Source organism: Parvularcula bermudensis HTCC2503, from assembly GCF_000152825.2.
In the GTDB taxonomy this organism is placed as follows: domain Bacteria; phylum Pseudomonadota; class Alphaproteobacteria; order Caulobacterales; family Parvularculaceae; genus Parvularcula; species Parvularcula bermudensis.
Map to the genome: position 1 here is coordinate 2,446,187 of NC_014414.1, position 57,671 is coordinate 2,503,857.

Below are 57,671 nucleotides of genomic sequence, written 5' to 3' on the forward strand. Positions count from 1 at the left end.
GGGGCCCAGATCCTCCTCGATCCGCAGGAGCTGGTTATATTTGGCGGTCCGGTCGGCACGGGCGAGGGAGCCGGTCTTGATCTGACCGCAGGCCGTGGCCACGGCGAGGTCGGCGATGGTCGTATCCTCGGTCTCCCCCGATCGGTGAGACATCACCGCGGTATAGCCGCCGCGATGGGCACGGGACACCGCGCGCATCGTTTCGGTCAGTGTACCGATCTGATTGACCTTGACCAGGATCGAGTTCGCCGCGCCCTTTTCGAGGCCGGTGACCAGGCGTTTTTCATTGGTCACGAACAAATCATCGCCCACCAATTGACAGCGGTCGCCGATTTTTTCGGTCAGGGTGACCCACCCGTCCCAATCGTCTTCGGCCATGCCATCCTCGATCGAGATGATGGGATAGGCATCCACGAGGCGGACGAGATAGTCGGTCATCCCGGCGGCATCGAGGGTCTTGCCCTCCCCTTCGAGGTGATATTTGCCGTCCTTGTAGAACTCCGTACTCGCCACATCGAGGGCGAGGTGCATGTCGTCACCGGCGGTGTAGCCTGCCTTGTCGATCGCTTTCATGATGAAATCGAGGGCTTCGTCGGTGGAGGACAGGGTCGGGGCAAAGCCGCCTTCGTCCCCGACATTGGTGTTGTGACCAGCGGCCTTCAGCTCGGCCTTGAGGGCGTGGAAGGTTTCCGCCCCCATGCGCAGGGCTTCGGCAAAGCTGCCCGCGCCGGTGGGCATGATCATGAATTCCTGGATGTCGATGGGGTTGTCCGCATGGGCCCCGCCATTGACGATATTCATCATCGGCACCGGCAACAGATCCGCCGAGACCCCGCCGACATAGCGGTAAAGCGGCTGGCCGGTCTGCTTGGCGGCCGCCTTGGCCACGGCGAGGGAGACCCCCAAAATAGCATTCGCCCCGAGGGACGCTTTGTTGGGGGAGCCGTCGAGGTCGATCATCGCTTCGTCGATAAAGACCTGCTCTTCGACATCGAGGCCGACAATCGCTTCGAAAATCGAAGAATTGACGGCATCGACCGCCCCGCGCACGCCCTTGCCGCCATACCGCTCGCCGCCATCGCGGCGCTCATGGGCCTCGTGAACGCCGGTGGAGGCGCCGGAGGGCACCGCGGCCCGTCCCATCACGCCATCTTCGGTGAACACATCGACTTCAACCGTCGGATTGCCGCGGCTGTCGAGAATTTCCCGGGCATTGATGTCGATAATCGCGGTCATAGAGCCTCCTCGCAAACGTCTGCTCTGCTATGGACTATCCTGCCGCAAAGCGGAAGATGCGGGCGGCGCCGATGAGGCGGGGGCCTCGCGCCCTCGCTTTTGCGCGGTGGTCTTCGCAGCTTTTTTTGAGAAAATTTTTCGCTTGGGCGGGCCGCATTAACCCCGCCGCCTTAACGCCATCGCGCGGCACCCCCTTACCGCTGCCCTGACCCCCGCGCCAGTCAAGGGCGCCAGGGCCCGGCCGGCATCGGCGGGGCGTTCTCGCGAGGGCCTTAGTCGTCCTGGGGCGGCAGGACCTGGCGGCCGCGATAGGTGCCGGCCTTCAGGTCGATATGGTGGTTGCGGCGCAGATTGCCGCTCTCCCGGTCCTCAATGAAGGACGGGGCGCCCAGCGCATCATGGGCCCGGCGCATGCCGCGTTTGGCGCGGGTGACCTTACTCTTGGGGACAGCCATGGCGAGGCTCCTTCTCCTGGGTTCTGACCGAGGACGACCGACGCGGCGCCGCCGCCCCAGCCATCGGGGGTCGAAAAGACGCTGCCAATACGCGCCGCCCCGACAAAAGACAAGGCCCCGATGCGGCGGGCCCCTCCCCCCTCATCCCCCCTCATCCCCCCTCATCAGCGTAAAGAAAGACCCCGTTAAGCTTACTGAAAACCGATAAAAGACAATCCCTTAAAGTGACGGCTTTGAGACATCTGAAAGGGTAATCCTTGGGCAAGTTTCAAGGTGCTCTCATGTCCCTTCGCGTTGCGTTCCCCCTCGCCGCTCTCCGCCGCTCTTTCCTGCTTGGGGGGCTCATCATCGCCGGAATGCTCGCCATCGCCCCCCCCAAGGCCAGCGCCGCCGAGCCCATCGCCACGGTGCAGGACCTCGCCCGCGCCTCCTGGCCGATTCTGTCCCCGGCCCAAAAACGGCTCGTCGACCTCCTCGCCGAGGCCGCCTTCGAAGAAGAGCTCTCCCCCACCCAGCGGGCGCGCATCGGCGGCACCCCCACCGCCCGCTTCACCAGCCTGCCCGAATGGCGCAAAACCGCCTTCCGCGGCATGGCCATCAAACAATTGGGGTTCGCCGCCCCCGACGCCCTCAGACAGGCCATCTAGGGGCGAGACGAGGTTAGACTAAGCGCGACCGATCAAGGGCCGCCTTGATGAAGCTCGCGAAGAGAGGGTGCGGATCGAAGGGGCGGGATTTGAGTTCCGGGTGGAACTGCACCGTCACGAACCATGGGTGGTCGGGGATTTCCATGATTTCAGGGAGGCGACCATCCGGTGACAGCCCCGAGAAGAGAACCCCATGGGCCTCGAGCGAGGCCCGCAAGCCCATATCCACCTCATATCGGTGCCGGTGGCGCTCAACGATCGTATCGCTGCCGTAAATCTCCCTGACCCTTGAGCCCGGCGACAGCTTCGCTTCATAGGCGCCAAGACGCATCGTCCCGCCAAGGTCGCTGTCCCCCGACCGCTCCTCGACCACATCCCCGCGGACCCATTCGGTCATCAGGCCGACAACGGGGTCACCTTCTGCACCAAACTCCGTCGATGTGGCGTCCGCATGGCCAAGAAGATTTCGCGCCGCCTCGATCACCGCCATCTGCATGCCGAAGCAGATCCCGAAATAGGGAATCGAGGAGGTGCGGGCATAGCCCGCCGCCCTGATTTTCCCCTCCGAGCCTCGCTCCCCAAAACCGCCGGGGACCAGGATTCCATGCACTGACTGGAGGCGGGACACCGCATTCTCGGTATCCTCAAAGACCCCTGAGTCCACCCATTCGATATTAACGCGGACATTATTGGCGATGCCGCCATGGATCAGCGCCTCGATCAGGGATTTATAGGCATCCTTCAGGACGGTGTATTTGCCCACCACCGCGATCGTGACTTCCCCATCGGGGGCGGTGATACGACTGACGATTTCCCGCCATTTGGAAAGATCGGGGGGCGGCGCATCGTCAATCCCAAAGGCTGAGAGCACTTCGGCATCGAACCCTTCGGCGTGATAGGCCAAGGGCACCTCGTAAATCGTCCGGGCATCCATCGCTTCGATGACAGAACTGGGCCGGACATTGCAGAAAAGCGCAATCTTCCGCCGCTCGCCCTCGGGAATGGGCCGGTCAGCCCGAACCAGCAGGATCTCCGGCTGAATGCCAATCGACCGCAATTCCTTGACGGAGTGCTGCGTGGGCTTGGTCTTCATCTCCCCCGCTGCGGGGATATAGGGCATCAAGGTCAGATGGATGTAGAGACATCGTCCCCTCGGCAATTCGTTCCCCAACTGACGAATTGCTTCGAAGAACGGCAGGCCCTCAATGTCACCGACCGTGCCGCCGATTTCACAGAGCACAAAATCGGCCATCTCCCCGTCCTTGCCGGGGGCAGGGGATAAAACGAACTCTTTGATCGCGTCGGTGACATGGGGGATCACCTGAACCGTCGCGCCGAGATAATCGCCGCGACGCTCCTTCTCGATGATCGAGGAATAGATCTGCCCGGTGGTGACATTGTCCGCCCGGCTGGCGCTGACGCCGGTGAAGCGTTCATAATGCCCAAGGTCGAGATCAGTCTCGGCCCCATCGTCCGTCACAAACACTTCCCCATGCTGATAAGGGGACATCGTTCCCGGATCGACATTGATATAGGGATCGAGCTTCCGTAGGCGGACAGAGTACCCTCGAGCCTGAAGAAGCGCACCAAGAGCGGCCGAAGCGACGCCCTTGCCGAGTGAGGAGACCACGCCGCCGGTGATGAAAATGTACCGCGTCATGGAAGGCCCGCTTAGGCGTGAGCGAGGCAAGGCCGCAAGACCAAATCCACCGCCCCTGATCGAAAGACAAAAAAAAGCGCGCCGCCGGCCTCCGACAACGCGCCTTGCACCTCAGACGACGCTTAGTTGAGGGCGTCTTTCAGTCCCTTACCAGCGGAAAATTTCGGCTGGTTCGACGCTTTGATCTGGATGGTTTCGCCGGTGCGCGGGTTCCGCCCTTCGCGCGCGGGGCGCCGTGAGGAAGAAAACGTCCCGAAGCCCACGATGCGGACATCGTCGCCGTTTTTCAGCGCTTCGGTGATCGCGTCGAAAACGGCATCGACAGTGCGTCCCGCATCGGCCTTGGTGATATCGGCAATAGCAGCAACGCGGTCGACGAATTCATTCTTATTCATTGGAACTCCCATTTTAATCGTTAACCCGTCGCCGACGGTGCGACTGAGGCGGGACCGCGTCAAATCAAAAGATACCGTTTTTCGGGGCTTTACGCCTTGTGTTGCGCTGCGTGCATCATGCAATCGCAGTGGTTAAAAGCATCGTTTCTGATACGGAAATAGACAGGTTTTCTCTGGCATGATGGCCTTAACACCGCCGCTTTGCCGCATGACCGGGGGATATTCGCGTCCAAAGTCGCAACGATTCGGCACAAAAGCCCCCCTTTAGCCCCGCCAAATGAGGGTAGATTTGCACTCCCCCGGCGAGCGCTCTACCTAGTCAGTTGTGTCGATGCCTATGGGTCGCTCATGCCGCCCCTGAACCTCTCCTCCCCGACGATGCCCCACAGGGCCAGAACAGCGCCGGCGGGCGTCACAGCCGTTCTCGGACCGACCAATACCGGCAAGACCCACTACGCCCTCGAACGGATGATGGCCTATGCCGGCGGGATGATCGGCCTGCCGCTGCGGCTCCTGGCGCGGGAGGTCTATGAAAAGCTTGTGGCCCGCCGGGGGGAACGGGCGGTCGCCCTGGTGACGGGGGAGGAGAAGATCATCCCCCGCGCCGCGCGCTATTTCGTCTGCACGGTCGAGGCGATGCCCCTCGAACGAGAGGTCCCGTTTCTCGCCATTGATGAGGTCCAACTCGCCGCCGATCCCGAACGGGGCCGGGTCTTCACCGATCGTCTTCTCCATGCTCGCGGCCAGCATGAGACCCTGTTCCTGGGCTCGGACACGATGCGACCGCTCCTGAAGCGCCTGATCGACGATATCGACTTTGTCAGTCGCGACCGGTTTTCGAACCTGACATTCGCGGGCCACAAAAAGGTCACGCGCCTGCCCCGGCGCTCGGCCATCGTCGCCTTCAGCGCGGACAGCGTCTATTCCATCGCCGAACTTGTCCGTCGGCAACGGGGCGGGGCCGCGGTGGTGATGGGGGCCCTCAGCCCTCGGACCCGGAACGCGCAGGCCGCGCTCTATAACGAGGGTGAAGTCGACTACCTCGTCGCCACCGATGCGATCGGCATGGGCCTCAACATGGATATCGACCATGTCGCCTTTGCCGGCGCGTCGAAATTCGACGGACGGCAGTCGCGACGTCTGCTCCCTGCCGAGGTGGGACAAATTGCCGGTCGCGCCGGACGCCATGTCAGGGACGGAACTTGGGGCACCACCGCCGATTGCCGTCCCCTGCCCGACGACCTGATCGAGCAGGTGACGAACCATCGCTTCGATCCTGTCCAGGCCCTACAATGGCGGAACCCCACCCTGGATTTCCGCTCCCTGCCCGCGCTCCTCCGCGCACTGGAGCAAAAGCCGCCGCGGCCCGAACTGGTGCGCGCGCGGATGGACGATGATGAGGACACTTTGCGGCGCCTGACCCGCCGTCACGACATTCACGACCGCGCGCGGGGCGGGGCGGCCCTCAAGCTGTTGTGGGAGGTCTGTCAGGTGCCTGATTTTCGGAAAGTCACCCCCGATCAGCACGCGGCCATGCTGGGGGAGATCTATCTCCAGCTTCTCGACCGGGGGGAAATCCCCTCGGCGTTTGTAATGACGCAGCTCAAGCGGCTGACCCGCCTCGACGGCGACGTCGATGCCCTGTCGAACCGAATCGCCCATGTGCGGACCTGGACCTATCTGTCCCATCGGGCAGGCTGGCTTGAGAATGCCCCGCACTGGCAGGATGAGGCGCGCGCCCTTGAGGATGCGCTATCGGACACGCTGCATGAAAAGCTCACACAACGCTTCATTGACCGGCGTACCTCAGTTCTGCTCAAGAAGCTCAAAGATGACGCCCCGCTGCTGGCCGGCGTCACCGACGATGGAGAGGTCATCGTGGAAGGCGAATTTGTCGGCCGTTTGCTCGGGTTCCAATTTATTCTCGATCCGCGCGCGAAAGGTCCGCATGCGAAAGCGGTCCGTTACGCGGCATTAAAGGCGCTGCGACCGGAACTCGCCGCGCGGGCGGCGGCCCTGGCGGCGGCGGGTTTTCATGAGTTCTCGCTGCGGGATGGCGGGCTGATCTGGTGGCGCCAATCCGTTGTCGCCCAGCTCGAAAAAGGGCCTCTGCCCTTACGCCCCAATTTCCGTCTGGTGGCCGTCGATCACCTTCCCGCCCAGTGCCTGCCCCGGATCGAGGATCGCATCCGCGCGTTCATCGCCGATCAAGTGGAAAGTCTCGCCTCCCCGCTGGTCGGCCTGCAAAAGGCGGCGAACGAGGTGACCGAGGGTGCAGACATTCTCGGCCCGGGCGCCAGGGGTGTCGCCTTCCGGTTGATCGAGAATTTCGGGGCGGTCTCCCGTCGGCAAATCGCCAGTGAGATCAAGGCTCTTGAACAAGATGAGCGGGCCAAGCTCCGCAAGCTGGGGGTACGGTTCGGCGAATATACAATTCACATCCCAAGCCTTCTCAAGCCGGCGCCGGCGCAGTTTCTGGCGCTTCTCTGGGCGTTGTGGGACGACCAGGATCTCGACAACCTCACGCCGCCCCAGGCGGGCGCCACCTCCGTCGAATTCGACGAGACGCTGCCGCACGCCTTCTATTTTGCCAGCGGCTACCGACCGTCGGGGAAAAGAGCTGTACGGATCGATATGCTCGAGCGGTTAGCAGGAGAAGTGCGCCAAGCGCGAGAAGCCGCCGGGAAGGAAGGGTTTGAGACCACGAGCCGGATGATGAGCCTCGTGGGCGCGTCCGGGGAAGACTTCGAAGGGATCCTCCTGTCCTTAGGGTTCAAGAAAGCAACGATCACAAAAACCGTCCCTAAGCGGACCCTCAGCCTCAAGCCGAAAGAGGAGCGTGGGCCTGCGCGCCCAGCCGACGCGACGGAAGGGGACGCGGCCGAGGGCGAAGCCGCGCCTGCCGATGCCGCCACCGCCGCCCCCGGCGAGGTCACGATCCAGGTGCCCACCACACAGACCCCCCCCGATATGGCGGCCCCAAAGGTAGCCGCAGACTCCGAAGCGCCCGCAGCCGACGGCGCGACAATCCCCCCGTCAGAGGAAGAACTCCCCCCCTCTCCTCAGGCAGCGGCGGTCGAGGCGTCTCCGAAACCGACCGAGGAGACCGAAACGGTGGAGGTCACCGTTTGGCACTGGTCACCGCCGAGGGCCAAGCGCGAGGGAGAACGGCGCGGCAAGCCGAAAGGGAAACGGGGAGACGACGCGCCCACAACCTCCCGCGAGCGCAGCGATCGGGGGCCTGGGGGCAAAGGAAAGGGTAAAGGACAGCGCGGCAAGCCGAAGGATAAGGCTAAAGACCAGGGTCCTCGCACTTTTTCTTCCGGCCCCAAACGATCAGGGAAGGAGCCCGATCCCGATTCCCCCTTCGCGGTGCTCGCCAGTCTGAAAGACAAAAAATAAGGGGTGTCTTGCTTGCCCTTGGCCCGGGCGGCGATTTGGAACCCCAACGGGTCGCCCCATGCCGGGGGCGGCCCCTTCATTAGGAGCTGTGCCATGGTTCGCCCCCTTCGGTCGTTATTGATCCTCTCCGCCTCGGCAGCGCTGATCCCCGCGCTTGCCGCCGACGACCTGACGGTCAGCGCCCTGCATCAAGAAGCAGCCCTGTCAGGCCCTTCCCTCCGCTCACCAAGTTTCTCACCGGATGGGCGCCAGATTACCCTCCTTCGCGGGCGGGAGGACGATGCCCGTACCCTCGATCTTTGGGCGTATGATGTGGTGAATGGCGAGGCCACGATCCTTGTCCGGTCCGACCAGGTGACGGAAACCAGTGGCGATCTGTCCGAGGAGGAAAAGAACCGGCGGGAGCGTCAACGCATCTACGAGACGGGGATTATCAGCTATCAATGGGATGGCGCGGGGGAGAGCATTCTCTTTCCTATTGAAGGCGATGTCTTCCTCTTTGACCTGAACGTCATGGCCCCGCAGCAGATCACCGACACCGAGGCTTTCGAGACTGACCCGAAAATTTCCCCCGCCGGCGGGTTCGTTTCCTATGTCCGGGACAACGAATTGTTTGTCTATGACCTCGATCGACGCAAGGAGCGTCAGGTCACCTTCGGCGCGAGCGACACCGTGCGAAATGCGACCGCCGAATTCGTCGCGCAAGAAGAATTCAAGCGCAACACCGGCTATTGGTGGTCGAGAAACGATGAATATATCGTCTTTACTCAAATCGATGAAAGCCCCGTCGATGAGGTGGAGCGCCTCGATTTTACGCGTGAGGGGACAGAGACGATCACACAGCGTTATCCCTTTGCGGGGACGGATAATGTCGATATCTCCCTTTTTCTCGCCAGACCCGACCGTCGGGGTGTCCGGGAAATCGATCTGGGTCCTGATGACGATATCTATATCATCGATGTCACCTGGCATGGCGGCACCCCTTATGTTCAACGCTTGTCGCGGGATCAAAAGCGCCTCGACCTCCTCCGGGTCGATCCGGCCACGGGGAACAGCACGCTTGTCCTGACCGAGACGAGCGAGACTTGGCTGAATAAGCGTGGTGGCCTCACCTCTCTCGATGATGGCACCTTTCTATGGGAGTCAGAGCGTAGCGGCTACAATCATATCTATCAGTACGATGGAGACGGAACGCTGTTGAGGCAGATCACCAGCGGGGATTGGCCTGTCGCCTCGATCAATTGCGTGAACGAGGGCGAGGCAGGTGGCGCGCTCTATATCACCGCCTCCAAGGATCAAGCGATCGAGCAGCATCTCTTTCGCGTCCCTCTTGAGGGGGGCGCGCCCGAGCAGCTCACCACCGAAGCGGGCTGGCATGGCGGTAGCTATTCGGCGGATTGCAGCCGTCTTATCCATCGCTACTCCTCCATCGATCAGCCCCCTCAGGTGGATGTCCGATCCCCCGGTAAGGACCGCGATTTCTGGCTTGTCGAAAATCGGCTCGATGAGTCTCATCCCTATGCCCCCTATCTAGAGAGCCACCGTCCCTGGACGTTTGGCCACATCGAGGCCGAAGACGGTCAGATGATGGACTACGCCCTGTTGGTGCCCGAGACAGCAAGGGCGGAGACCCCCGCCGCGGCCGTTCAGCTTGTCTATGGCGGACCGAGGGCACAGCTGGTCGCCAATCGCTGGGGGGATCTCTACGCACAGCTCCTAGCCGACCGCGGCTATGTCGTCTTCAAGCTCGACAATCGCGGGGCCTGGAACCGGGGAAAGGCCTTCGAGGATGTGCTTTATCGGCGGATGGGGCAGCCGGAAGTCGTCGATCAGGCGGCGGGGACGAGGTGGCTCTCGGACCGTCCCTTCGTCGATGCCGCGCGTATCGGCGTGCAGGGCTGGTCCTATGGCGGCTATATGACCTTGATGATGCTGGCCCAGAACCCAGATCTCTACCGGGCCGGAGCGTCAGGCGCCCCCGTCAGCGACTGGCGCACCTATGATACTGGGTATACAGAACGCTATATGGGCGACCCCAGGCAAGTGGCGGAGGCCTATGACGCGGCTTCGGTCCTCACCTATCTTGACGGGATCAAAGACGATGCGCTCCTCCTCATTCACGGCATGGCGGATGACAATGTCATTTTTCAGAACACCATCGATGTCATGGCGTGCCTGCAAGAGGCGGGCACTGACTTTACCCTGATGACCTATCCTGGGGAAAAGCACGGGTTCAGGCAGCGGGAAAATCGGCTGCACCGGGATCAAGTGACGCTTCGCTTTTTCGACGAGCGGCTTACCCCGTCGCCATAAGCGCAGCACGTCCGCCCCGGGGCCCAAACCGGCCCCGCCCTGTCAGCTGGTCATCGCCTCTTTCACGACGGCGGCGACCTTTTTCAGGGTGAAGGGTTTTTGCAGATACCCCGCGCCTTTGATCTCGCCCAATTTGTCGCGCATGGCGGTCTCGGCATAGCCGGACATGAAGATCACCTTGACCCCGGCGATCTTGTCCCCGGCTTCTTGGATCAGCGTCGGCCCATCCATTTCCGGCATCATGATATCCGACAGGATGACATCGAAATGACCGTCATCGTCTTCGATGATTTCCAATGCCTCATCGCCATCCGCGGCCTCCACAATATCGTACCCACAGGACCCAAGGGCGCGCACGACCACATTCCTGACGCTCGTTTCATCCTCAACGATCAGGATGCGACCTTTCCCGGTAAGATCTACAACGCGGGAGGCCGCCGCACTTGCCTCATCGATCTGTGGCTGCTCAGGCACGACATCGGCACTGAGAGCAGGCAGGAAGATCAGGAACGTCGCCCCCTCTCCCGGCCGGTTTTTCAAGAAGATCCGCCCCCCCAACTGGCCGATAATGCCGTGGACGGTCGACAGACCGAGACCTGTGCCCTTCCCCTCGCCCTTGGTCGTGAAGAAGGGCTCGAAAATTTTATCGGCAATCTCTTCAGGGACCCCCGGTCCGGTATCGCTCACCTCAATCAGAATATGGTCGATCTCATCGAGGACCGCATAGCCGTAACCAGCGACATCTTCAGCCTTCACCCGCTTTGATGAAATGGTCAATGTACCGCCTTTTTCCATCGCGTCGCGTGCATTGACCGCAAGGTTCATGATCGCAAGCTCCAGCTGCGCGCGATCGACCTTAAAACATCCGACATTTCGGCCGTGCTCAAGGCTCACCTTCACCTTCTCCGTTACATAGCGCTGAACGAAGGGCTGGAACTCAGACAAGACGTCCGAAACCGAGAGAATTTCAGCCTGCAAGGTTTGCTTGCGAGAGAAGGCGAGAAGATTCGAGGTGAGGTTCCGGGCGCGCTGAGAATTCTCCTTAATCTCCACCAGATCCTGATATGACGGGTCCCCCGCCGGATGCCGACGCATCATCAACTCTGTGGCCCCGAGAATGGCTTGGAGGAAGTTATTGAAATCGTGGGCGACACTCCCCGCGATCTTGCCGATCGCTTTGAGACGCTTGTCGTGGGCGTAGTCTTCTTCCATGCGCTTTTGGAACGACACGTCGAGAGCGTATAGGACCGTTTGCCGCGGACCATAGGCCCCGCGACGGCGCTTAATAGGCCGTGCCAATACTTTGAGATTGATGGCCGTTGCCCCCTCACCGATCGTCATGTCGATAGTCTGGGTCAGCGGTTTTTGCGCGCTCTTCACTTTGAGAGCTGCCTGAAGGTCGCGTACGGCCTCACTCGACAGGGTTTCGTTCAGCCGCATCCCCGGCTTCGCACCGAAATAGGACGAGAACAGACGGTTGACACTCGCCAATTTTGCATCGGTGCCGACATCGCCTTCGACAAGAGCCACCCCAATCGGTGCCTCGGTTACATCCCCCGCCGCATCGCTGGTGGCGGTATGCGCGTCCGTCAATTCACGGGGAAGCATCTCGACACAGACAAACCCTTCGCCGAGGCCGGCTTTGGTAAAGGGCGTGAAGACGATGGCCACCGACTGCGACTGATCGTTCTTCCGTGTTCTGACGCGGCTTTCTAGTTCCTCGCCCGTTTCGTCCCATAGGGAAGAGATAATTTCCTTTGCTTCGCCGAGAACGAATTCGGACAAATGCGCATCTCTGATGGACCGGGGGCCGAGGAAGGTGACACCAGCCTTGTTGATCCAGGGCACATTCCCCGATTTTTCAAGGGCGATGACCGGTCGAGGATAATCGTCATAGGCCCGCCGAAAGGTCTCAAGCGCACTTTCGACCGGCAATTCCTTGAGGCGCCAGGCAATATGCTTGCCTTTATCCGACATCGGCCTGACCGATACTTCGAAGCGTCGACGGACCACCGTTTGCTCGGCGGTGGTGCCCATGGTCTGGGTAATCACCTCATCGGCCTCAAGGCCCGATCGGGCGGCCCGGGCGAGGCGGAACATCTTTGAGCTCTCCCCGGCCGCTTGGGCGAAAAGGCGATCAATGCGGGGCGGCAGACCGGTCGTGGTGGTGACCCCCGCCGCCTTGGCGAGTTTGAGATATTGTTGGTTGGCATAAACCACGACCCCGTCGCGGGTGGTCATCAACCGCGCATCGACATCGGCATCGATGAGATTTTCTGCAAGCCCAAGACCGGCCAGCACATTGCGTCCAGCGAGCCCAAGGGCTTCGTCTTGGGAAGCGGTGGCGCGATTGAGCAACATCCCGCTGAGGAGGAGTGGCGAATAGGCGCCCGTCACGGCGGCTGTCCCCAAAATAGCGGCGAAGATCCCCACCCCCGTTGCGAAAATGGCCAAGGTGGGCACGTTCACCCCGCCGGCAACGACCCCGTAAATAAGACTCGCAAAGACAAGGGCGACGGCCGCCCATAGCGCAACGGGCGTCAGCTTCTCAATGAGCGGCTCACCAGAGGCCAAATTATCGTGCACTGGGGTGCTGCTGTAGGGACGTTGGTAATCAGCGTGGGGATCATGCTGATCGACGGCCTCACTAGCCGCGATATGTGGGTCCGGTGCGTCGGCGGGACGGTGCCCTTCGTTTTCGGTCTCCCCTTCGGTTTCTCCGGCGTCATCAGCGGCGGTCGCGTCCATGTCGGCCTCCACTGGGGGAGCCGGGGGCGCACCGAGAAGGCGAGGATCCTTTTGGGACGTTGAGTCCGGCGGCATGGCCTCAACAACGTCGAGAATATCCTCCTCGTCCGTGAGCTCGCCGTCGCCCCCCCGAGCGATTTCGGATTCGAACTCGTCAACCAGTTCGGCTTCGAAGAAGGGGGAGCCCCCGAACTGGTCGGTCAACGACCCGCTGGCCGTTTCGTTTCTCCCTTCCTCGCTTTCATCGACGCGGGCTTTCTTACGGCGGAACAGCGGCAGAGACATGCGGGGCCTTTAGGAGCCGCGCCGCGACGAAGGAGGCGACGGGCTGCGAAAATGAATTATACCTATTCGTCAGGAACCGTATCCGAATCCCTCCCTTAAAGGGTTAACGAGATTCTGATCCTTCGTAAGGGTGTTCAACATGTCAGCTAGTGAGCCCAACACCAAGCGCCCGAAAATTGGCCTCGCCCTCGGATCGGGGGCGGCCCGTGGATGGGCGCATGTCGGTGTCATGCGTGCCCTCGATGAATTGGGCATCGAAGTCGATATTTACGCCGGCAGCTCTGTGGGCGCCCTGGTCTCGGCCGCCCATCTCTTGGGTATCTGGGAACGCTTTTTGGACTGGGCCCGATCGATGAGCCCCGCATCGGCGGTGTCCCTGTTTGGCCTCAATGTCCGGCGGGGCGGATTTATCGACCCCACCCGCGCCTTTGCCGTTTTCAAAGAAGACGACCGGCCGATCGAGGACTTGCCCAAGCCGTGGGCAGCCGTGGCAACCGATCTGGCGACGGGACGGGAAGTCTGGCTCGATCAAGGTTCGGTGCTCGACGCCTGCCGCGCCTCTTCGGCCGTGCCGATGGTCATTCAGGCGGCGCAATATAAGCTTGGGAACCAAGAGCGATGGTTGATCGATGGCGGCGCGGCGAACCCGGTCCCCGTCAATGTCGCCCGCGCCCTTGGCGCAGATCGCGTGATCGCCGTCGACCTCAATGCGGTATCCGTGACCTTGTCGCGGTTCGATCGCCCCCAGACCCGCGCGGTGATCCCGGTGGATGCGATCGAGACGGAAGGCTCAGGCCCCCTCGCCGCGGTACGCCAAGCGATCGGCGGGGCGCGCCGCGACATCGCTCAGCGTATGGCCCTGCAACGCGCCGTCGCCCAAGCCGAACCCCAATTCTTTGAAACCGCGGCCGCCACCCTCGACATCGTGCAGGCGCAATTGGCAGACGCGCGGTCGAAGACGGATATCGCCGATGTCCGCCTCGCCCCCGATCTCAGCTTCGCCTCAGCGGCCGCCTTCGATCAATACGAAGCCTTCGAGCGATTAGGCTATAATGCGGCCATGGCCCAGGCCTCTTCCCTGCTCGCCATGGCGGCGTCCTCGCCAGCGAGCGACCCCCCCGCTCTTGCTGGACGGCAAGAGCCATTGTCTGGACCGTCACACAGCTGATAGGCGGGGTTATGGGAGCATCGCTGATGAAATATGTGATCATGGGGCTAAGCTTGGCGGTCGTCGCGTCCTGTAACGGCGGTCATTCCGATGCGGACACGGCCGCCGCCGCGGAGTCGCAAATGGTGCGCAAATCCGTTATCCAGGATCGCTTTCCCGTCACCGAAAGCCAGTATGATTTCAGCGGGACAATGGCCGCCTTGTTTGAAGCGCTGGATCGTCGCGATTTGACTGTTTTCGCCGTGATCGATCATCAGGCCGGGGCACAATCGGTCGATATGGAGCTGGGCGCCAACAGCCTCGTGATCTTCGGCAATCCCGCCCTCGGCACACCGCTCTTGCAAAGCGAGCCGCTTGTCGGCGCAGAACTCCCCCTTAAGGCGCTCGTCTATGAGCACAATGGCAAGGTCAATCTTGCCCTGTCAGGCGCGCCATTCCTTCAGCGCGCGTATTTGCTGGGGGAGGACGAGGCCATCATCAAGCAAATCGATGAAACCATGCGGTCGATCGCGAGCGAAGCCACAGGCGATCAGTAATCCTCTTCTTCGAAGAGCGCCCCGCCCCGTCGCCACAGATCGGCGATCCCCTCGGCCGTATCCGCCCCCGTCCCCGATTTCGCCGCCAATGCGCCCGGCATGGCTGCTGCGGGGAGAGCGGGGAGAAGGATGGGGCCAGGCAACGCCGCGGCCCTGCCGACCGCCACCAGCTCGCCTGTCGCCAACATGCCAAGCCGCTCGATACAGGCAGGCGCCTGTTCGGGCAGCATTTCTTCGACAAAGGCGACATCCGGCGCCGACGGCAATCGGTGCAGTAGGAAGGTTTGCGCCCTGGACAACATGTCTTCGTCGATGGCGCGGGGATTGACGGCAATTAATCCGAGGGCGGCGCCGCGCTTTCGCGATTGTAGCTCGAATTCACACAACCGTGCGGCACAGAGACTTTCTATTCCGGGGGACGGCGTTGCGGGCATAAACCGCTCCGCCTCCTCGATGACCAGCAAAGTTGGCCGGTCAAGATTGCTCCACTCGGCCACAGCCCCCGCAAGACGCGCCAGGACGGCCACAATCAACCGACTGACGCCGATTTCGATCCCCCCCAATTGCACGACAGTCAGCCCCCCCCCTTTCCCGCCGATATCGAAGAGATCGGTGAGAAGGGCCGGCAGGGTATCCGTGACCGTTGCGGCCCCGAAAACCATGGCTAGCCGCGGATCGGCGATCGAGGCCATGACCCGGGTCCGAAGCCGTTGGTACAAGGCGTTGGATCGACCATCATTGAGCTGTGTCTGCTTATCGATATAGGCAATGAGATCGGTAATCCGATAAGGCACCGGACTGCTCACGGATATTGTCTGCCCGGGGGACCGTTGCCGACCGGCACGCTGAATAAACCGCTGGCGGGCATAGGGCACCGCCTCTTCGAGTATCGACAGCTCTCCTTCATCCGGCGCCCCGCCATTGAGGCTCAGCGCCCAGGCCAATTCTTCGAAGGAAAGCAGCCAATGGGGCAGCTCCTCGGTCGCGAAATCGACAACCTGAGCGGCCTTCCCAAAGCTACGGCTATATTCGTTAAACGGATCGATCAGGACGATCTGCGCATTATACCGAATGCGCAACAGGGCGCGGCCAAGGCTGGCCATGGTGGCGCTTTTCCCCGTGCCCGGCGCCCCAAGAATGGCAAAGCCCCCCGCAAGCAAGCAATCGGGGTCGAGTGTCGCATGCACCTCGTCATGTCCAGGCACGCTCCCCAGACTGACCATCCCCTCATGGTCGCTGCGATAGATTTCGCGGATGAGGGCAGGGTCGGCCAGGACGGCGGGCATCCCGAGGGCAGGGATATTGGTCACCGCCCGTTCGAACCGCAAGCTCTTGTCTTTTCTGGCGAAAAGCGTCCCGACGAGTACCGTCTGAGCAAGCCGCACATCCTCCGTATCGGCATCAAGCCCCGGCGCCGGCTCCTGAATCCCCGTGACGATAGTGACAGTGACGGCGGATCCATCGCCGACAAGGACGATATCGCCGATCTTGGCTTTCTCCCGACCGGCTTTCCCCTCGAGAAGAACGACGAGTTCACTTCCCGAGCTCGCCACGATGCGACCGATACGCCAATCGCCCCAGCTATCCTGCTGGTGGGTGACAATCGTTTCCGCGGTCGCGCTCACGACGCCAATCTTTCATAGGTCTCTGCATGGGCCCCTTCGGCGAGCGGGAGGGCGAACCGCACACGTAATCCGTGGTCGCTGGGAACGGAATAATTGAACCGCCCCCCATTCAATTCGATATAGCTCTTGGCGATGGCCAGGCCGAGTTTCGCCGGATCGAAGCGGCGATACAGCCCCTCATGAATATGGTCGAACACCCTCAAGGCCTCCTCGATCTCCGCCTCTCCATGGACCGCATCGGGACTATCCAGGGAAACGTATATCCAGCGCGCGCTCTTCCCCGCCACGCCCTGCCTTACGGTGAGTCGCATCCGTCCCTCCCCCTCTTCGGGCAGGAGGAACGACACCAAATGACCGACCGCCGCGGCAATTTTATCGGGATCGGCATTTACCGGCGGCAATCTCTCGGGAACATCGATGTCGAGCGACGAGCCCGGCGCTTCTGCCTTTCTCGATGAAACGATTTGCGTGAGGAGATCGACAAGGTCGATCGCCCGCCTTGAAAGCTTGGCACCGCCGCTTTCGGCATCGGCAATCTCTAAAATCGTATTGATATGGGAGAGCAAAAGATCCGAGGACTGTAGGATGTAGTCGAGATAGGTGGCCTGTTGTTCAGGCTCGATCCCGCCCGGCCCTAACTCCTTCAACAAGCCTGCAAATCCGGAGATCGCATTCAATGGCGTGCGAAGCTCATGGTTCATAGAGGCGAGGAAGGCGCCCCGCGCCTGATAGGCCAGTTCCGCCTCAATCTTCGCGGCCCGCAAGGTGACATCCGACTGACGGCGGCGGAGGGCGCGACCGTAATGGGCGGCATACTCCCTTAACAAGGAATTCCGTTCAGGGAGGGATCGTCTGATCGGAAACGCGGTCGGCGCCATGCAAATTCCCTATCCGTCTGCCATTAATCTAACGGCGAGCTTTGTTAACGGAGGGTTAAGGGGTGACGTCGTCGATCACCTCCTCCTTCCGTTGTTCGATCTGACGGACTTCTTCTGATTTGCCCTCCGCGTCGACAGGGGCGTTGGCTTTACGACTCTCTTTTTCCGGCGGGACATAGGAAAGGACACGGTCCCCCGGCTGAAGGCGAATCGGGCTTTCGGCCGTTTGGAAGGTCAGCCCCTGGCGACGCTGCACCATGACGATGATGGCCTCATCGTCGAGTTGTTCAAGGTAACTCTCCGGCGGAAAGGCCTCGGACAGGCGGGTGAATTGGAATTTCCACCCTGCCCAATGACGCTGCAAGAGATCCTCAAGCCCCATTTTGTCCGACAGGAAACTGCGCCCCTGGAGCGCGAATGAGACCGAGGTCCGGCTGTCGTCTTTACCGCCTGCGGATAATTGATAGGTCGAGTTATGGCTTAATTCAGGCGCGAGGTCGGTGCAGACAAGCGAATTATGCGCCTCGTTCCCAGACAGCGCCAGAAGATGGCCATAGCGCACAAACTCAATGTGATGCTCGGAGACCTCCGACAGGATCTCGCCATAATATGTGGGAATCCCCGCATTCCGAGCGCCGCGCAAGGCGCGGTAATTGGGGTCGGTGACCAAGACCGGCACGTCGAGATCGTGGATCTTCTTTGCTAATTCGATCGACCAAGGCGACGCGCCCACGATGAGCACCCCGGGCGGGGCGTCGCTGGCCAGTCCCAAAAGCTTGCCCAAGGGGGCGATGGTGAAACCATGCAGAACGACCGTCGCGAACACCATGGCAAAGGCCAGGGGCACCATCAGCCCCCCCTCTTCAAAGCCGCTATCCGGCCCCATCGAGGCAGCAAACAGCCCTGAAACGGCGACAGCCACGATCCCGCGCGGCGCGATCCAGGCCACCAGGGCGCGTTCGGACCATTTGAGTTCCGTCCCGATGGTCGCGAGGAAAATCGCGGCGGGCCGCACCACGAAGAGCATCACCCCCACGAAGAACATGATTTTAAGGTCGATTTGCCCCAGGATTTGCGGGGTCAGGTTGGCGGTCAGCAGAACAAAGACCCCAGCCACCAGAAGGACCGCGATCGTTTCCTTGAAATGCCTGATCTGATTGATCGAGGGCATTTTGGAGTTGGCCATGGCCACCCCCATCGCCGTGACCGCAAGAAGCCCCCCTTCCTCCTGCAGCAGATTGGCCATCTCAAACGCAAGAAGCACGGCGGACAACAAAATCGGCGCCTTGAGATATTCAGGCGCCCAGCCGCGGCGAAAGACTTCAGCGAGCCCCAATCCGATGAGCACCCCCCACACGACGCACAGAATGGTGCCGACGAACAAACTCCCAAATACTTGGAAGGCGGGAAGAGATTCTCCGTATTGAGTGATGACGAATTCATAGGTGATGACCGCCGCCAACGCCCCGATGGGGTCATTGATGATGCCTTCCCATTTCAACAGAGCGGAAGGTCGGGTCGACAACTTGGCCTGGCGAAGCAGAGGAATGATGACCGTCGGCCCGGTCACGATCATGATACCCGCAAAGAGTATCGCCGTCGGCCAATCGAGCCCGGCAACGTAGTGCCCGGCAATCGCGCCGAACAGCCAGGCAAGCGGCCCGCCGATAAACACGATTTGACCAACCCCGCGGCCAAGCCCCCGCAACTCACTGAACTTGAGTTGCAATCCGCCCTCAAACAAAATGACCGCCACCGCGATTGAAATGATCGGCCGATAGAAATCGCCGAATTGTTCCTCAGGGCGCAGAATACCGAATAGCGGTCCGATGATGAGACCGGCGATCGACATCAGAACGATCGCGGGCATGTTGGTGCGCCAGGCCAGCCACTGGGCGCCAATGCCCAGAATGCCGATGAGCGTCACCGCCAGAACAATATACTCACCCATTCAGGGATTCCTTATGTCGTCGCCGAACCGATCGAGGGGCACCTTTGCAAGGCTCACTTATTCTTGAAGGCCGGTTTCCGTTTCTCCACAAAGGCGGCCATGCCCTCCGCCTGATCTTCGAGAGCAAACACAGCATGGAAGCTCCGCCGCTCAAACAACAGCCCCTCCTGGAGGGAGGTTTCGAAGGCGCGATTGACCGCTTCTTTCACCATCAAGGTCACCGGCCGGGAGAAACCGGCGATCTTTTTCGCCGTTTCAATCGCTTCGCTATTGAGGTCTGCGGCGGGAACCACGCGCGAGACGAGCCCGCATCGCTCTGCCTCGTCCGCCGCCATCATGCGACCGGTGAGGCATAATTCCATGGCCTTGGCTTTCCCCACCGAGCGCGCCAGGCGCTGGGTGCCGCCGGCCCCGGGGATGGCACCGATCGTAATCTCGGGCTGGCCAAATTTGGCCGTATCCGCGGCAAGGATAAAATCGCACGCCATGGCCAGTTCGCATCCGCCGCCAAGCGCATAGCCGGCGACCGCCGCAATGATCGGTTTGCGGCACCGATTGATCTGATCGAAGCCGGAGCTGACCTTATCCTCAAGATACATGGTGGCGAACTCACCAGAGGCCATTTCCTTGATGTCCGCGCCGGCGGCGAAGGCCTTTTCCGATCCGGTGATCACGATCGCCCCGACGGCATTGTCACCCTCGGCCTGTTTGAGCGCGTCGCTGAGTTCGGCCATGAGCTGCGCGTTCAAGGCGTTCAGCGCGTCTGGTCGGTTCAGCGTCACGACCAATACCGCGTCGTCCTTAGCTGTCTCGATCGTTTCGTACATCGATCGCCTCTCCTTTTGCATAAGCTAGATCGTAGGCTGGAGGCGGCTACTACGCGCACCTTCGCCCTGCCTCAAGGGACGCTGGCTGACGTGAGGCCGGCTCACCAATCATAAGGCGGATATCCGTCCCCTGTACGAGGGCAGCCCCCCTAGACGCTGGTGTCAATGTCGCTTACCGGCTAGCACGTCGACAATATGAGGTTCCGAGATGACCGCCCTTATCGTGATTGGCCTTTTCGTGCTTTTGTTTGCAGGCTTGAACCTGATTGAAAAAGGCCGCTGGGACTGATCTGCTTTCGCTCCATTTCATTGTGAGCTTTGTGAGCAATCTGTCTTTGGGGGTGTGATGGTCATCGACCTGATCCTGATCGGCGTCGGCATAACGATTCTGCTCGTCGCCGGCGATTTTTTGGTACGCGGCGCGGTGGGAATCGCAACGCGTCTCGGTATTCCGAGCCTTTTGATCGGCCTGACGATCGTTGCCTTCGGAACGTCGGCGCCCGAACTCGTGGTATCGATCAATGCGGTGGTGACCGGCGATAACGGGATCGCGGTGGGGAATATCGTTGGCTCCAACATCGCCAATGTCTTTTTGGTGCTCGGGCTGCCGGCGCTGATCTCTGCGATCAGTCTTTCCGGACCAGGGCTCGGTCGCCACGGGTCTGTGATGTTGGCGGCGACGGCGGGCTTTGCCTTTGCTGTCTATGGGTGGGGACAGCTCGACACCGCCATCGGGATTTTCTTTCTCCTGGCCATCGCCCTTTACGTGGTGGCCATCGTCGTTGCGGCGATGCGGCCCGGCACCGCCCCTCCCCCCGTTGTGGACGGCGATGTCAGTGTGAGCGCCGAGGAGGCGCAAAGCTTCAAGCCGATCCTCCTGACCCTCATTGGCCTGGTCGGTCTTCCGATCGGCGCCAATCTGCTCGTCACGAGCGGCGCGACCCTGGCCATGGATCTGGGCGTTCGCGAAGAATTGGTGGGCCTTACCCTCATCGCCTTCGGCACCAGCCTGCCTGAGCTCGCAACGGTGATCGCGGCCGCCCGCAAAGCCGAGGCCAGCGTGGCGGTGGGCAATGTGATTGGCTCCAACATTTTCAATATTTTGTTCGTCGGCGGCGCCATGGGGGTCTTCGGGACCACGGTGTTCTCGGACCCGGGGACAAAGATTTACGATGTGCCGGCGATGGTCGTCGCCGCCCTCGCCCTCGCCATCCCGCTCTATCTCAGGATGACGATCACCCGTACGGTCGGCATCCTCTTTATCCTCGCCTATATCGCCTATATCGTCATCATATCGGTCAAGGCCGCGCCTGGGGGAGCTCTCCTGTGAGACGCGTTCTGGTCACCGGGAGCGCCAAGCGACTCGGTGCCGCCATGGCCAAGCATCTCACTGCCCATGGCTGGCATCCGATCATCCATTATCGGTCCTCCGAAGCCGCGGCCCAGCGTCTTGCCGATGATCTGGGGACGGTGGCGGTGCAAGCCGATCTGGCAGCGCCCGAATCAGCCCCCCGCCTTATTGAGGAGGCTGTGGCCCGCTCAGGCGGGCCCTTGATCGGGCTCGTCAACTCTGCCTCGATTTTTGAGCATGACCGGCCCGAAACTGTGACGAGCGAGGCCCTGCTGTCGCACTATCAAGCCAATACGGTGTCGCCCCTCCTCCTGGCCCGGGCGTTTGCCGAGCAAGTGCAGGAGGGCCACACCGGCGCCATCGTCAACATCCTCGATCAAAAGCTCTGGAATCCGCACCCGGATCATTTCAGCTACACGCTGTCGAAATCGGCGCTCCACCACGCGACGGTGCTCATGGCCCAGGGTTTCGCGCCGAGGGTGCGTGTTTGCGGCGTCGCCCCGGGCTATACTCTCCCAGCCCCCGGCGAGAGCCAGGAGGATTTTGAGAGCAAGGCGACGAAGGTCAATCCTCTCGGCCGCCGGTTGACGCCCGATGACATCGCCGCCAGCGTCCGCTTTTGCTTGGAGAACCCCGCGCTTACGGGAATCTCGATCGTCACCGCCAATGGCGAGCATCTGGTCCCCACCGAACGGGATGTTTCTATGCGGATCGACCTGTGATTATTCTGCCGCCCCTTAGCCAGGGGACCTATGCCGTCTTTGCCGAGGATCTGCGCCTTGAGATGCGCCTTGGGGTCTATCCCGAAGAGCGCTCACCGCAACCCGTTCGCATCGACACAGTGGTGATCGCCCGTCGTCTGGGTCGCGGCGACGGCATTGAGGATGTGATCGATTACAATCATTTGCGCGACGATGCCCTCAACCTTGCCGAGGAACGTCATTTCGGTCTCCAGGAGACCTTTTGCGAGACGCTGATCGCCCGTCTCAGAATGCGGCCCGGGGTTCTTGGGGTGATTGTGGAAACCCGCAAGCTGACCGCCTTCGCCGACATCGCGGCCATCGGCTGCCACATGGAACGGATCGACCCCGACGCTCTTGCCCGCTGACCCACTGGGCGCGGATCTTGCGTTGCGGCGACACTTGCGGCATCTGCGTGACCTTTTTGCGGGATGCGTCCCCCTTTCCGGACTTCGGCATGTACTACCAATCCTATAGCTTCTTCTTTGAGGCCGCGCATGAATTGGGGGAGATGAAGCCTGAGGATTCTGCGCATCTTTACGCCGAGATTCACGGTCACAGTTTCGAAGTGACCGTGACGCTCGCCGCAGCCACCATCGAGCCCGAAGGGTGGATTATGGATTTCGCCGAGCTGAAAGCGGCGTGTGAGACCGTTCGGGGCCTCCTCGATCACCGACTGCTGAATAGGATCGAGGGCCTGTCCCGTCCCACCCTTGAGCGGTTGGCGGATTTCATTATCGAGCGGTTGAGCCCCGATCTGCCGGCCTTATCGGAAGTGGAAATTGCCCGTCCCTCCTTGAACGAACGCTTGCGGCGCGTCCGCTGAGCGTTGAGGGGGCCGCCGCAATCCCCTAGTGAGGGGGTTTGCCTCCCGCTCCCCCCTTGAGGACTATCTATGCGATCAATGTTCTTCCTCTTCCCGCTCTTGCTCGTCGCCGCGTGTGGCGGGGCCGATGCGCCCTCCGCCCCTGACCCGGTCGACACATTGGCGGTACCGAGCCTCGATGATGAGGAAGAAACGGCCGTTCCGATGGATGTCGCCACCGCTCCCCCCACCGAAGGCGCGCCCAGCCTGCCCGATATTGAGGAGGCAACCCTAAGAGGCGCGCTCTCGGTTCTCGCCTCCGACGCGTTCAACGGCCGGGCCCCAGCATCGAGCGGCGGAGAAAAGACCCGCAAATATCTCATCGATCAGATGGAACAGATCGGCCTAACCCCCGCCAATGACGGCGACTGGGAGCAAAAGGTCGGTCTGGTGGAGCAGGCGATCATTCCTTCGCAATCCTCGCTGAGCTTCTCCCTTCCGACCGGCACCGATTGGCAAACCGAATATGGCGAGGAGACGATGTACTGGACCAAGCGCGTCCAGCGGACGGTCTCCTTCGATGAGAGCGAGGTCGTCTTTGTCGGTTTTGGGATCGTCGCGCCCGAATATGGGTGGAATGACTATGAGGGCCTGGACGTCGAGGGCAAGACGGTGGTCATGCTGGTCAACGATCCTGGCTTTTATCAACAGGATGAGGCGTTTAACGGTCGCGCCATGACGTATTACGGTCGCTGGACCTATAAATACGAAGAAGCGGCCCGGCAGGGGGCGGCCGCGGCCTTGATCGTCCATGAAACGGCGCCCGCAGCCTATGGATGGGGGGTTGTCTCAGGCTCCTGGTCGGGGCCGCAACTCGACCTCGAACGCCAGGATAAGGGCATGAACCGCGTTGCCCTCGAAGGCTGGCTCTCCCTCGACGCGGCGAACCGCCTTTTTGAGGCGGCCGGTCATTCCTATGAAGATCTCAAGCAGCGCGCCCTTTCTCCCGATTTTAGGGCGATCCCCTTTGACGGCGTGTCCGCCGAGGGCACGCTCAAAAATGTGATCAATCGTAATGAGTCGGCCAATATCGCCGGCATGATCGAAGGTACCGAGCGACCGGACGAGATGATCCTCTATATTGCCCATTGGGATCATCTCGGCGCGGGCTTTTCAGGCACCGATGGCGATCAACGCGACACCATTCACAATGGGGCCGTTGATAACGCCACCGGGACCGCGGGCCTCCTGGCGATCGCCGAGAGCTTCGCCAATGCCGAAGTGCCGCCCGAACGGTCCCTGCTGTTCCTGGCCGTGACAGCCGAAGAATCCGGCCTCCTTGGATCCGCCTATTTCGCCGATGATCCCTTTGTGCCGCTCGATCAGATTGTGGGGGGAATCAATATGGACGCAATTCAGCCCACAGGACCGGCCCATGATCTGTTGGTGATCGGCTATGGGGCCTCGGAGCTCGAGGATATTCTTAAGACCGTCGCCGACGATTATGGGAAACGCCTGCGCCCTGATGACGCGCCTGAAAAAGGGTATTTCTATCGCTCGGACCACATCAGCCTCGCCAAGACAGGGGTGCCGATGATCTATGTCGACCAGGGGGTCGACTTGATTGAGGGCGGCGAGGAAGCAGGCCGCGCCTTTGTCCAGGACTATATCGACAATCGCTATCACAAGCCCGCCGACGAATATGACACGGCGTGGCGGGTTGACGGTCTGGCGGAGGTTTTCACGATCCTCCGGGATGTTGGGGTGGTTCTGGCCTATGGCGAGGACTGGCCCAATTGGTATGAGGGAAATGAATTCCGCAGTCTTCGGGATGCCCAACGCACCGAAACTGCCGACTGAGCGATCTTAGGGGGGCGAAAAGGCCCCTCCGTCTCCCCGCCAAAAACCGGCGGGAGACAAAACATTTGTGAGGATGACGATGACTGACCTCCCCGAAACGTCTCTGCCCGAGGCGCCTGACACGACTGTTTCGGCCCGCGAGGCCTTTGGTCTCGACGTTGATCTCGACGTCCCGGCATTTTCGCAAACGACCCCTTATGTCCCGCCAAGGGACGAGACCTATCGCTTCGATCCCCAAACGACCCTCGCCATTCTGGCGGGATTTCGGCACAATCGGCGGGTGATGATCCAGGGCTATCACGGCACGGGAAAATCAACGCATATTGAGCAGGTCGCCGCCCGCCTCAATTGGCCCTGTATCCGGATCAATCTGGACAGCCATGTCAGCCGGATCGATCTGATCGGCAAGGATGCCATTGTCTTGAAAGACGGCAAGCAGGTGACGGAGTTCAAGGAGGGCATTCTGCCTTGGGCTTTCCAAAATCCCGTGGCTCTCGTGTTCGACGAATATGACGCCGGCAGACCGGACGTGATGTTTGTCATTCAGCGTATATTGGAGGCCGAAGGTCGTCTCACCCTGCTCGATCAGAACCGGGTGCTGACCCCCAACCCGTTTTTCCGCCTTTTTGCGACAACAAATACAATCGGTCTCGGCGATACGACGGGTCTCTATCACGGCACTCAGCAGATCAATCAAGGGCAGATGGACCGGTGGTCCATCGTCGCCACCCTCAATTATCTCGAGCATGACGAAGAGACATCGATCATCGTCGGCAAGCTACCGGAATATCAGACGACAGAAGGTCAGCAAACGATCGACAAAATGGTCCGGGTTGCGGACATGACACGCAATGCGCTGATGAACGGTGACATCTCAACGGTGATGTCGCCAAGGACAGTCATCAATTGGGCGCAAAACGCTGAAATTTTCGGCGATGTCGGATATGCCTTCCGCGTGACGTTCCTCAACAAATGTGACGAGCTGGAGCGGCCTTTGGTGGCTGAATTCTATCAGCGGGCATTCGGTCAAAATTTGCCCGAGACCCTCTCTCTGATCAATGTGGCATAACTCGTTGACAACGATCGAGGCGCGCGAGGACGGGCGGCGCTGTGGCGGGAAACCCGACCAAATGCGCCTCAAGCCGTGAGACCGGCTCACACCGAAATGCCGGCTCAAGCGTGAGGGAGCGACGATCAACATAAGTAAAGCGCCACAATTCGTCGATCTCGGACAATAGATGGATGGTTCGTGGCCCGATGATTGTCGTCGACGGATCGGTCGCTTTGAGGGTGGCCAGGAAGCTTGGATCTGACGACGCCACGACCGCCGATGTCCCCGTCACGGCCACCATCTCTTTAGCCAAGCGGCGATGCGGGATATTTTCCTCTTCCACCTTGCCAGTCAGCCCGTTTTGCCACGGCTCACTGGCTCTTCCAACGAGCAAGATCGCAAAGCCGATAAGAAGCGATACCATGCTGATCCGCAGACCGGTTGGCGATAGCCATCTGTCGATGGCGATCGCCGCCACCGGTGCAAAGAAGATCAGGGTGCTCGCCAGCCATCTATCGCGAATGACAGCTACATTCAGTATCAGGATCGCCGCTGCCAGGATGGCGGCAAGTACAGCATTGGCGATCAGGGCCCACTCAAGGGGTCGTTTCAAGTCGGCGCTGGCGGCAGGCCCTCTCCACCAGGCCACCCCCAGTACAGTCCCAAGAACGGCCCCTTCGGCCAGAAAAGAGGAGACAAGGTCGACCGCCCCCCGTTCCCATGACGCAAGCCGTCCGGGGTCGCGAAACACGGCGGTCTCCTCGATCAGGGTTTCGGGACTGACGAGAAAACCCAAATAGATTGGCAGACAGATAAATAGGGCGCCGAGGGCACCTCCCCCCAATATGATCATCATTCGGCGCGTTGGCCGACAGATTAAGAATACGGCAGCGATCTGCGCGGCGATCACCAGGGCCATGCCGTGCTTCATCATGACCCCCCCCGCCCAGAGGAGGCACAGAAGGCCCACTTGCCTCCCCCGCCGGGCGGATCCATCAGGTAACGTCACCAGAATGTGCAGCGCAATTGTGCTCCATACCACAAATGCCAAAAGCGCCGTGGTATGCGGATATTCCCGCAACAGCTCGTCGTGAAGGGTTGGCAGGAGGAAGGCGAGCAGCACGGCCAGCCCCCCCACCATATCGGTGCCCCCCAATCGCCGCCCCAAGACATAAAGCCCAGAGAGGAGCCCAGCGAGAGACCCATATTTCAGAAGATCGAGACTGAGAACCGACCACCCCGTCACCGACAGCAAGGCCGTGGCCAGCCATTGAAAGACCGGCATCTCATCGTCATAGGTCCATTGCCAGGTCTCGGCATAAACGACGACCTTCGCCTGATCCTCGATATACGCGCCGACCAAGGCGCGGGACAGGAGGTTGGCGAGCATGCCGATCACCGCCACCCCCCAAAGCGCGCGGGCCCATCCCCTCCCCTCCGCCGGGGGTGTCGTCATCTCGGTCATCGACATCCTCTTACAAGTCGACGGCTCGCCCTGCGCGCCCATCGGCATATGTCGTTGCCGTGATGCCACCGGACCCATCGACGATGACAGAGCACGACTTGCCTTCTCTCTATGATCATCTTTGGGCGCGACTGGAAAGGGCGACCTTCGAAGGGAAGGATCCCTGGCGCTGGCCCATGCTCGCCACGGCCTCCCCCGCGGGCGGCCCGGCTGGGCGAATTGTGGTGTTGAGAAAAATCTCACGCGCTGAAACGACACTGACCATCTACACTGATACCCGAAGCGAAAAGGTCCATCAGATCGAGGCCATCGCCCGCGCCGCGCTGGTGTTCTTTGACCCAACCTCAATGGAGCAGCTGCGGGCTACGGGCACAGTCTCCCTCCTGAAGGAAGGGGACAGGTGGCGATCATTGTGGGACGAGATTCGCGAAGGTCAAGATACTGATTACCGAAGGAGAAGCGCTCCGGGCACACCTATTCCCTCCCCTTCGGCGGCGGCAAGTACGCCCGATGGCCCGCCCCATTTCGCCGTCATCGATCTTCACGTCGACCATTTCGATTGGCTATCGATCGACAGGGATGGTCATCGGCGCGCGCACCTCTTCCCCTCAACGGGCAAGCGCCAAGCCACTTGGGTGGTTCCCTGACATCGTCCGGTCGATCCGTTCCGACAACTGACACTACCTCCAGCGCACCTCCCCCGCCGGCGGCGGTGAAACGCGGGGAGTCACCGCAAAGCCAGCCGGAAGTCCGTCGCTAGCGAGTTGACGTAACAAACTAATCAAGACCCCGATGGGCGGGATCTGCGCCCGCACCGATCGCCGCCTCTTGGTCAGCCCTCATACGGCTCCAACTTGCGGAGAACGAGCGTATACGCTGCGTTGCCGATGTCATTCTCGTTTCGCTTGGCGTGAAGAACGCCTTCTGCCCAATAGGGTACCCAAATGTCGTCAACCGAGATCGACGTTTCCCCCTCGACATAGACGATCTGGTTCGGCGGCGGCGGCGGTGTGTGAATACAGGCGCCGAAATAGGGTACGAACAGAAAATTTCTCAGCCGTCCCTTGGCGTCAAAATCGAAAGGCACGACGAAGCCTGGTAACCGGACGGTTCGGCCGTCGAGTTCACTGACCGTATCGTAGGTGCCGATTTGCGGCATGACGTCGAAAGAAGACCCCTCTTCAATGCCGCCGATGGATCCGCCAATATTGCCGATCGGCCCCGCCGCCGACGACAATGGGGCTTGGCTCCCCTTCATTCGCCGCTCAAGCTCACGATAATAATCCGCATACATTCTATCGAGTCGGTCCTCTTCGCCCTCAGGCAAGAGGTCATCCCACTCAAGGACGCGAACAGCCTGCTGAGATGCCGCCGACCCTTCCCCCGGGCCTGAGGCGGCCCCCCGGAAACCGGCTAGCTCTGCAACAACGAAGAGGGAGAAAGCGAGGAGTTGAAGGTTCATGGCATGCGCAATATCGCATTTTTGGGCGCCAGTTTATCCCCCATCTGGGCATCGTCGGTGAGAACAACGACCTCGATTTCGACGACTGCAGGAAACCGCTCGAACATCGTGACGTCGATCCGTTGCAGCCGGTCCGGATGCGCGCAGTCCCACGTCCAACGAGCCGTCACCATATGCTCGTCATGCGCCTCATCTGACTGCTCGTCCCCGGCCGCCCCGTCGGCATCATCCAACATAATCAGGTGAGCATATCCCCCCTCGGAGGTCGCCGATTGGGGGACGCAATTTGCTCGATCGGAGAGGTGGAAGGGCGGCTCTCCGGTCCTAAAATCTCCGTGCAGCGCACGCAACGCGGCCGCCTCCTCCGGTGTCGTCGGTGCGCGTTCGGCCCCCACAAGATCGGCAAGATCGGCCCTCAACTCCAACACCAGCTCTTGTCCCTGGGAGATGACAGCGAGTTCCGCATGCCCGTGGTTGTGGGCATGGTGAGGGTCCGATCCGGCATGGGCGTGCGACGCAAGCGCTAAGCTTGATATGAATAGGAAGATCGGTCGCATCTAAGGCCTCCATCGAATACGTGCCTTTTGCCGACGATGTCCGTGTTACACTATCACGCCGCTTCCGACGCGTACGATTCGCGTATAACGGGAGTCGGGAACCGCTGGTCTGCTTGTTCGGTGTGTGATACCGTCACAATTAATATGTGTGAGGGAGAGCGGACCCACGGGCCCATGCCCGTTAAATGGACCGCAGGCTGGCGCCTTGCGGTGCTTTTGGTCGTCCTTTTTTCTTTCTCCCTTTCCACATTTCATACCCATGCAGATCATGACGATGAGGCTCATTGCGTATTCTGCCTGACGGTGACGGGAAAGAAATGGGTGCCGACACCTGATGTTTCCCAGCTGTCTGTAACAACGATCGTCCCTGCTCATCTTATGTTGCCCCCCTCGCCGCCATTGCGGCGACGCAACGTCCATGAACTTGCCGCGGCGCCGCGCGCTCCTCCTCGATTTCCTCGACAGCACTGAGATTACATCCGCTCCTTGGGGAGCCAGTGAAAAGGAAAATCATGTCCACAACCGCTCTTGGCATCGTTCCGTATGCCGAAAAGCGGTGGCGAGAGGATTGTCGCAATCATTCGTTGCCGCATAATGCACGGCTGGTACTCGAGGCGCTTCGTCGAACTGACGAGCCGCTAAAGGCCTATGGCCTTCTTGAGCAGCTACTAGACAAAGGCATCAGTGCGCCCATGACCGTCTACCGGGCGCTGGATCGACTGATCGATGAGGGCCTTGTGCGTAAAATCAACGCGCTGAACGCTTTTGTCGCCGTTCCCGCCCCCCCCGACGAAGCTGCTGCGTATTTGGTGTGTCGTCAGTGTGGGAAGCTCCGTGTCGAGCCGCTCGATCTTTCGGTTCAGGCTTATCTGACAAGCTTGGGGCTCGAACCTCACAACACCTATATTGAGGCGTTTTACGACTGCCGAAAATGCCTTGCGCAGGTCGACCGCCCCTTACGAGACGCCGGTTGACCGGCACGGGTCGGCGGTACAAATCCCGCCGATCCACTGCGCCTCCTCGTCACCGAGCGTTCCTCAACCTCGATGACGCCGCCCCCCTCAAAGAGGTCGGATGACCGCCCAATGGTACGCTGTATAAATTATGTAATGAATGGGTGCGGGAGGGCGCACCCAACAAAAGAGTAAGCTAGTAATTCCTTTTATTTCAGAAGGTTAGAGATTTCCCTGTAAGCAACGATCATTCAAAGTTCCGGCAGGCGCTCGCTGATGCGCGCCAGAATATCGTCAAAGGGTGCGGGGTCCCTGTAGTAAAGCGCTCGTGACTTTGCATAAGCGTCCGCGTACGCCTTTCGCGTTTCTGCGTCGCTCAACAGAAAGGCTTCGTTCCTGGTGAGGTCCGGTTCATCTGCCTTGCGGAACCTTTTGGCCTTGTGGTCCTTGTACGCGTCTGTTCCGATGAACTCGATCACCGAGGCGTCAGCGAGCAGGCAGTACACGTCATAATAGTGGCGCATGAAGTTGACAGGCATACCGCCGTCCACCTGCTGCTTTCGAAATTTCGTTGAGATGGTCTGGAGCTTTTCGACAAAAGTATAGCCCGGCTCATAGCAAGGCACATCGACCGCGCGGGTGTCGGTCAGGTCTGCAATCCCACTCTCCACTGCAAGTTCGTAGGCCCAGGACGAAATCGTACATGGCCGGTTGGGCGCCACCTGGTCGAACCCGACTTCGAGCAGGATGCCTGCCTTCAGCCCTTCTGGTAGTGGATTCACCGACTCATACTTCAATCGAATGCCCGCGCCGCGATAATGGCGTGTGTCGTCGAACTCTTCGTCGCGGACCACTTCGATAATGCCGGGAATTTTGATGGCTTCGGCCAGACCGTTGAAGAATTCGAGACGCGCTTGTACCTGCGCAGGCTTATTGTGGTTTGGACCATACTGAAGGTCGGTCTCTGGGTGGATCAGGATGTCGATGTCTTCCGAAAAACGGTCGATGAGGCCGTATCCCTTTGACAGCGAAGTTCCGCCTTTCAGCTCAAACTTATAGTCAAGCTGCTGCAGTCCCCAGAGGCAGTGCATCAGCCAATAGTCCTTTTCGATGAGCCCCGGGTCGATGGTGTTGTTTCGCGCAGCAACAGCGATCAGGTCGGCAAAGTCAGGCAGCTCGTGCAGAAGCGTCACGTGGCTGACGCCTGATCAGGGTTCAATACAGGCTTGAGGAGCCTTGCAGCCCGCGCCGATCCGAAATCCTTCACCGCACGTGACAGTCGCGCGCGGTCCATGCGCCGCGCACGCCCTAGTGCCTTGGAAAGCACGGTTGCCTTTTCCTCGGGAAGCCGATCGAGGTTGTGCAACAGATCCACCAGGAGGAATTCTTCGCTGAGGTTTGAAGGAACAGAGGTCCGCATGCGGAAATCGTAGCGTCGGCCATCCAGCTCGAAATGCCCGTGACGTTTGCGATTATAAACTACTGGCTCATTGTAGAGCTGCGTCGTCCCAAGTTCCAAGCTGTTATACGCGTTGGGCGAAACCATAAGAAACCGGTCATCCCCCAGGAACGACTCAACCAGCTTTTCCGGCCTGGCGGGTGTCTGGCCGAACCGGGTCTTCCGGGGCACCATGTAGAGCCCTGCCCCAACTTTCTCCAGGCGGCCTTCTTCAAGCAGCTGTCCAACATGTCGATCGACAGCGTTCGACCAAGCCGCAAGCTCCTTGCGCCGGTACACTTGCCCGGGGCGCAATTTCCTTTTTAGTTTTGCAAGCGCGGTCATGTTCTGTCTCCATCACCCACAATATAGGGGTCATGCTCCATATTATGCAACATTTTTTATTAAAAATTCATGCATAATGGAAGGAGGAAATCGCTCTCAGTATATACACAATATTGATTTTACGATGTTTTATTGAATCAGAGAGTGGACCTCAGGCCAACCGTGTTGTAATCCTCCCATTTTTGGCGGAATGAATTCTTCGACATACTGCCGAGCCTGAAACCAAGGCAGGACGGCCCCAAGCCGGTTTGCTCTGACAGCCCCCAATACGGTGCATAATGGCATCGACCACGACCGCTTCTTCGATCCATAGAACGACATCGTAACCAGTGCCACTATCATCGTCGCCGAGATCGTGGTCGAGGCTTATCTCCATGACTCGACCGGTCTTTAGTTGCGCAATCGCCTCATCCGGCCAGTAAACCCGCTCTCAGCCAGGAGACGTCTCTCTTTCGTCATCTAAAAAGTCGCATGTCAAAACTCTTCTTGAGAAGCGTTAATTCAATTCATTAGACGCTTGTTCAGCCCCCAGCTTATGGGCCACCCTGTAGCAGAATTCCGGGGCGGTGGTGCTGACCCCGACTTTGGTCTGACCGTCATGCGATTTTCCAAGCTGGTTCAAGTAGGGCCGCAAAGGCGCTCGGCGTCGAGTTCAACACTCGTTGGATCAGTTACGATGAACCAAAAATCCTCCTTAAGCGGAACCAACAAAGTGTTTCACGATCGCAGAGCCACTACAGCAAGGAGACAACTCTCATTTATCGCTTCGGGTAAGGTTCTGCGCTAGCGAAAACACTCGATAACGCTTTTCTTACTTCGTATTCGGATTTTTAAGCGTGTGACCTCAATGCTGTGCCTGCTGACAATTGCTCATGTAGGATGTCATCCGTGCATCAGGAATAAAGGTGTTGATGACCGTATCAAAATCTTTGTCTTTGTTTCCCGTTAAGTCGATATCTTCTCCACGAACGCGTAAATTCATATCGATTGATAGTAGTGTCTCCTCACTCTCGCCATTGATCAATGCGTCCGCCAGACACACACATCCTTTTTCTTTATCCATCTTCATCAGGGGAAACGAGCTTGCTACGAGACTATCCCAACATGCTGCCGTGTAATTGTCCCCGCGGATACGCGCCATAACTTCTCCGGAAGATACACTCTTCCAGGCGGGGACATCGCCAGATTTCTGTTCATTGTGCTCCGGGACTTTTTCTACTGCTCGAAGCTCTTCCGGCCAGGCTGCAAGCGCCGCTTAATAACGTGGCTTGATGATGAATTTCGGGACGGGCGCATATTCCCCCAGCTTCGAATAGAACGACATGCGTAGCGGGTATGTCCCACTTGAACAGGGCGGGCTCGCAGCCGAAAGCACAGATGATAGGCTACCTTTGCGGTTGATCGCGCCGCTTTGTGGAACGCAAAGGACCGCAGGCGCGCGTTTATTCCCGCTTGCTGCTTGCGCATCCTGTGGATGGTAAACCGGATTGCCGACCCCGCCATTCATGAGCGCATGGGTAAAGCCGATAGCAATGCCCTGATAGACGGACGTGTTCACATCCTCACATTTGCCTTTGTGGATCGTATGCCAGCCGGAAAGTTGCGCACGATCGCCCTGGCCGAGATTCCAGCGTGTTCTCAAGACGACGTAGTGCAGATCGACATCGCCCCGATTACAGACATTCACCCAATGATATTCATTCGACTGGGCAGACGCGCTTTGGACACCACCCGCAAAGCAGGCCAAAGCGCTCAACACAAACAGCAAACCACGGATCATGTCTCTTTCCCTCCATCACGCAGGGACTCAGCTCCGATGGATTGATAGAGAACGAAGAGTGCTTGATGGGCTTTTTCAGCCAGCGTGGACCAGTCCTCATTCTCCTGGATCGCCGGATGTTCCAGTAACTCGGCATCTACGCTTCGCATCAGAAACGAGGCCATGTGCAAAGCTTCATGCGTGAGTAGCGGATCAGTTGCTTTTGGGGGTGTCGTCTTCGTCATCGGATTTGTTGTCGTCTTGTTGATCTGAGTTTTGTCCGTTTGTCGCTGTGCAGGCTATCGGCGCACTGCCATCAGGATTTTCATCGAATGGCAGTTCAAAACATCCACTCGGCCAGTCCACGGTTTGAGGCGCAGGCTGATCGGTTGAAGCATAGGCACTAAGCAAGTGCATCAAGCCGAGATACACCGAGCGCGTCATTTAGCATCCATTGTTTCGTTAATGTACGCGCGGCGGGACTCGCAGCGCCGGGAGCTCGTAAGAAAGAACGCATAGGTTGCATCTCTAATATTGGAGTCTACAACATTCAGCCCCGAATTCTGCAAACCTTTCAGGATGGCGATCACGTCGAGCCTCGAATTCGCGGCATATTGCTTCCCTGTGATTTGTGAATCCCAGAACGATGCGTGCGCTGTGTATTTTGCGATCAGCACATCGGCTGTGTCCTTTTCATGAGCTGTGAAGATGTCCGGCGTCGCCTTCAAAACATCTACGGCCTTGGTCATCACGGCGCGGCACTCCGAAATATGCCTTATCGTCAATAATCGCTTCCATATGCCGTGTTAGAACCGCATCCCATTGCGGTACGTAGACAGACATGAGGAGACCGTTCATTCCCGGCAGGACCGTCTGAACCTCAGCTGCACAGGCGTCGTAGTCATCTTCGCCAAATTCCAGAACGAGTTCCATCGCAGTGGGATCTAGTTTCAGACCGGTTTGTCCTTGGTATCCGGCCCCAAACAAATCATAGCCATGCAGGACAGACATGAACTGTGCCGCCAGAAAGACACGACGCCAATCTTGTTGATAGGAAGTGAGATTGTCATCATTCCCCCAGTAATCGGCATCCGGATCAATCGCATAGCAGGATTGAGCACGCCGCATCAGCTTGAAAGGGTCAGGATATTCGGTGGAGAGCTTCTGAGAGAGCGGTTGCGGGGTGGCTTCAGCTTTCGTGATATTAAATCCGATACTGATCATAACACCGATGATCAGAGAAATGATGATGACTCTAAAGAAGACGCGGTTAAAGCGTGCCGCGTGTTCCCTCAATCCATTCTGATCACTCATGAATTTAACTCCCCGACGACTGTATTCACCCAGTCTAATTTTCTTGGCCGCGAAGCTTGCCCGCCTTCACAGGGGTGAGGCAGTCTGTTGATGTTTGGGCAAGTCCCGGAAATCTGGACGAGGCGCCAAGACCTGGCCTGCCCCGAAGAATTCGCCGAAAATCTAACATCAAATCTGGACCACTTTCACCCGGTCACGCCATTTTGATTTTGACCCCATGCCGCCTCCTCAAACCAAATCGAAAAAATGACATATCCAAACACGGCATTTCACGAAACCTGGCAACAAACCAATATGGTTACTTTGCCGCTGCTGTAGTTCTGGTTTACCTTGCGGCCAGATATTCTGAATATTCCTGAGGTAAGCAAAAATGGCTCATCACAAGCAGGAAAAGCCGAAATTGGCGCGCGATGTAGCGGCAAATGACACAGAAAGGAAAAACTTGAGATCATGGACGGGAGCGATATCGCCACCTATCGGCCTGCATGGGCTTCATACTGGAAGGCATGGCTCGCGGTCGCCGCGCTAGCCGCAAGCGCATATGCTTTCCCGCAGGTCAGGGGTGCTTATCTGGAAACACCAGCACAACTTCAGGAAATCGCGACGTTAGTAAGCCTTGCGCCAGCCTTGCTGATCATCGCGGGGATATTATTTCACCGCTACACGCGCGCTTACCAGATCGAAAGTGGGCGGCGGCTGCGCACGACCATCGGCTTTATCGCCCGCGACCGCCGCGAGTTTCTGATATCCGACAAAATCCAGACTGACCTGAAGCAGACCGTGCTCAGCCGCTTGCTTGGTTACGGCACCTTGCGTTTCTGGACTGGGGACGACCAAAGCGGCCAAAGCTGGGTGAACGTCGCCGCCCCGAACCGGCTGGAAGCCGAGATCAAGGTACTGGCGCTGAATACAGACGACGCTGCGGGCAAGCCCTCGAGAAACGCCGTGAGCGCACGAACAGAAAAACCCAATTCACGGATAAATCCGCCCGATCCCGCCACCCCGCCGCTCCCCCATACGCCGGCAGGGACGATATTCGCCGATCGCGCGATCGTACTGACCCGTTTTCACCCCTCCCTCATGCGCCACATCGGCGGTGAATTTAAATCCGCCGTTGAACCACAGCAATTTGTAGCCAAAGGCGAACCCTTGCTCACGCTGATACTGATGACGGAAGATGAAACGCTGTTTGGCAGCGGCAAGTTCGCCGATGTCGTCATTCCGGCCCCCGTATCCGGGCTCGTCCTGAGGCGAAGCCACGTCGCCAGGCCTTACTATGACCAGTCGCCGCCGGACCCGGCAGACGAGATGCGCACCACCTTATTGCCGGTCGAAGGCGAGCCAGTGGAGAACGGCGTCTTCATCTATGGTGCATTGTGCGATGCGATATGGAAACACCGCGATTTCCTATTCCGGCGCCAGAGAAAACTGAAGGAAATTGCAAAACACAGCCCTGGCTCTGCGCAATGGGTCGCCACATGGGCCGACGATACAACCATACGCAAAGCCCTTGATGAATTACTGATCCAGCCTTGTGATGAAATTCCCGCACGCCCAGCATTTGACGACTATCTTTGCGAGGCGTGGATCAAGCGACCGCATCTGCGCGATTTCCTTGCTCCTCTCGTCGATGAGACAACACTTAGAAAGGTGAATACCAACTACAAATTGGAGGAACAGCAGATGATCGAAGAGGCGATCCGTACCCATCGCACGACACTCGAAAAGCTTGCCGAGAATGACTGATTTCCGTCTGCCAGTCTGTGGACAATTGCGATAAGGCGCATCGACGCTCAGACATTGAGGATGATGAATGTGCCGTATTCCGGCGCAACTGGCGTCCCGTAGTGTTCCCGGATCGCGAACCAGACAACGTCATAAGGCGGCGGCTCGGCGGGATAGCGAATGGCCATGTCGGAGAGTACGATCACACGTTCGGTGTCCGGGTCTTCCGACAGCCGGTCGAAGGCGGCCGTGAGGTCGCTCCCGCCATATCCCCAGACTTCGAAACTTTCGAGTCCGTCAATATCAACAGTTTCGTCAGCGGCTACATCATCCGATGCCTGAATGATCCGCACCTGCGACACACCGGCGGCCTTGGCCGATGCCTTGATCAGCGACAGGAGCCGCGGCAGCACCCCGGTCATCGAGCCCGATGTATCGAGGATCAGGTTGAGCGCCCATCCCTCGTGCCGCCGGCCCGGCAAGACAATATCCTGCCGCGTGCCCTGCCGGCGCGAGGCCCGGCGATAGGTCCTGACCTTCGGGGCGGTCATGTCGATCCCGCTCTGCAGGGCAAGTTCGACCGGTATCCGGTCATTCGTCGCGATAATATCAAGCGTCGCGGTCAAATGCGGATAGGTAAAATCCGGATGGCGGTACCGCAGGGCGGAGGTGACAACGGCATGCGTGCTGAGCGCGGCATCTGCTGCCAGCCGCAATGCCTCCGCACGAGCCGCGACGGCATCACCGGCCGATCCTCCATCTGAGATCAACGGGACCGCGATCACCGGCACAGTGATGGACAGGCGCCTGAGATCTTCTTCCGTCAGGATATCACCCGGGCAGTCCGCTGGCGCGTCATCGCCGGAGGAGGCCTCCACAGGGGCGAGATGGGTTCCGCGCAGCGCCTCTTCGAACGGTGTTGGCGTCCGCTGATCGGGTCTGCCGGCCTCGGCATCCCAGACCGACCGGCGCGCAGGCGAAAGGATGTTGCCATCCTTCAGCCACCGCACCAGCTCCTCGGCCGAGTGATTGTCAGCGTCGCCCAGCCACAGGCCATTCTTCGGCGGCATGATGCCCAGCTCATCCGTCAGTATCCTGTTGATGATCCAGTCATGCGCGACATTGACATGCCACGCATCATCCGCCCCCGCGCGCGCATGGCTTTGCAGGACGAGGTGCCACAATTCATGGGACATGACATAGATCGCCTCCGGCCCGGACAGCGACAGGAACCAGTCCGGATTAACGAACAGGCAGCCATCGGCGGTAATGCCGGCCGTCGGGATGCGGGGTTCGACATGGATCACCACTATATCGGCAAGGTCGCCCAGATAGGGCTGGAGATTGCGGACATTGTTCAGTGCGCGCTGCGCATACGCCTGTGCCAGCTTCAGAGTGTCCGCCGCCGCGTTCATCTCAGGCCCGTGGCCTCCTTGAGGGATGACAACAGGCTGTCGCTCGCGCCCAGATCCCCCCAGATGCGGACCAGGCCGACCAGCAGCGAGAACCTTACCTCGCCCGGTGCGGCGGACAGGAAGTGCTCGATCTCATCGGGAGAGAATTCGCTGAGGCCGCCTTCTGCTGCCATCTTCCGGATGATGCGGATGATGAACCATTTCTTCGCAGGCTCAACAGGCAAGAGCGACGGATCGCGGATATAGGCGGATGCGGGCTTCAGGTCTTCCATGCCGCTCTCCGCCAGCCCGCAAAACAGGCTCGCATCCCCGGCGCTGACCTTGCCATAAGCGAGCGCGCGGCGGGTCTGTTCCAGCGGCAGGCCTGCGCGTTCGGTAAGGTCCAGGCTGGCCGACAGCGACGCCCAGGCCCGCGGCGTGGAAAACGGAACAGGCTCGGTCGACGCCGGACGCATCAGCGCATCAGGCACTGCGGCGATAAAGGCAATAATCTCTGAACGGATATTGTTGGCACGCGCCCAGCTGATCCATTCCTCATTGTCTGCGCGCACATGCAGGATGAGGACGCGATTGACGAGCGCGGACGAGATGGTGCGCACCAGCGCACGGTCTTCCGCCCGGTTGCCGGCCGCGACAACCCATGTGCCTTTCGGCAGGTCGAACTCGCCGATCCGCCGCTCCAGCAGCAAGGCGTAGAATGCCTTCTGCACATCCGGGCCGGCGGCCGGCAATTCATCGAGAAAGAGACAGAATGGCTCCCCGCTCTCAGGAAGCAGGATGCGCGGCGGGCAGAAGACGGAGCGCTCGCCATCGATCTTCGGAACCCCGCTGACATCTTCCGGCGCGATCTGCGTGCCCAGAAGCGAGCGGCATTCGAGCCCCGCCTCTGCGGCGACGCTGCGCACGATGTCGGATTTTCCAAGGCCAGGCGATGACAGCAGGAGAACGCTTTCATCCGCCGCAAGCGCCTTGATGATGTCCTTGGCCTGAGAGAGCGTCACGGTCTCATTCATGGTTTCCCCCCTTGGATTTCCAGTCGTCGAAGACCTCCGGCGGACGGTAGGCCTTGTCCCATATATCAAGGGCGCTGAGCCCTCTGATTGTGTCGCGCTGGCGCGCGCGCAACGCGCTGATCGCCTCCTGTCCGCGAACAGGACGGGTGCCCTGAACCCTCGACAGAAAAAACGCCGCGACGGGATGAGAGGCATCTTCCAGAATCGTCGCCTTTCCATCGCCTTCGACGACGCCAAGCGCAAGATCAACCAGATGATACAAATCATCAAAACACGGCAAAGGGTGAGCGCGCGGCGCAATGATACCGGGCGGACAGCCCACGCGCTCGCCTGCTGCGCAAGTCGCCGTCAGAAGCAGGGACAGGAACCAGAAAGCGTCCGCATCGAACGGCATGATCGCACGCGCAACTGCCTTGTCACCAGTCGCCATGAGATGACCAAGCGCCCGCGCCAGACGTGCCTGCGCGCAGGCGACCGCATAAGCAACGGCGATTTCCGGCTCTTTCAGTATCCAGCTGTATTTGCCAACGGCGCCGATGTCGCGCGCGGCGATTATTTTCCGGTAAGCCCGGCAAGCCGGCCCCGCACGTCCTTCCATGTTCACATGGATATAGTTGCAGGTGATGATCCGCGTGATTACGGAAAGGCCTTCCTCTGAACTGTAGAGAACCTGCGAAACGGCGTCGATCACGGCTTCCGTATCTGCGCGTGCAAGACGGTTTGCAATTTCACCGATTGTCTCCGGAGCGCCGTCGCTGGAAGAAAAGCGCCCAAACGCCTGCAACGCCCTAGAGGCATCCTCCCGCTGCGCAGCAAGACGCGCGACCAGATCATCAATAAGGTTGTTTTGCCCCGTAGGAATACCCGATTTCGGTCGAGGTTTACGCTTCTCAAATTCATCGATTTCGACGTCAACGTCTTCCTCGTTGTCCGAAGCGGCGTGATCGCGTTCCCAGTATTCATCATAGCCACTGTCGTAGAACTCGCTAACGTCGCAATAGTCATTATTAGACAGCCAGTAGATGTCCTCGTTATTCAGCTTCTGGTTCCGCCACAGATAGCTGATGAGTTCATCGATCACGCGCACGGCAAAAATCTCCAGACTGGATGAATGCGGTCCAATCCTGCCCGCGGTAAGGCATACCTATTTCGTCAATACCGGATAAGTGAACTGACAAATCCTGTTATGACCTTCCGGAATCCTCTCGCACAGTTTCATCAACTCACTTCCTCATCGATTGTCTTTGGAGCATGAAGTTCACCTCCAGTCAGGCGACGGACGAACATCACACCCATCGCGCCTCCTGTCTTGTGGTCTCCGGCCGGCATGGAGCCATCATAGGCCCAGGCAAGCCCGCCCCCTAGACCTGTCGCCGTCCACAACCGAACGCCAGTCCCGAACAGTTCGGGGTACAGGCGTTCGAAATGTGCCTTGCTTGCCCCGATTTTCCACCACCAGTCAGATTCCTCATCTGCGGGCAGTCTTGTTTCAAGATACGTATCCTCGCCAGCATGCTTATGAAGGAATGGGGCGAACCTGCTGAGCTCTCCGGCTGTAGGCAGGCGCCAGTCCTTGTAGCCGGCCGCATCGATGATGCATTTGCCTTTTTTGTAACCGTTTTCGAATGCAGAAGCTGCGCGTTTTTCATGCCCCATATAGGCGAAAGTGCCGCCAATATTGTAACCGACAGCTTCCCCACACCCGAACAGGTCTACAGCGTCCCCCCAGCGCATGAGGATCGGCTCGCCTGAAAAACCTTGTCCTGTCCAGACCATGCCCCAAGGCGCTCGCAGCCACATGAGTCCGCTGGCACTATGAGAGACGGTCCCGTCATCATTGTCTACATAATCACCAAATGGCGTCGTGATACGCTTGGCCACCATGTCCTTGAGTTCCTTGTACTCGGCTGCTCTCCCGAAATGCGTGTGGCGCGTTGACTTTGCTTCCTTCAGCGTTGGAGGAGCGGGCATGCGGGACACATCTTGAGACAGCGCATCGGAATGTGTCGTAGCGCGGTCACCGGACGCTTCCGATACACTGGATTTCAGCTCATCCAGAAAGGCAATAATGCGATCAGGATCGGGGGCGTTGCGCCATTCGAGCCGGCTGCGGTCATCGCCGGTCCAGAAAGCGATCGTTCCATAGTTGAGGAGGCGTCCGGCAATTGTCTGCCCCATATCCGTCTGCACTTTGTCCGTCAGCGGAAATTCCCGTTTCACACGGGAAATGAAGCCGGCAAGCAGGCGCAGCTTGCGTCCATTCTCGATCTCATAGGCGTGAGTATAGCGGTGATAGGCGACGCCCGCGACGATCGGCAGTAGCGCGATGGCAAGCCCGAGGCCCGAAAGTTCCACAGGAATGCCAAGGCGCTGCGCCAGTCCATCGAACAGTTCACGCTGCACGAACCAGAGACCAGTCACCACCACAGCCGCAAGGCCGCTCCGCCAATAGCTGGTCCATGCGGGACGCATCCGAAGAACTGTCTGTCCCTTACGGGATAGCTGTTTGAACTGACCTCGCTGCACGTTACGATGCCCCCTTCACGCGAGAATACTAATATGCCGTGCGGAACTGTTTCCCCACGCTTTCCTGTATCGGCGGTTAGGCTGGATGACGCAACTTACCAGACGGGTTATGACGGCCGCACGAAAGCGATGGACACTTTCAGGCCCGGATTCGTGTTGGCGAGCGTCAGCCGCGCCCCATGGCGGATCGCAACGGCCTGAACATGCCTCAGCCCGAATCCATGACTGCCGGGGCCAGCCTTGCGGCCCGCGCCGGCGAGTTCGGCAATGCTGGTCGTCGCAACGCCCGGCCCTTCATCCTGAACGATCACGCTGAAATGCCGGTCAGTCGCGGCCAGCACCAGCGAAACCGCCGATCCTTCCGGGGCAAATTTCGCGGCATTGGACAGAAGATTCGTGATGGCACTGGCGAGCAGCGGCGCAGATGCTATGACTTCCATCCGGTCATCCGACGGCAGCTGCAATCCGAACCGGATATCCCGGTCTTCGAACGTATCGGCATAGAGCGTTGCCACCGAGGCCGCTGTTTCCGCGAGCGAAACGGGCTGCATGGCATAGCCCGGGGTCGCCTCGATCTTCGCCAGTTCCAGAATGTGCGAGACGAGGTCCAGCAATTGTTCAGCATCCTGCGCTGCGCCGGTATCGCCCGCAGCGAGGAACCGCTCCCGCATGATCGAGACGGCATGGTTTAGCTCGTGCGCTGCGACCTGGCTATAGGAATCCAGCCCCCGCATCAGGCGCGCCACTTCAGCCAGCGCCTCATTCACATTTGCCCCCAGAGTCGACAGCTCATCGCCTTCAGGGGTGAGGAAGCCGGGCTCCACACGCGCGGCAATCTCGCCGGTGCGGACGCGGTCGAAAACGCGGTTGAACGCCCGGACGCGGCGCTGGTAGCGGCGATTCAGGAAGATGAAGAGCAATGTGCTGACGACACCAAGACACAGGACGGCCCCTACAAGGACCGGCACATAATTCTGAATCAGAGCCTGCCGCGCCGTCAGCCGGCGGCCGACGAGCAGGAAAAACCCATTATCGACAGCTTCTATCCGCGAGAGCATGGCCCCCTCGCCCAGGCCAAGCTCGGCAGCGTCCATTTCGGTCCATCCCTCTTCCAGGGGCGTCTCAGAGGGCCAGGACGTTGCATTTCCGGCAACAACACTCCGATCAGACCGGACGAGCATGTAGACGGACTGTGCATCCTCACCGCCATCATCGAACAGGCGCTGGCCAAGCGATGCGGTCAGGCTTGCCACGGGCGGCAGGACATCCCGGTCCTGCATCCGCTCTGTCAGCAAGGCGATATCGCGTCGTATTTCCTCGCGGAGTGTCCGGTCGACCGCGCCATCAATTGCCGCCGTTGCCGCAAGGCCGGCAATCACGGCAAGGCCGAGTGTCACGACCAGATTGATCAGAAGGGATATCTGGAAGGGGGACCGAAAACTCCGGATCAAATCTCAGCGCCTCATCATTCCGGCATTCATGCAACCATCTCGCCCATGTGTACCGGCCGAGCACATGCGTGTCACATAACCGTTCGGGTTGGCATCTATTCGCTCGCGAGGGCCGTGCCAACGCTCCGCGCATCGCCGCTGACAAAGACGACGACGCTTACGCGTGATTCGCTCCGGTTGGTGATGACAAGATCGATCTCCGTATGCGTGCCCGCCGGCACAAAGCAGGCAAGGCGCCCGCCATCGGAAACCGTCTCGCAACCTTCAGCAGCCGTCCCGCCGGATGCCGCTACAGGCAGAACCGAGAGCGCGAGATCCGGCACAAAGCCGGCGAATTCCCGCGACGGTTCGACAAATATTGTTGTTCCGGCATCCCTGACGACGGGCAGGCGCAATTCCTCAGTCATGCCGGCCGACAGAAAGATGTCCATCTCCATCCCGACTGTGACATCCACCTTGCGCAAGGACCTGACCACCCCATTACCGAATAGCCCGGAAAACACACCCTCCCCGGCTGGATTTTCCATCGCGAACATGCGTTCGATCCCGGCGAGGATCTCTGCATCGTCTGCTGCCATCTCCCGGGTTTCGTCCATCATTATCCGGGTCGATGCAAGGAATGCATCGCGTACTCTGGGGTGAATCCGACTGGATATATCCAGGGCCGCCAACACAGTCATACGATCGCGTACCGCTTCGGCCATTCCCGCCGCATCGCTTTCGCTGCGGCGGGCACGGTAAGCTTCTTCGGCGCGGAACAGTGACGAAGCGACAGAAGAATCAACAGGCGTATCCGCCATGTCCGGCGCTGGCGTGACAGCACATCCCGCCAGAAAAAGGCAGAGCATTGCCATCGCGCTGAAATCCCTGAACACCTGCATGCTTCTGCAAACCTCGTTTGTTAGGTGGAGAAACTCAATCGCAGTGCTAGGTAAAAGTGGCAATCCCATAGAGGCGGGAAAACATGGATACACGCAATCACGTGCTCGTTGTGGAAGATGATGCCGACATCGCAGGTCTCGTGGTGCACGAGGCCAGCCAGCTCGGATATGACGTCACCACAGCTGACACGGTCGATGGCGCCAAGCGCCGGACATCCGAACAGATGCCCGACATCGTGATCCTTGACCGCATGCTGGCTGACGGGAGCGAAGGCCTCGATTATCTCGCCTGGCTGAATGCGCTGGAAGGCCCGCGCCCCGGAATCCTCGTTACCAGCCGGCTGACTAGCGTCAGCGATCATGTCGCGGGGCTTGAAGCGGGGGCTGACGACTATATCGACAAGCCCTTCCATCCGGAGGAACTGCGGGCACGCCTGCGTGCGGTTGCACGCCGTGCTTCGTCAAGCCGCGTTCCCAACAGCGTTCTGTTCTTCGACACCCTCGAACTCAGGCAGTTGAGCACTACGGCCCTGGTTGGCGATACAAAGCTGGACTTACGCCCGCAAAGCTTTGCGCTTCTGAACGCCATCGCGACACGGCAGGGCGAATGGGTCAGCCGGAAGGCGCTCTGGCGCGAGGTCTGGACCGACTACCCGAACCTTCCCCCACAGGACACGGTCATTAACACGGCGGTCAGCCGTCTCCGCCGCGTCCTGTCCGCGGTTGGCGGCGCCCCCGGCCTCCTCAGCGAGGATCTCGGCTATCGTCTGGTGCCTGGCTCACAGGCTTAGTGTGCCACCCGCCCCGAACGACCGAAAGCATCAAATCAATTACCGTGGAGACAGCATATGAGCGATGGCATCATCGGAAAATTCAAGCAATCACGCCCTCTTCAGGTCGGTCTTGCCCTTGCTATTGCGTACATCGTGCTGACTTGGGGATTGTATCAGAGCTGGCTGGGCTCGGTTGAGGACTTCCTGAATGGTGCGACGAGCGGGCTCTCACGGGACGATCCTGACCGTACACGGCGCATTATTGACGCAACCGGCAATGCACCGGAATGGCCGCTCATCCTGAAGATGCTGGCTTATCCGATTCCGGGTCCCGCGACCGTCGAGAATGGCGGCGCGATGCCCTTCTGGGCGGTCGCACTGCAGGGAATCTGGCTCGGCGTTGTTGGCTGGTCGGGCTTCAGCCGGACGAATGGCATGCTGCTCGTCCTTTCCGCATTTCCCTTTGCGGTCCTCGTGCTGATAAGCGGGAATGTATTTGCCAGCCTGTTTCTGGGCGCACTCGGCCCGGTCATCGTAAGCCTTGTCTGGTGGATACTCAGCCCCTTCGCCAAGCCCGCATAGGAAAGCGCGTCAGACCGCGCGGGGGGCATATTTCAGTCCCCGTCATATGCGCCGCCCCGGTACGGAATGTGGCAATCGGACTCGACCGTCACGAAGTATCGCGGGCGACCCGGATTGAACACGAGCGCGGTCAGTCCGCCACCATGCACGGCGCCGGTATCGATCCCCGTTGCGTGGGGGAATTCCGCCGGTCCATCCGGAAAGGGCTGGTGCCCGAAAACGACATGCCCGAAACGCCCGTCATAGACTTCCGCCCAGAAGGGGTCTCCTTCGGCCTGCTTGCCAAGAGCGAGAAATTCCCCGGTGTCCGCATCGAGGTACCGCGTGCGCAGGATCTTCTGAAGCCGCTTTGATTCATGGCCGGCGAGCATGGACGCGGCTTCGAGAGAAGCCGGAAACTCCTGCATCGTTCCGGGGATGCCACCATGGACGATCAGCACGCCATAGGCCGCGCAGCGGTGGAATGGCACGGACCAGTCCAGGAACGCCTGACCGCGATCGTCCAATTGTGACCTCAGGTCCGCAAGTTCGGGCGCGCGCTCGGCCTGTGCCTTTGCCACGGCAGGACGCACAACGAGGTTGCGAAGATAGCGGCGCATGCGGTCTTCATGGTTTCCCTCGACGAGCACCACTTCGCAGCCCGCGCTGCGACGAAGGTCTTCGACATATGAAACCACGCCTGCCGGGTCCGGCCCCTTGTCGATCAGGTCGCCAACAAAGACGACCTTGTCGGAAGGCTGAAGATCCAGCTCGCGGACAAGCAAACGCAGGGGCGCGAGCATCCCGTGTACATCGCCAATGATGCATAAGCGGCTCATTCCCTAGCCTCACCCACATTCCAAACAGACCCGGCAATCCCGCAGCTCAACTGCCGGCACCCTTCACCTTTTCGAGCAGATCGCCAAGCCTGTCCTTCGATTTGACGTATGCGCCCTTGCCGCGCAGCCCCTTGTAGGAAAGCCAATGCGGCTGCATCTCACTGAACAGTTCTTCGACAATAGCCTGACTCCCCTCCGGCCATTCGGATACCGGAATATCCTCAAGCATATAAGCTGCCTTCGCCGCCATGAACTTGTCGGCAGAGCGCAGTCCCCAGGCCATGAAATCACGCCGGTCCTGCGGACTTCTGAGAATATGCACCCGTTCAGATATGACCACATCAAGGATCGCCTTCTGCGTCTTCGTGTACTCCTCTGTTCGCGAAAGCGGCCCGGAAAGCTGTTCGGGAGGCAAACAGCTCCGCGCCCATGCGATAAAGCGCTGGCATTGCTCATCACTCACGTTCAGCAGCCAATAGCGGGCGTTGGATAGCACGAGGTCAGGCCGGCGCGTGACGAAACTCATATACAGGTCGAATTCGTCCGCGCCGTAGAACCAGCCGGCAATGGATATGAGATAAACGAAATCCGCGCGGGATTTGTCGCCCAGTGCGTCCTCGATTGCCTTCCGGTACCTTTCTTCCTGGAAAAGGCCGGACAGCGCCTGAATGGACTGACGCAACCATGGGAGATGATCCGGACCTTCGCCCTCTTGCTCATAGTCGAAGAAGCCTTCGATAATGTCGAACACATAAAAGAGGTCATCGAGATCGAGATCCGTCTCCGCTATGCGGCCAACAAGGACAGAAAACGCTCTCAGCGCCTCGTCATAATGGTCATCCTGCTTCCAGAAGAGAGTCTGAGCGGCATCGGCATAGAAGAGCAGGAGGTTGTAGACGACATCCCTGCCCGGATACTCTGCAGCGAGCCGTTCACAGAAGTCTTCTTTATACAGATCGTCCAGATAGATGCGAAGATCGTATTCGAACCCGGCGCCCGGCGTGCCCGAACTGAAAAACCGAGTGGCGAATGGGTGGGATGATTGCCCGGAAGGCATTCTGACAGGTATCCTTTTACTTGTACTGGTTCTCTAGCTTGGCGAACGCTCCGGAGCGTTGCAATCGCTCTCGGACTGTTCCGGTTCCGGATCGCGCTGAGGCTTCCTGTAGCAGACAAAAGGGCAGATAAGGACGGGCTGGCCCTCATACTCCCTGTCACAACATGTGCGCACCTTCGACTCCCATGCGGCGGGCTCCTCCGATGAGGACGCTGTCGCACAGGCTGAAAGGCCAAGCAGCACCGGAAAAAGTATGCGCCGGTAATGTGAATCAGCTTTCATTCAGAATGCACGCCTTCTCGGCAATACGAGGGAACACGAAGCCTGACTATTGGCTAAATAGGCAAGCCGCATGAAACCCTCCCAGCCCCTTTTCACTGGCTTCTGACCCAAAATCGCCCAGCATCACTGTCCGAACAGCGCCGTTTTGCCTGATGTCCGCGTAGATCTTGATAGTCTTTGAGTGCATCGCATCTTCTAGTGAGAGAAAACTGATCCCCATTCTGGTCAACGCTTCTACGGATGTTCCAAAAAGTTCGGCCTGACGCCGCGTTCGCTCCAGCAACGCCGGATCCTGAATATATTTATTATCGAGTTTTGATGGGATCATATCTGCGAATATGATCCGCAGTGTGTTGGTATACCGAGTATTGTCGATGACTTCTAACGCGGCGTGGTGGGTAATGGTGCCGCGCTCCGTTTCTATTCGGACTGGCACATGATTGTTTCGCATAACCCAAGCGGCATTTGTTCCCGGAGAAGCCGCGTGGGTGATTGTCACGTAAATCGACTGATAGCCCGATAGGTTGTGGCAAAGCATCTTGCTCTTGAAAAGAAGCCCACGGTCACGGAAGCGTCGATCAACACCAAAGTACTTTCCGCTCACGCCTTCCAATGTCCCCCAACGCTCTCTGTCAATTAGAGCATTGATATCGTAGGCTTCGCGGTGCAAGTCGGACAGCTCTTGCTGCAATACGGCATATTGTTCGGCAGTTGAAACATTTGTCTCTTTAGGTGCCGCGTCATTTTGAGAGGCTTGTCGTGCAGCTCGCGCTTCAGCCAACTCTACCGCTTCGTTTCTCGCCTCAGCCGCAAGTTCCTCGGTTCGCGCCGTACGCAGGACGTCGCCAGCGCGAGCGGCCTCGAATAGCTGAGCTCGTTCGTCCTTTGCATGAGCTTTTATTTTATATTCGTCGCACTCAAGTTCGCTGTGGCCCTTCGCTTCCGTTGCCTCGGCAAGGACCAGCATGGCTATCCCGGCTTTTCTCGTGAAGGCGTGTCCGGAGGCGCGCATCGAAGCGAACTGCGAAAACTCATCATGCAAGCCCTTTCCTTGTTGAAGGAGAGTGGAGCAAATGCCGAAGACATCATTGGAGACAAAACTGGCAAACAGCAATTGGCCCGCCTGCCCCTCTTGTTCTGCAACAGACACGAACATGGTTGTGTCGCCATCTTCAAAAACCGATTTGGAGAAATTTCGATTTGCCTGCCAGTCTTCGTGCGGTTCTTTGTATGTCGCCATTCGGTCAATCGGTACCAGTCCTATATTGAACACGCGAAACTTTTGCTCAAACGAGTTTGGTTCAGCATCCCGGAAGACGGGCCGATATTGGTTTTCAGAATTGATTTCGTAAATTCCGAGCGGCCCGAATTCATCACTTATCGATACAAGTTCGCTCTTAACCGGGATAAAATAATCCTCGGCCATGTAAATTCTGTCTTCCGATTGCCAGCAGCCCGCGAGCGCGAACGCAGAAATCAGTAATATCACTCGGCTCATAATCATGATCTGATCAATCTTGTCTTTGGTGTTTCCAAGATATTCTCCCACATCGCCCGAAAGAGGCGGTGAAAAATGCGGCGCTTGAACTCGTAGATCTATCAAACCAATGCCTTGGCCCACATTGATTCTGGCATTGCAATTCCAGTAATCGGTGAGCGTATCGTCTTCGGCATTTTGACGCTTAATAGACGTGCGGCCTCATCTTTCTTTCGAAAAAAACTACTATTCTTCCGATAACTTACTCACAAATATACTTGGAACTGGTTTCTTGCTCTCGCATGCTTCCTCATCGACGCAAGACAATGCCTTTGCGAGCAATCTATAGTCAGGGGTGAAACATCCCGTCGCAAAATTGTTGAACCATACCTCGTACTGCTCGGCTGGCGAGACCGCTCTAGGCGGCGCAACATCGGAGATTTCCGTCTCGCGCCCTGCCGGCCGATGAGCGCACGATGAGATGACCATCGGCACCAATAGAAACGCAATAACGGCTTCGTATATGTTCCAACTGGGTATCATTCCGTTCCATTTCGTTGCGTCCGCTAAGCCTCTAAGCTTTCTCCAAATTGACCATCTGAACAACTAACCATTCGGGTTACACGCCTGCGTGAGAGCCTCACAGTTCATCCTGCCTCCCACACCAATCGCTTCAGAAGCTCACCGGCGCCCCAGCCGGCGGCTGACATCTCCGTAATAGGTGATCATGCCCTGCTCCAGTTTCCTGACGGCGGGGCTGTCACAGCCATGCTGTTTCATCGCGCCATCAAGACCGTCGACCAGCCCATTGGTTTTGCGGTCATTCAGCAGCCAATCCATGAAACGGGCGTCCGTCGTTCGGGGATCAGAGCGCCACAGGGTCTGGAAATAGCCCGCAAGAGAGGCCGGCACCTTGTACTGATCTCGCGTCGTCCAATTGGTAACATGCGAGATCTCCTGACCAAATTCATCTCGCGTTACCGTCGACTGGCTTTTTGTCACTTCGAACACCGGATCGCTGGCTTTCAGGCATTTCGGCCAGGCATCCTGATAATTCAGGAGATAAGCGCCAAACACGCCATGAATCGCAGACAGATTGGCCAGTTCCTTGTCCATGGCCGGCCCAGCCGCCGGGTTGAGCATCGACAGACTAGCCCCGGCGAGCGCGATCATCGGGCGATAGCCGCGCGTATAGTGGGCATCCAGTTCCCGCAAACGCGCAAAATCCTGATTGACCAGCGCATTGAGATAATCCCCGCCTTCCAGCCCCCGGAACGGGGCCTCATCAGCGAGGCGCTTGTCGAGGGTTGTGGCAATCTTTCGGACCCCCTTCTGGGCCAGATCATCGTTGAAGAAATAACGCCGCTCAAACCCGGTCAGCGCGTCAGCTCCTGAGAGACCATCAAGCTCTGCCTGCAACGGCTTTGCCAGGCGCTTCTGTAGCTGCTGGCGGGTACCCGTCACATCCGCCCAGCTATCCGTGAGTTTTCCAATCTCCAGAAGGTCGCCGTAGAGCATGTCCATATCCCCGGCGAATGTGACCTGCGTCGCCAGCTGTTCGAGTGACCGGTCATTCCTGTCAGTGCGCCGGGCTGCGGCCTGTTCGAGGGCATCGGCGAAGTCCTTTGCCATGTCGGTCACGCGGGCCTCGAACCGCTTGCCGATCCTGCGGCACGTGGCGGGCTTGCTCAGAGGGCACAGATCGGCGGTTCCGGCCTGCACAGCCCAGGCCAGCATGTATTCTGCTTCGCTGACATTGTTTGCGTCGCGGGCGTAGACCTCACTCGCGGGCTCAAGATAGGTATCCAGTTTGTCCTGCACCTCAGCCAGAAAATCCTCATCCTGATTTGCGTGATTGCGAGCGACTTCGATCAGCAGGTCAAACCGGTCCTTGTAGCGGTCATAGAACGCCAGCATGTCGGCGCGATTTTCTTCTGCCCGCAGGATCGCCTTGCGCCGTTCAATGTCCGCGTTCAAGTCACTGACATTGTAGCCATACCGACCGATGCCGATCCCGCGCCACATCGTATCCAGCAAGTTAAGCTGTGCGGACGTCATCGGAGTATCGCTCTTCAGGACATCTGACCGTGTCTCGACCCACCGGCTGGCCGCTTCGCTTTCGAACCGCCACAGGAGATGATCCTGATGCGGCTGGCCCAGCCCTATCATATAGGCGAGCTGGTTCGTCTCGTTGCCCCGCACCCGGTCTTCCGGCCGGCAGGCGCCGCGCAACAAGCTGGCATTCTGCTTCAGCCGCTCCGGGTCGACGGTCTCATAGGGCGCACCAAAGGCTTTCCTGAACGCGTCTGTATAGAAGATATCATACTGTTCCACAGGGTCGCGGCGCGTCTCCTGGAACGCCAGCGCTTCATCGCGCCAAGCCGCCAGTGCGGCGGGGCAGCTTCCCTTCTCCATATCCGGGCGCCAGCCTTCGAAAGCCGCAGACAGAACCGCAATCCTCTCCAGCGTGGCCTTCTTGTCCCGGTCCGTCGCAAATACCGCACGTGCCCGCTGCGCACCGCGTCCATTGATATGGCGTTGTTCAGACGCGACAGCGACGGAACCGACATCGCTCACCGCAACATCAAAGATCAGTTCGCCACGGCGGTCTCCCGATTGCGTGGTCAGTGACAGAACTCCGACGGGGGGATCATATGTCCCTTCGACGGGGATATCCGCATCAGCCGTCGTCAGGCGTGGCACGGCGCCGTTGAGGGATTCAACCCTGAGGACACCCTGCACATCGGCTCCATCGACGTCCAGTCTGAGCGTCGCCGGATAGGGTTTGCGCGACTCGAGCACGAAGCCAGACCAGGATGCCGGCAATTCGGTAACCGCCGTCTTCGCATATGGCTCTGATCGCTCCTCAGCGGAGGAACTATCGCAGGCCGCGAGCACCATCAGCACGCCTGCACATATGACCTGCAGGACAGTCGCGTCCCGTACCTTGCCTTGCCTCACTTGCCCGACAGTCCCCCGGCAATTGCCCATGACGTCCCTCTCAATGGCCTGTTTGCCATTCAAGCCCATGAGTGAGCCAGAGGAAAGGGACGTCCCCAATAACCGTTTTGGTGACTTTCCCTCTCTGGTACGCGTCGTATGCTGGCTGCCTTCCCAGATGACGGCTGCCTCGTCGTCACCAGAAAGGATATCATATGCCGAGAACCATCATCCTGCTTTTGATCTCGGCAATGCTGTCACTGCACACGGCGTTCGCACAGGGCTTGGAGGATCGCAAGATTCAGGGCGCCCGGCTTTTATACGAGGACGCAAGCGGAAAGTATTACGGGGCCATCGTCACGCATCGCAATGCCCGGCCGAACCAGGCCAACCTTTACGATCAGGAAATCAAGATCTTCGTCGAACGCATACCGGATGCAGACGGCGTGTTCTTCAATGCGACGCCGGCAAAAGTAAAGCCCCAAAAGGAGGCCCCCGCTCAGGACGGCCTGAACTATAGGGAAGATGAGATCGCCCGTATCGCTGACCACGTCCTTCCCAATGTCGATCACGTTTTTCCGGAATGGCGCGCGCACCCGATGTGGAAACACTCCAGGGATCGCGTATTCGTCGAATTCTATATTCAGGATCTGCACCTGAAAACGACCCGGGATTTCGACTATTCAGATACCGCCGAAGAATCCGTTTTCTGGATGTGGCTGAAACGCCAAGGGAGCGTCGGAGAATGGCGTCCGGCCTATGAGGTGGACGGCCTGCTCGGCCACCCCCAGACCGTTGATCGCCTTACTGTGGCAAGCGTTCTGGAACACCGCAAGCGCGTTGATGACGGCGTGAGTGATGACCGGAAAATGATCCTCGCCATGTTTGACCGCCACAAGACAGCTGCCGCGAAAATGCAGACTGACCTGCAGAATGCTTACGCCCGCAGGCTCGTCTCAGATCGGCGTCCTGGAATCGTCTACAAGCCCGGTTCATATTGGAAACAGTACGCAAACTTCGACACGCCCCGCAATGTCATCGAAGGGAACTTCCCCTTCATTGAACACCCCGCCGAGTTTGCTGCAGCCTACCTCACCTATGTCGATCAGTACTATCAGGTCTGCGAATCTTACTTGCCGCCAAACCCGGCAGACCGGGCATCCTACACCGCGACCTGGTTTGAAACACGTTATGGCATGACCTCACAGACCAGTTCGTATCACGTCGAAATGGCACCGCGGTTTGCGACAGCCTATGAGAAAATGGCGGATATCAAATACAAGAAGGATGCTTCCGCTTTCCTGATGTCGATCGTGAACTCCATGGCTGAGGTTGAGGGTCGCACCCCCTTCTCTTTCGTTGGCGAAACGCTGACAGAGGTGGCGGGGGATCTCGTTACGGACCGGGAAACAGCCCGTTTCCTGCGTACGGAAGGCTGCACGTCTCCAATCGTCCGGCAATATGGCGAAAACCTGTGGCGCGGGGCAAACGGGCTATCGCCGGCACAAAGGGCAGGTCTCTCGTTTCCGGGGGCTAACGCGGCCAGCGCCGACTATGAGCGCGACGACGCCCGCCGATTCATGGATGAGAACATCGCCGCGCGCGCCCGCAATCCCGGTCCCAAGGAACAGGGATATGTCTATTATGACGAAGAACTCGTCGCCTACCGGACCGGCATGGGCATGGCGAATGATGGTCGGCGCCAGGTTCCCGCCATGCGTACGGTTGGCCTCGAACTGGAGAAGCGCGGCTATCCCGTACTCTACTGCAATTACGGCCCAACCGGATTCTACGACAATGGCGAGTACAAGACCCTGAGTTATGCGTTCTGGTACGAGCAGAAGCCGGCTGAACTGAACCGCCTGCTGGCCGCACGCACCAAAGAGACGGATGTCTACAAGGGAATGAAATACGCCATCTCCGCTTGTCCGACCAATAGCCTCGATGCGCTCGCTATCATCAATGGGAAGTAAGTCTCGGCCCTGCTCCATTTCACGGGTCGAGGGCAGCCTGTTCGTCGAAGAAAGCTGCGATTGGCGAACGCGCGATTTCGACCTTGAAGCTATCTAAAAACGTGCGTGCCCAGCGCGCTGAATCTTAAAGGGAATACAGACGTAATGAAGCTACGAGCCTTATTTGCCATTATCTGCATGCTCACCGGTACGGGAGCAGTCCATGCGCAGGATGCACAGCAATGGAGCACCACTGGAGGCTGGCAGGTTCGTTATAACGCCTCCCCTGAATTCTGGCGGCTATATCACAATGATAGCGCCTGGAGAGATACGATCAGCGTACTCTGGGCAGATAGGCGGAAAGATATTTCTCTGGCGCAGGCTTTTGAAGAAGTAAAAGCAACACGGGCGGAGCTGGATTCGTGTCCCGCATTACTAACAGCCGAGACAAAAGCTGAATATGAACCCTTTGCTAAGGCTATGCTTGCTCTGACAAAAATCAAAGACCCCGAAGCCTATGCCGTAATGGATAAGAACATCCCCATCATTGGCTATGAGGCGGCGGATGATGTGACAAAGCCGCATTGCGTTTTGATCGCACGCGAATTTTCTGGGGGTGCGATGCTGTATGCACTCATCAAAGAAGATACGGACAGTTTAAGCACACAGCTCGGGACGATCAGATTGGCTGTGCATGATTTGATGGATGAGATTAACAAGCGTGAAGCTTCTATAACGTCGAGCACGCTGGCCACTCCGACAACATCAGGCAAGGACGTTCCGGTTCAATGTGACGGGCAGCGGGCCTATGAAAACTTTGTTGTTTCCTGGTCTGCCAAAAGCGCAATTGTGTATGTACGCAATCCGGCTTTCATTGACTCTGAACAACGTTCTTCGGATCAGTTTCGCCTTGGCGTGAGTGTTGGTGGCAAAATAGATGCGACACGCGGCAGAGAAGAGACTTATTACAGCATTATAATTTCTGCAAAAGAAAATGGACAAAACACCATACCGGAAAAACGTACGCTGAGTGTTGATGGAGAAGTGGTCCAGGAGTGGGGTAAAGGCGGTGGTCAGTGGAAAGCTCTATCCGAAAGCGCCATGAGCGCACTCTATTCAGGTCAGGATGCTGAGCTAGATACGGGCGAGTTGGGACGCATTCGTTTCGACTTGGATCGGCTTGAGACGCACTTAAAACGCGCCGATATCGCTCAACAAAAAGCTGTCATTCATAAAGCGCTTGGAGAGTGTTCGCAGTGAGTGATTGCCTCAAGATTCCCGATGGCGCGCTCTAACTCTGGACGTCAGGTTTCGGTTTGTTCTGAGAATTCGTTTGTTTCAGCAAACCGCCAAGCCGTTCCTTTTGCGTTGTATAGCTGCCCTTTTTGCCCTGTCTTTTGAAGGTCACCCAATTCGGCTCCATCTCCTCGAACAGAGCGGTAATAACGTCCTTGCTATGTGTGCAAGGCCATTGACTGACGGGAAGCTCCTCCAGCAAGTAAGCGGCCTTCGCCGCCATGAATTTATCAGCGGAGCACAATCCCCAGATTGCAAAATCCTGACGGTCTCGCACCGACTTCAGCACATCCTCCGCCTTCCATATGATACGATCAAGAATACTGGTGACCGTTTCGGAATATTCTTGCGTCCGAAAAGGTGTCCTTGACAGTGCTCTGCCCCACTGAGGTGCTCCACCGGTTTTGTTGGTCCGGCGATTGCTGAATTATGGAGCATCATTCTGCGATAGGTTCGTCCAGCGAACAGGATTTGAACCTACGAACTAATCCATTGATTTTATTGAAGCACGACTAATGACACGCACTCAGTAAAAACAATAAGACCCTGAAATCGTTACGATTTCAGGGTCTCTATGGGTGCGGTAGGGCGCACCCAACAAAAGAGTAAGCTAGTAATTCCTTTTATTTTAGAGGGTTAGAGGTTTCCCTGCGAGCAACGATCATTCAAAGTTCCGGCAGGCGCCGGCTGATGCGTGCCAGAATATCGTCAAAGAGTGCAGGCTCCCTGTAGTAAAGCGCTCGTGACTTCGCATAAGCGTCCGCGTACGCCTTTCGCGTTTCTGCGTCGCTCAACAGAAAGGCTTCGTTCCTGGTGAGGTCCGGTTCATCTGCCTTGCGGAACCTTTTGGCCTTGTGGTCCTTGTACGCGTCTGTTCCGATGAACTCTTTCACTGAGGCGTCAGCGAGCAGGCAGTACACGTCATAATAGTGGCGCATGAAATTGACAGGCATGTCGCCGTCCGCCTGCTGCTTTCGGAATTTCGTTGAGATGGTCTGGAGCTTTTCGACAAAAGTATAGCCCGGCTCATAGCAAGGCACATCGACCGCGCGGGTGTCGGTCAGGTCTGCAATCCCACTCTCGACTGCAAGTTCGTAAGCCCAGGACGAAATCGTACATGGCCGGTTCGGCGCCACCTGGTCGAACCCGACTTCGAGCAGGATGCCTGCCTTCAGCCCTTCTGGCAGTGGATTCACCGACTCATACTTCAATCGAATGCCTGCGCCGCGATAGTGGCGTGTGTCGTCGAACTCTTCGTCGCGGACCACTTCGATAATGCCAGGAATTTTGATGGCTTCGGCCAGACCGTTGAAGAATTCGAGACGCGCCTTTACCTGCGCAGGCTTGTTGTGGTTTGGGCCATACTGGAGGTCGGTCTCTGGGTGGATCAGGATGTCGATGTCTTCCGAAAAACGGTCGATGAGGCCGTATCCCTTTGACAGCGAAGTTCCGCCTTTCAGCTCAAACTTATAGTCAAGCTGCTGCAGTCCCCAGAGGCAGTGCATCAACCAGTAGTCTTTTTCGATGAGCCCCGGGTCGATGGTGTTGTTTCGCGCAGCAACAGCGATGAGGTCGGCAAAATCAGGCAGTGCGTGCAGGAGGGTCACGCGGCGGTTGCCTGATCAGGGTTCAATACAGGCTTGAGGAGCCTTGCAGCCCGCGCCGATCCGAAATCCTTCACCGCACGTGACAGTCGCGCGCGGTCCATACGTCGCGCACGCCTAAGTGCCTTGGGAAGCACTGCTGCCTTTTCCTCGGGAAGCCGATCGAGGTTGTGCAACAGATCCACCAGGAGGAATTCTTCGCTGAGGTTTGAAGGAACAGAGGTCCGCATGCGGAAGTCATAGCGTCGGCCATCCAGCTCGAAATGGCCGTGCCGTTTGCGATTATAAACTACCGGCTCATTGTAGAGCTGCGTCGTTCCCAATTCGAGGCTGTTATAGGCGTTTGGCGAAACCATAAGAAACCGGTCATCCCCCAGGAATGACTCAACCAGCTTCTCCGGCTTGGCGGGTGCCTGCCCGAACCGAGTTTTCTTCGGAGCCATATCATATAGAGCCCTGCCCCAACCTTTTCGAGGCGTCCTTCGTCAAGCAGCTGTCCAACATGTCGATCGACAGCGTTTGACCAGGTCGCAAGCTCCTTGCGCCGGTACACCTGTCCGGGGCGCAATTTCCTTTTTAGTTTTGCAAGCGCTGTCATGTTCTGTCTCCATCACCCGCAATATAGAGGTCATGCTCCATACTATGCAACATTT

The 57,671-nt window shown here is 58.8% G+C and carries 51 protein-coding genes and 1 pseudogene (1 of these 52 cut by a window edge); 18 read left to right on the top strand and 34 right to left on the bottom strand.

Features of this window, described 5'->3' with window-relative positions; translation table 11 throughout:
• On the bottom strand, positions 1 to 1,236 hold the 5' portion of the coding sequence (gene eno, locus PB2503_RS11465) for a phosphopyruvate hydratase (RefSeq protein ID WP_013301422.1). Its footprint begins 39 nt before the window's first position; 1,236 of the gene's 1,275 nt are visible here — the first part of the coding sequence; the start codon lies at positions 1,234 to 1,236; its stop codon lies beyond the left edge, outside the window.
• A 272-nt stretch (positions 1,237 to 1,508) separates the two neighbouring features.
• Positions 1,509 to 1,691, bottom strand: a complete 183-nt coding sequence (gene rpmF, locus PB2503_RS11470; RefSeq protein ID WP_013301840.1) for a 50S ribosomal protein L32 — start codon at positions 1,689 to 1,691, stop codon at positions 1,509 to 1,511.
• 281 nt (positions 1,692 to 1,972) lie between these two features.
• Here rpmF and PB2503_RS15075 point away from each other — a divergent pair, with 281 nt between their 5' ends.
• A complete protein-coding gene (locus PB2503_RS15075) occupies positions 1,973 to 2,338 on the top strand; it encodes a hypothetical protein (protein WP_013301424.1) in 366 nt (121 codons plus the stop codon).
• 13 nt (positions 2,339 to 2,351) lie between these two features.
• Here PB2503_RS15075 and PB2503_RS11480 read toward each other — a convergent pair whose 3' ends face one another.
• Both PB2503_RS11480 and PB2503_RS11485 read right to left on the bottom strand, forming a co-directional pair.
• A complete protein-coding gene (locus PB2503_RS11480) occupies positions 2,352 to 3,998 on the bottom strand; it encodes a CTP synthase (protein ID WP_013301425.1) in 1,647 nt (548 codons plus the stop codon).
• A 122-nt stretch (positions 3,999 to 4,120) separates the two neighbouring features.
• Positions 4,121 to 4,393, bottom strand: a complete 273-nt coding sequence (locus tag PB2503_RS11485; RefSeq protein WP_013301426.1) for an HU family DNA-binding protein — start codon at positions 4,391 to 4,393, stop codon at positions 4,121 to 4,123.
• Between the two features lie 348 nt (positions 4,394 to 4,741).
• On the opposite strand from PB2503_RS11485, the gene PB2503_RS11490 reads away from it, so the two are divergent.
• Positions 4,742 to 7,795 carry a helicase-related protein gene (locus PB2503_RS11490; protein WP_013301427.1) on the top strand — a complete coding sequence of 1,018 codons (3,054 nt, stop codon included), beginning with the start codon at positions 4,742 to 4,744 and terminating at the stop codon, positions 7,793 to 7,795.
• A gap of 93 nt (positions 7,796 to 7,888) precedes the next feature.
• Positions 7,889 to 10,108 carry a S9 family peptidase gene (locus PB2503_RS11495; RefSeq protein WP_013301428.1) on the top strand — a complete coding sequence of 740 codons (2,220 nt, stop codon included), beginning with the start codon at positions 7,889 to 7,891 and terminating at the stop codon, positions 10,106 to 10,108.
• Positions 10,109 to 10,150: 42 nt separating this feature from the next.
• Here the strand turns inward: PB2503_RS11495 and PB2503_RS11500 are convergent, their stop codons facing one another.
• Positions 10,151 to 13,141 carry an ATP-binding protein gene (locus PB2503_RS11500; protein WP_013301429.1) on the bottom strand — a complete coding sequence of 997 codons (2,991 nt, stop codon included), beginning with the start codon at positions 13,139 to 13,141 and terminating at the stop codon, positions 10,151 to 10,153.
• Between the two features lie 139 nt (positions 13,142 to 13,280).
• On the opposite strand from PB2503_RS11500, the gene PB2503_RS14135 reads away from it, so the two are divergent.
• Both PB2503_RS14135 and PB2503_RS11510 read left to right on the top strand, forming a co-directional pair.
• Complete coding sequence (locus PB2503_RS14135) at positions 13,281 to 14,309, top strand: patatin-like phospholipase family protein (RefSeq protein WP_013301430.1); 1,029 nt, start codon at positions 13,281 to 13,283, stop codon at positions 14,307 to 14,309.
• A 26-nt stretch (positions 14,310 to 14,335) separates the two neighbouring features.
• Positions 14,336 to 14,845: a DUF302 domain-containing protein gene (locus PB2503_RS11510; RefSeq protein ID WP_158305850.1), complete on the top strand. Its 510-nt coding sequence runs from the start codon at positions 14,336 to 14,338 to the stop codon at positions 14,843 to 14,845.
• Here PB2503_RS11510 and PB2503_RS11515 read toward each other — a convergent pair.
• Genes PB2503_RS11515 through PB2503_RS11530 form a run of 4 tightly spaced genes read right to left on the bottom strand, consistent with a single transcriptional unit; the run spans position 14,839 to position 20,126 of the window.
• Positions 14,839 to 16,470 (bottom strand): ATP-binding protein, encoded by a 1,632-nt coding sequence (locus PB2503_RS11515; protein ID WP_013301432.1) that lies wholly within the window; start codon positions 16,468 to 16,470, stop codon positions 14,839 to 14,841. The genes PB2503_RS11510 and PB2503_RS11515 overlap by 7 nt on opposite strands.
• The gene (locus PB2503_RS11520) at positions 16,467 to 17,348 is read right to left on the bottom strand and encodes a sensor histidine kinase (RefSeq protein WP_013301433.1); all 882 of its coding nucleotides are present in this window, start codon (positions 17,346 to 17,348) and stop codon (positions 16,467 to 16,469) included. The genes PB2503_RS11515 and PB2503_RS11520 overlap by 4 nt, the downstream gene beginning before the upstream one ends.
• Positions 17,349 to 17,403: 55 nt before the next feature.
• The gene (locus tag PB2503_RS11525; protein ID WP_013301434.1) at positions 17,404 to 19,299 is read right to left on the bottom strand and encodes a cation:proton antiporter; all 1,896 of its coding nucleotides are present in this window, start codon (positions 19,297 to 19,299) and stop codon (positions 17,404 to 17,406) included.
• A gap of 53 nt (positions 19,300 to 19,352) precedes the next feature.
• A complete protein-coding gene (locus PB2503_RS11530) occupies positions 19,353 to 20,126 on the bottom strand; it encodes an enoyl-CoA hydratase (protein ID WP_013301435.1) in 774 nt (257 codons plus the stop codon).
• Positions 20,127 to 20,472: 346 nt separating this feature from the next.
• On the opposite strand from PB2503_RS11530, the gene PB2503_RS11535 reads away from it, so the two are divergent.
• The 6 genes from PB2503_RS11535 to cobS all read left to right on the top strand — a co-directional run bounded on the left by PB2503_RS11535 (position 20,473) and on the right by cobS (position 25,951).
• On the top strand, positions 20,473 to 21,456 hold the full coding sequence (locus PB2503_RS11535; RefSeq protein ID WP_013301437.1) for a calcium/sodium antiporter: 984 nt from the start codon (positions 20,473 to 20,475) through the stop codon (positions 21,454 to 21,456).
• Entirely contained in the window at positions 21,453 to 22,199 is a 747-nt protein-coding gene (locus tag PB2503_RS11540) for an SDR family oxidoreductase (protein ID WP_013301438.1), read from the top strand. The genes PB2503_RS11535 and PB2503_RS11540 overlap by 4 nt, the downstream gene beginning before the upstream one ends.
• Positions 22,196 to 22,585 (top strand): dihydroneopterin aldolase, encoded by a 390-nt coding sequence (locus PB2503_RS11545; protein WP_013301439.1) that lies wholly within the window; start codon positions 22,196 to 22,198, stop codon positions 22,583 to 22,585. Before PB2503_RS11540 ends, PB2503_RS11545 begins: the two co-directional genes overlap by 4 nt.
• A gap of 47 nt (positions 22,586 to 22,632) precedes the next feature.
• On the top strand, positions 22,633 to 23,043 hold the full coding sequence (locus PB2503_RS11550) for a 6-pyruvoyl trahydropterin synthase family protein (RefSeq protein ID WP_013301440.1): 411 nt from the start codon (positions 22,633 to 22,635) through the stop codon (positions 23,041 to 23,043).
• Positions 23,044 to 23,112: 69 nt separating this feature from the next.
• Positions 23,113 to 24,882, top strand: a complete 1,770-nt coding sequence (locus tag PB2503_RS11555) for a M28 family metallopeptidase (protein WP_148235273.1) — start codon at positions 23,113 to 23,115, stop codon at positions 24,880 to 24,882.
• Positions 24,883 to 24,961: 79 nt separating this feature from the next.
• Positions 24,962 to 25,951 (top strand): cobaltochelatase subunit CobS, encoded by a 990-nt coding sequence (cobS, locus tag PB2503_RS11560; protein WP_041535666.1) that lies wholly within the window; start codon positions 24,962 to 24,964, stop codon positions 25,949 to 25,951.
• Here the strand turns inward: cobS and PB2503_RS11565 are convergent.
• Complete coding sequence (locus PB2503_RS11565) at positions 25,938 to 27,398, bottom strand: glycosyltransferase family protein (RefSeq protein WP_013301443.1); 1,461 nt, start codon at positions 27,396 to 27,398, stop codon at positions 25,938 to 25,940. The genes cobS and PB2503_RS11565 overlap by 14 nt on opposite strands.
• 83 nt (positions 27,399 to 27,481) lie before the next feature.
• Here PB2503_RS11565 and PB2503_RS11570 point away from each other — a divergent pair, with 83 nt between their 5' ends.
• Positions 27,482 to 28,045: a pyridoxamine 5'-phosphate oxidase family protein gene (locus PB2503_RS11570; RefSeq protein ID WP_013301444.1), complete on the top strand. Its 564-nt coding sequence runs from the start codon at positions 27,482 to 27,484 to the stop codon at positions 28,043 to 28,045.
• 185 nt (positions 28,046 to 28,230) lie between these two features.
• Here the strand turns inward: PB2503_RS11570 and PB2503_RS14140 are convergent, their stop codons facing one another.
• The gene (locus PB2503_RS14140; RefSeq protein ID WP_013301445.1) at positions 28,231 to 28,860 is read right to left on the bottom strand and encodes a DUF3299 domain-containing protein; all 630 of its coding nucleotides are present in this window, start codon (positions 28,858 to 28,860) and stop codon (positions 28,231 to 28,233) included.
• Positions 28,857 to 29,417: a DUF2796 domain-containing protein gene (locus PB2503_RS11580; RefSeq protein WP_013301446.1), complete on the bottom strand. Its 561-nt coding sequence runs from the start codon at positions 29,415 to 29,417 to the stop codon at positions 28,857 to 28,859. The genes PB2503_RS14140 and PB2503_RS11580 overlap by 4 nt, the downstream gene beginning before the upstream one ends.
• Positions 29,418 to 29,929: 512 nt before the next feature.
• On the opposite strand from PB2503_RS11580, the gene PB2503_RS14145 reads away from it, so the two are divergent.
• Complete coding sequence (locus PB2503_RS14145; RefSeq protein ID WP_013301447.1) at positions 29,930 to 30,391, top strand: Fur family transcriptional regulator; 462 nt, start codon at positions 29,930 to 29,932, stop codon at positions 30,389 to 30,391.
• Positions 30,392 to 30,621: 230 nt separating this feature from the next.
• Here PB2503_RS14145 and PB2503_RS11590 read toward each other — a convergent pair whose 3' ends face one another.
• The 9 genes and pseudogenes from PB2503_RS11590 to PB2503_RS11620 all read right to left on the bottom strand — a co-directional run bounded on the left by PB2503_RS11590 (position 30,622) and on the right by PB2503_RS11620 (position 35,226).
• On the bottom strand, positions 30,622 to 31,563 hold the full coding sequence (locus PB2503_RS11590) for a nucleotidyl transferase AbiEii/AbiGii toxin family protein (RefSeq protein ID WP_013301448.1): 942 nt from the start codon (positions 31,561 to 31,563) through the stop codon (positions 30,622 to 30,624).
• A complete protein-coding gene (locus PB2503_RS11595) occupies positions 31,560 to 32,153 on the bottom strand; it encodes a hypothetical protein (RefSeq protein WP_013301449.1) in 594 nt (197 codons plus the stop codon). The genes PB2503_RS11590 and PB2503_RS11595 overlap by 4 nt, the downstream gene beginning before the upstream one ends.
• Before the next feature lie 151 nt (positions 32,154 to 32,304).
• Positions 32,305 to 32,631: pseudogene (locus PB2503_RS15195) on the bottom strand (cyclic-phosphate processing receiver domain-containing protein).
• Positions 32,632 to 32,997: 366 nt separating this feature from the next.
• Positions 32,998 to 33,294, bottom strand: coding sequence for a hypothetical protein (locus PB2503_RS11600; RefSeq protein ID WP_013301450.1), 297 nt, complete (start codon positions 33,292 to 33,294; stop codon positions 32,998 to 33,000).
• Positions 33,295 to 33,408: 114 nt separating this feature from the next.
• Positions 33,409 to 33,933 carry a hypothetical protein gene (locus PB2503_RS11605; RefSeq protein ID WP_013301451.1) on the bottom strand — a complete coding sequence of 175 codons (525 nt, stop codon included), beginning with the start codon at positions 33,931 to 33,933 and terminating at the stop codon, positions 33,409 to 33,411.
• Positions 33,930 to 34,097 (bottom strand): hypothetical protein, encoded by a 168-nt coding sequence (locus tag PB2503_RS14595; protein WP_013301452.1) that lies wholly within the window; start codon positions 34,095 to 34,097, stop codon positions 33,930 to 33,932. The genes PB2503_RS11605 and PB2503_RS14595 overlap by 4 nt, the downstream gene beginning before the upstream one ends.
• Before the next feature lie 28 nt (positions 34,098 to 34,125).
• Entirely contained in the window at positions 34,126 to 34,356 is a 231-nt protein-coding gene (locus tag PB2503_RS14150; protein WP_013301453.1) for a hypothetical protein, read from the bottom strand.
• Positions 34,353 to 34,661, bottom strand: a complete 309-nt coding sequence (locus PB2503_RS11615) for a hypothetical protein (protein ID WP_148235276.1) — start codon at positions 34,659 to 34,661, stop codon at positions 34,353 to 34,355. Before PB2503_RS11615 ends, PB2503_RS14150 begins: the two co-directional genes overlap by 4 nt.
• Entirely contained in the window at positions 34,606 to 35,226 is a 621-nt protein-coding gene (locus PB2503_RS11620; RefSeq protein ID WP_013301455.1) for a hypothetical protein, read from the bottom strand. The genes PB2503_RS11615 and PB2503_RS11620 overlap by 56 nt, the downstream gene beginning before the upstream one ends.
• Positions 35,227 to 35,676: 450 nt before the next feature.
• Between PB2503_RS11620 and PB2503_RS11625 the strand changes: the two genes are divergently transcribed.
• Entirely contained in the window at positions 35,677 to 36,972 is a 1,296-nt protein-coding gene (locus tag PB2503_RS11625) for a PH domain-containing protein (RefSeq protein ID WP_013301456.1), read from the top strand.
• A 47-nt stretch (positions 36,973 to 37,019) separates the two neighbouring features.
• Here the strand turns inward: PB2503_RS11625 and PB2503_RS11630 are convergent, their stop codons facing one another.
• From PB2503_RS11630 to PB2503_RS11655, 6 genes are all read right to left on the bottom strand, one after another.
• Positions 37,020 to 38,366 (bottom strand): DUF2201 family putative metallopeptidase, encoded by a 1,347-nt coding sequence (locus tag PB2503_RS11630; protein WP_013301457.1) that lies wholly within the window; start codon positions 38,364 to 38,366, stop codon positions 37,020 to 37,022.
• Complete coding sequence (locus PB2503_RS11635) at positions 38,363 to 39,379, bottom strand: ATP-binding protein (protein WP_013301458.1); 1,017 nt, start codon at positions 39,377 to 39,379, stop codon at positions 38,363 to 38,365. The genes PB2503_RS11630 and PB2503_RS11635 overlap by 4 nt, the downstream gene beginning before the upstream one ends.
• Positions 39,372 to 40,466: a hypothetical protein gene (locus tag PB2503_RS11640; RefSeq protein WP_013301459.1), complete on the bottom strand. Its 1,095-nt coding sequence runs from the start codon at positions 40,464 to 40,466 to the stop codon at positions 39,372 to 39,374. Before PB2503_RS11640 ends, PB2503_RS11635 begins: the two co-directional genes overlap by 8 nt.
• Positions 40,467 to 40,597: 131 nt before the next feature.
• Positions 40,598 to 41,800: a PH domain-containing protein gene (locus PB2503_RS11645; RefSeq protein WP_158305851.1), complete on the bottom strand. Its 1,203-nt coding sequence runs from the start codon at positions 41,798 to 41,800 to the stop codon at positions 40,598 to 40,600.
• A 212-nt stretch (positions 41,801 to 42,012) separates the two neighbouring features.
• Positions 42,013 to 43,356 (bottom strand): sensor histidine kinase, encoded by a 1,344-nt coding sequence (locus PB2503_RS11650; protein ID WP_013301461.1) that lies wholly within the window; start codon positions 43,354 to 43,356, stop codon positions 42,013 to 42,015.
• A 95-nt stretch (positions 43,357 to 43,451) separates the two neighbouring features.
• Positions 43,452 to 44,210 (bottom strand): hypothetical protein, encoded by a 759-nt coding sequence (locus PB2503_RS11655; RefSeq protein ID WP_148235277.1) that lies wholly within the window; start codon positions 44,208 to 44,210, stop codon positions 43,452 to 43,454.
• Between the two features lie 110 nt (positions 44,211 to 44,320).
• Between PB2503_RS11655 and PB2503_RS11660 the strand changes: the two genes are divergently transcribed.
• Entirely contained in the window at positions 44,321 to 45,028 is a 708-nt protein-coding gene (locus PB2503_RS11660) for a response regulator transcription factor (protein WP_013301463.1), read from the top strand.
• Between the two features lie 57 nt (positions 45,029 to 45,085).
• A complete protein-coding gene (locus tag PB2503_RS11665; protein WP_013301464.1) occupies positions 45,086 to 45,592 on the top strand; it encodes a hypothetical protein in 507 nt (168 codons plus the stop codon).
• A 32-nt stretch (positions 45,593 to 45,624) separates the two neighbouring features.
• On the opposite strand, the gene PB2503_RS11670 is transcribed toward PB2503_RS11665, so the two are convergent.
• From PB2503_RS11670 to PB2503_RS11685, 4 genes are all read right to left on the bottom strand, one after another.
• Positions 45,625 to 46,410, bottom strand: coding sequence for a metallophosphoesterase (locus tag PB2503_RS11670; RefSeq protein WP_041534998.1), 786 nt, complete (start codon positions 46,408 to 46,410; stop codon positions 45,625 to 45,627).
• A gap of 46 nt (positions 46,411 to 46,456) precedes the next feature.
• Positions 46,457 to 47,467, bottom strand: a complete 1,011-nt coding sequence (locus PB2503_RS11675; RefSeq protein WP_013301466.1) for a hypothetical protein — start codon at positions 47,465 to 47,467, stop codon at positions 46,457 to 46,459.
• Positions 47,468 to 47,795: 328 nt separating this feature from the next.
• Positions 47,796 to 49,370 carry a hypothetical protein gene (locus tag PB2503_RS11680; RefSeq protein ID WP_202944381.1) on the bottom strand — a complete coding sequence of 525 codons (1,575 nt, stop codon included), beginning with the start codon at positions 49,368 to 49,370 and terminating at the stop codon, positions 47,796 to 47,798.
• A gap of 537 nt (positions 49,371 to 49,907) precedes the next feature.
• Positions 49,908 to 52,217, bottom strand: coding sequence for a hypothetical protein (locus PB2503_RS11685; RefSeq protein ID WP_148235278.1), 2,310 nt, complete (start codon positions 52,215 to 52,217; stop codon positions 49,908 to 49,910).
• 164 nt (positions 52,218 to 52,381) lie between these two features.
• Between PB2503_RS11685 and PB2503_RS11690 the strand changes: the two genes are divergently transcribed.
• Both PB2503_RS11690 and PB2503_RS11695 read left to right on the top strand, forming a co-directional pair.
• Positions 52,382 to 54,139, top strand: coding sequence for a hypothetical protein (locus PB2503_RS11690; RefSeq protein ID WP_013301469.1), 1,758 nt, complete (start codon positions 52,382 to 52,384; stop codon positions 54,137 to 54,139).
• Between the two features lie 144 nt (positions 54,140 to 54,283).
• Positions 54,284 to 55,378, top strand: a complete 1,095-nt coding sequence (locus PB2503_RS11695) for a hypothetical protein (RefSeq protein ID WP_013301470.1) — start codon at positions 54,284 to 54,286, stop codon at positions 55,376 to 55,378.
• A gap of 31 nt (positions 55,379 to 55,409) precedes the next feature.
• Here PB2503_RS11695 and PB2503_RS11700 read toward each other — a convergent pair whose 3' ends face one another.
• The 3 genes from PB2503_RS11700 to PB2503_RS14800 form a co-directional block, all read right to left on the bottom strand.
• On the bottom strand, positions 55,410 to 55,703 hold the full coding sequence (locus PB2503_RS11700) for a hypothetical protein (RefSeq protein WP_013301471.1): 294 nt from the start codon (positions 55,701 to 55,703) through the stop codon (positions 55,410 to 55,412).
• 376 nt (positions 55,704 to 56,079) lie between these two features.
• Complete coding sequence (locus tag PB2503_RS11705; protein ID WP_013301472.1) at positions 56,080 to 57,021, bottom strand: nucleotidyl transferase AbiEii/AbiGii toxin family protein; 942 nt, start codon at positions 57,019 to 57,021, stop codon at positions 56,080 to 56,082.
• Entirely contained in the window at positions 57,018 to 57,461 is a 444-nt protein-coding gene (locus PB2503_RS14800) for a hypothetical protein (protein ID WP_013301473.1), read from the bottom strand. Before PB2503_RS14800 ends, PB2503_RS11705 begins: the two co-directional genes overlap by 4 nt.
• Positions 57,462 to 57,671: the final 210 nt, after the last annotated feature.

Coding starts and splice junctions, on each gene's coding strand:
- PB2503_RS14800 (WP_013301473.1), bottom strand. CDS start 57,461: ATGGCTCCGAAGAAAACTCGGTTCGGGCAGGCACCCGCCAAGCCGGAG.
- PB2503_RS14595 (WP_013301452.1), bottom strand. CDS start 34,097: ATGGCCTCGTTTCTGATGCGAAGCGTAGATGCCGAGTTACTGGAACAT.
- PB2503_RS11495 (WP_013301428.1), top strand. CDS start 7,889: ATGGTTCGCCCCCTTCGGTCGTTATTGATCCTCTCCGCCTCGGCAGCG.
- PB2503_RS11675 (WP_013301466.1), bottom strand. CDS start 47,467: ATGCCTTCCGGGCAATCATCCCACCCATTCGCCACTCGGTTTTTCAGT.
- PB2503_RS11520 (WP_013301433.1), bottom strand. CDS start 17,348: ATGGCGCCGACCGCGTTTCCGATCAGACGATCCCTCCCTGAACGGAAT.
- rpmF (WP_013301840.1), bottom strand. CDS start 1,691: ATGGCTGTCCCCAAGAGTAAGGTCACCCGCGCCAAACGCGGCATGCGC.
- PB2503_RS11570 (WP_013301444.1), top strand. CDS start 27,482: ATGACAGAGCACGACTTGCCTTCTCTCTATGATCATCTTTGGGCGCGA.
- PB2503_RS11655 (WP_148235277.1), bottom strand. CDS start 44,210: ATGGCAATGCTCTGCCTTTTTCTGGCGGGATGTGCTGTCACGCCAGCG.
- PB2503_RS11480 (WP_013301425.1), bottom strand. CDS start 3,998: ATGACGCGGTACATTTTCATCACCGGCGGCGTGGTCTCCTCACTCGGC.
- PB2503_RS14150 (WP_013301453.1), bottom strand. CDS start 34,356: ATGACGCGCTCGGTGTATCTCGGCTTGATGCACTTGCTTAGTGCCTAT.
- PB2503_RS11695 (WP_013301470.1), top strand. CDS start 54,284: ATGAAGCTACGAGCCTTATTTGCCATTATCTGCATGCTCACCGGTACG.
- PB2503_RS11630 (WP_013301457.1), bottom strand. CDS start 38,366: ATGAACGCGGCGGCGGACACTCTGAAGCTGGCACAGGCGTATGCGCAG.
- PB2503_RS11555 (WP_148235273.1), top strand. CDS start 23,113: ATGCGATCAATGTTCTTCCTCTTCCCGCTCTTGCTCGTCGCCGCGTGT.
- PB2503_RS11565 (WP_013301443.1), bottom strand. CDS start 27,398: ATGACCGAGATGACGACACCCCCGGCGGAGGGGAGGGGATGGGCCCGC.
- PB2503_RS11510 (WP_158305850.1), top strand. CDS start 14,336: ATGAAATATGTGATCATGGGGCTAAGCTTGGCGGTCGTCGCGTCCTGT.
- PB2503_RS11620 (WP_013301455.1), bottom strand. CDS start 35,226: ATGAGTGATCAGAATGGATTGAGGGAACACGCGGCACGCTTTAACCGC.
- PB2503_RS11500 (WP_013301429.1), bottom strand. CDS start 13,141: ATGTCTCTGCCGCTGTTCCGCCGTAAGAAAGCCCGCGTCGATGAAAGC.
- PB2503_RS11525 (WP_013301434.1), bottom strand. CDS start 19,299: ATGGGTGAGTATATTGTTCTGGCGGTGACGCTCATCGGCATTCTGGGC.
- PB2503_RS11660 (WP_013301463.1), top strand. CDS start 44,321: ATGGATACACGCAATCACGTGCTCGTTGTGGAAGATGATGCCGACATC.
- PB2503_RS14135 (WP_013301430.1), top strand. CDS start 13,281: ATGTCAGCTAGTGAGCCCAACACCAAGCGCCCGAAAATTGGCCTCGCC.
- PB2503_RS11485 (WP_013301426.1), bottom strand. CDS start 4,393: ATGAATAAGAATGAATTCGTCGACCGCGTTGCTGCTATTGCCGATATC.
- PB2503_RS11685 (WP_148235278.1), bottom strand. CDS start 52,217: ATGGGCAATTGCCGGGGGACTGTCGGGCAAGTGAGGCAAGGCAAGGTA.
- PB2503_RS11605 (WP_013301451.1), bottom strand. CDS start 33,933: ATGATCCGTGGTTTGCTGTTTGTGTTGAGCGCTTTGGCCTGCTTTGCG.
- PB2503_RS11600 (WP_013301450.1), bottom strand. CDS start 33,294: ATGGCGCGTATCCGCGGGGACAATTACACGGCAGCATGTTGGGATAGT.
- PB2503_RS11615 (WP_148235276.1), bottom strand. CDS start 34,661: ATGACCAAGGCCGTAGATGTTTTGAAGGCGACGCCGGACATCTTCACA.
- PB2503_RS11530 (WP_013301435.1), bottom strand. CDS start 20,126: ATGTACGAAACGATCGAGACAGCTAAGGACGACGCGGTATTGGTCGTG.
- PB2503_RS11595 (WP_013301449.1), bottom strand. CDS start 32,153: ATGACCGCGCTTGCAAAACTAAAAAGGAAATTGCGCCCCGGGCAAGTG.
- PB2503_RS11635 (WP_013301458.1), bottom strand. CDS start 39,379: ATGAATGAGACCGTGACGCTCTCTCAGGCCAAGGACATCATCAAGGCG.
- PB2503_RS11690 (WP_013301469.1), top strand. CDS start 52,382: ATGCCGAGAACCATCATCCTGCTTTTGATCTCGGCAATGCTGTCACTG.
- PB2503_RS15075 (WP_013301424.1), top strand. CDS start 1,973: ATGTCCCTTCGCGTTGCGTTCCCCCTCGCCGCTCTCCGCCGCTCTTTC.
- PB2503_RS14145 (WP_013301447.1), top strand. CDS start 29,930: ATGTCCACAACCGCTCTTGGCATCGTTCCGTATGCCGAAAAGCGGTGG.
- PB2503_RS11490 (WP_013301427.1), top strand. CDS start 4,742: ATGCCGCCCCTGAACCTCTCCTCCCCGACGATGCCCCACAGGGCCAGA.
- PB2503_RS11665 (WP_013301464.1), top strand. CDS start 45,086: ATGAGCGATGGCATCATCGGAAAATTCAAGCAATCACGCCCTCTTCAG.
- PB2503_RS11625 (WP_013301456.1), top strand. CDS start 35,677: ATGGACGGGAGCGATATCGCCACCTATCGGCCTGCATGGGCTTCATAC.
- cobS (WP_041535666.1), top strand. CDS start 24,962: ATGACTGACCTCCCCGAAACGTCTCTGCCCGAGGCGCCTGACACGACT.
- PB2503_RS11670 (WP_041534998.1), bottom strand. CDS start 46,410: ATGAGCCGCTTATGCATCATTGGCGATGTACACGGGATGCTCGCGCCC.
- PB2503_RS14140 (WP_013301445.1), bottom strand. CDS start 28,860: ATGAACCTTCAACTCCTCGCTTTCTCCCTCTTCGTTGTTGCAGAGCTA.
- PB2503_RS11580 (WP_013301446.1), bottom strand. CDS start 29,417: ATGCGACCGATCTTCCTATTCATATCAAGCTTAGCGCTTGCGTCGCAC.
- PB2503_RS11535 (WP_013301437.1), top strand. CDS start 20,473: ATGGTCATCGACCTGATCCTGATCGGCGTCGGCATAACGATTCTGCTC.